Source organism: Herbaspirillum aquaticum (assembly GCF_002213425.1).
Taxonomy (GTDB): domain Bacteria; phylum Pseudomonadota; class Gammaproteobacteria; order Burkholderiales; family Burkholderiaceae_D; genus Herbaspirillum; species Herbaspirillum aquaticum.
In genome coordinates this window covers 115,344-172,248 of record NZ_NJGV01000007.1, presented here as the reverse complement: position 1 = coordinate 172,248, position 56,905 = coordinate 115,344, and the positions used below count along the sequence as shown (strand labels likewise).

Below are 56,905 nucleotides of genomic sequence, written 5' to 3'. Positions count from 1 at the left end.
CCCGCGCAGGCGGCCAAAGGTGGCTGGCATGTCCACGCGCAGCCGTCCCGAGGGCGCAATCTCATCCGAGGCCAGCATGTCCTCGGCGCTCTTCAACTCATCCAGCACGCGCACGCAGACCTGGTAGAACGCATCGCCCGCATCGGTCAACTCGACGCGCCGCCGGCCCCGCTGCAACAGCGGACGCTTCAACCGCTCCTCCAGCCGCGCCACGGCCTTGCCTACCGCTGAATTGGTGAGATGCAGGCGCTCGGCCGCTGCCGTGAAGCTCCCGGCTTCGACGACGGCGACAAAGGTCTCCAGTCCTTTCAACCTTTCCAGTGGTGACATCTTGCACTCCCAAAGATGGAATATTTTTCTATCTAATGGACGATTTTATATCCAACAGTGGAATTTCTTTCTCACATACCATGGCGGGCCCCTGTTCAAAACGGAGTCTTTCCCATGCCAGCTGCCCCCAGCGCCGATGCGCGCACACGCCCCCAGCCTGCACAAGAGGCAAGCGGCGGCAGTGCCTCCATCGCCATTCTCGCGGTGGCTGCCTTCGTCATCGTGACCACTGAATTCCTGATCGTTGGCCTGCTGCCCGCACTGGCGCGCGACCTGCGCATCAGCGTGGCCACTGCGGGCCAGCTGGTCACGCTCTTTGCCGTCGTGGTGATGCTGTGCGGCCCGCTGCTCACGGCGAGCCTGGCGCATCTGGAACGCAAGCGCCTCTTCATCGCCATCCTGGTGATCTTTGCGCTCTCGAATGCGCTGGCCGCCGTCGCCTGGAACATCTGGGTGCTGGCCGTCGCACGCCTGGTGCCGGCGCTGGCATTGCCGGTGTTCTGGGGCACGGCCAGCGAGACCGCAGCACAAATCGCCGGGCCGCAAAAAAGCGGACGTGCGGTGTCGACGGTCTATCTGGGCATCTCGGCGGCCATGCTGTTCGGCATTCCGCTGGGCACACTGGTATCAGAGGCCGTGGGCTGGCGTGCCGCCTTCGGCCTGCTGGCGCTGCTGTCATTGCTGGTGGCCGCGATGATCGCCGGCTTCGTGCCGCGCGTGCGCACCGCATCCAGCGGCGGCATGGCGGCGCAGGCACGCATCCTGAAGAGCCGCTTCTTCCTTGCCAACGTGGCGCTGTCGGTGCTGGTCTTCACGGCCATGTTCACCGGCTATACCTACCTGGCCGAGATGCTGGAGAAATCGGCCGGCATCGCGCCCGCGCAAGTGGGCTGGTGGCTGATGGGCTTCGGAGCGGTTGGCCTGGTCGGCAACTGGCTGGGCGGGCTGTGGGTGGATCAGAAGCCGCTCGCCACCACCGCCCTCTTCTGCACGATCCTCGCGCTGGGCATGGCGGGCAGCATGCTGTTGAGCCAGGCGGGCTGGGCCTTTGCGCTGGCACTGGCGGTATGGGGCATCGCCAATACGGCGCTCTATCCGATCTGCCAGATCCGAGTGATGAAGGCCGCCTCGGGTGCGCAGGCGCTGGCCGGTACGCTCAACGTGTCGGCCGCCAATGGCGGCATCGCGCTCGGTGCCGCCGTAGGTGGTGCGGCGCTGTCGTCATGGGGCGCGGGTCAGGTGGGCTATCTCGCGGCGGGGATCGCGCTGCTGGCAGTGCTGATGGCTGCCATGGTGGCGAAACTCTCCCCGCGCTGACAGCGCGCGGCTGCGCTCAGCGCCTCAACGAAAAAGGCCGGCATCTCGCCGGCCTTTTTCATGCAAGACACATCGCTCAAGCCGCTTGATGCACCCGTGCCGCCTTGGCAACGAAACCGCACACCGCCTCAGTCACCTGCACCGTAGTCGCCTTGCCGCCCAAGTCCCCGGTATGCAGCGCCGGATCGGCCGTGACCGCTTCAATGGCCTGCATCACCTGCGCCGCCGCATCGTGCTCGCCCAGGTGTTCCAGCAGCATCACCACCGACCAGAAGGTTCCCACCGGATTGGCCAGGCCCTTGCCCATGATGTCGAAGGCCGAGCCGTGGATGGGTTCGAACATGGACGGGTAGCGGCGCTCCGGATCGATGTTGCCGGTGGGCGCAATGCCCAGGCTGCCCGCCAGCGCAGCGGCCAGGTCGGAGAGGATGTCGGCATGCAGGTTGGTGGCCACGATGGTGTCCAGCGTGGCGGGACGGTTGACCATGCGCGCGGTGGCGGCGTCGACCAGCTCCTTGTCCCACTTCACGTCCGGGAATTCCTTGGCAACCTGCACCGCGATCTCGTCCCACATCACCATCGCATGGCGCTGGGCATTGCTCTTGGTGACGACCGTCAACAACTTGCGCGGACGCGACTGCGCCAGCTTGAACGCGAAGCGCATGATGCGCTCGACCCCGGCGCGGGTCATCATCGAGACATCGGTGGCCGCTTCGATGGGATGGCCCTGGTGCACGCGGCCGCCGACACCGGCGTATTCGCCTTCGGAATTCTCGCGCACGATGACCCAGTTCAGGTCTTCGGCACGACAGCGTTTGAGGGGCGCATCGATGCCAGGCAGGATGCGCGTGGGGCGCACGTTGGCGTACTGGTCGAAGCCCTGGCAGATCTTCAGGCGCAGGCCCCACAGGGTCACGTGGTCCGGAATAAGCGGATCCCCGGCCGAGCCGAACAGGATGGCGTCCTTGTCGCGCAGGGCATCGAGGCCATCGGCGGGCATCATCACGCCGTGCTGGCGGTAGTAGTCGCCACCCCAGCCGAAGTCCTCGAAGTCGAAGGCGAGGTCGGCACGGGCGGCGGCCAGGGCTTGCAGCAACTGGCGGCCCGCAGGAATGACTTCCTTGCCGATGCCGTCGCCGGGGATGGTGGCGATGCGATAGGTCTTCATGTCTCCAGCCTTTCTTGATGAGATGCAGTGTGGGGTCTCGCAAAATGACGGCATGCGCCGCGTCTTTGCATGCAGGCTACTTTACCCATACTGAAAGGATAGGAACCGGTGCTAGACTTAAAGCATTCTTAACCTGGATTCAACAATCCGTTTCTTGTTTCCCTTGCGAGGTCTCATGCAGGACACCGTCCTTCCCGCCGACCTGCGTTTCTTTTCCGTTCTGGCCATGGCCGGCAGCCTCTCTGCGGCCGGGCGTGAGCTGGGGCTGACCACGGCGGCGGTCAGCAAGCACCTCACGCAGATGGAAGCACGTGCCGGCGTGCCGCTGGTGAACCGCACCACGCGCCGCATGATGTTGACGCCCGAGGGCGAGCTCTATCTGGAACACGCGCGCCGCATCCTCGACCAGATCGATGAATTGTCCGAACTGCTGGGCAGCTCCAAGCGCCGCCCGGAAGGCCTGCTGCGGGTCAATGCCACGCTGGGCTTCGGGCGCAGCCATGTGGCCCCGGTGATTTCCAAATTCGTCACGCGCCATCCGCAGGTATCGGTGCAGTTGCAGTTGTCGGTGATGCCGCCGCCGCTGACCGAGGACAGCTTCGATGTCTGCATCCGCTTCGGCGAGCCGCCCGATACCAGGGTGGTCGCGCGGCGGCTGGCGTCCAATGCGCGGTTGCTGTGTGCGTCGCCTGACTATCTCAGGCGCAGGGGCATGCCGCAGACGCCGCATGATCTCTCCAAACACAATTGCGTGGGCATCCGCCAGGGCGATGAGGCTTATGGGGTGTGGAAGCTGTCCTCGGGCAGCGGTGTTTCGCGCAAGACCGAGACGGTCAAGATCCGCGGCAACCTCACCACCAATGATGGCGAGATCGCGGTGAAGTGGGCGCTGGACGGGCACGGCATCCTCATGCGCGCCGAGTGGGATATCCGCAGCTACCTGGAACAGGGGCGGCTGGTGCAGGTGCTGCCGGGATGGCAGACGCCCAATGCGGATATCTTTGCGGTGTATTCGCAGCGCCAGCAGCTGTCGACGCGGGTGCGCAGCTTTGTCGATTTCATTGCGCGTGAGCTGGCAGAACCTTCGCCCAAGCCGCGTATTACCGTGCTGGGCAAGCGCTAGGGCAGCTTCCATCCGCCCCCATGCCCGCGTTAAGATAGCCGCCAACCCCGTCCACCCGCCCAGCCGCCTCCTTCATGACGTCCAGCCAAGCGCCCGCCGATCTCGCCACCCGCCGTGCCGGCAAGCTCACCGACACGGTCTATGCCAGCCTGCGCGATGACATCTACGCCTTCCGCCTGCTGCCCGGCGACCGCTTTGCCGAGAACGATGTGGCCGAGCGGCTGCAGGTCTCGCGCACGCCGGTGCGCGAGGCGCTCATGCGCCTGCAGAGCGAAGGCCTGGTGCGCGGCCACTTCCGCAATGGCTGGGAAGTGGTGCCGATCGACCTGGCACGCTTTGCCTCCCTCTACGAACTGCGCGAGATGCTGGAGCTGCACGCCGTACGCAAGCTGTGCTCCCCGCGCATCGCCCCGGCCGTGCGCCAGCAGCTGGTGGCCGAACAAGGCGCGATCTGGCAGTGCGCCCCCAGCGACCGCCTGCCCGACGGGCTGGCCGTGGCGGCCCTGGACGAAGCCTTCCACTGCGCGCTGGTGCAGGCGGCGGGCAACCCCGAGGCCGATACCGTCTACCGCCAGCTGGCCAACCAGCTGCGCATCATGCGGCGCCTGGACTTCGCCTATGGCGACTGCATCGATGACACCTACGCCGAACACCGCGCCATCCTCGACGCCATCGCCCGCAGCGATGCCGAGCAGGCCGGTGAGCTCATCGCACGTCATATCGAAGACAGCCACACCGTGGTCGAACGCCTCACCATCGCCCGCCTCGAACAGGTGCGCGCCGAGTCGGTGCAGGCTGCACCGGCGCCGGGCAACGCACCGGCAGCGACACCCACCCGGCGCAAGCGTTTTGGCTGAAGAAGTGAAGCTTTGCGCCTGAACTGCGGGTCGCAGGCCGATTTTTAAGCTCCCGAAGAAGAATTGCACCGATTTTCCTGTGCCGGATTTGCCTTGAAGCAAATGGCACGAAAGCTGCTTTTGTGGCTGGCAGGATTTATGCATACATAAATTCAGTCCAGCGGCATCCTGCCGATCCGGCAAGGCTGGCCGTCCCACTCTGGCTTTCTGTACAGGAGAAACGCATGACCACCCTCACCCAAACCGCCCCCGCGAGCGCGCAGGGCTTGCTGCGCAACCGCTGGTTCCAGCTGTTGATCGGCCTGATCTGCATGATGGCCATCTCCAGTCCGCAATACGTGTGGACCTTGTTCACCAAGCCGCTCACGGCCAAGCTGGGCGTGCCGCTGTCGGAACTGCAGATCACCTTCTCGATGCTGATCGTGCTGCAGACCTTCTTCTCGCCCTTCCAGGGCAGCCTGATCGAGCGCTTCGGCGCGCGCCGCCTGATCGCCATCGGCACCTTCATGTCAGGCCTGTCGTGGGTCCTGGCGGCGCAAGCCTCCACCATCGGCATGTTCTACCTGGCCTATGGCCTGGTGGGCGGGCTCGGTACCGGCATCGTCTATGTCGGCGTGGTCGGCCAGATGGTGCGCTGGTTCCCGGACCGCCGCGGCTTTGCGGTGGGCATGGTGGCGGCCGGTTACGGGATGGGCGCGATCCTGACCACCTTCCCGATTTCGGCCTCGCTGGCCAGCGCCGGACTGGAAACCACGCTCTGGCAATTCGGCCTGGTGTTTGCCGTGATCGGCGTGCTGGCCGCCCAGGCGCTGCGCTCGCCTGACGCCAGCCATGCGGCCGCCATGCCGGCGCCGGCCATTGCCGCCAGCAAGCTCGACCTGGCGCCGCGCCAGATGCTGCGTACGCCCCTGTTCTGGCTCATGTTCGTGATGATGACCATGATGTCGACCTCGGGCCTGATGGTGACCTCGCAGATGGCCACCTTCGCGCGTGACTTCGGCGTGGCCAACGTGATGGTGTTCGGACTGGCGGCGCTGCCGCTGGCGCTGACCATCGACCGCCTCACCAATGGCCTGACGCGCCCCTTCTTCGGCTGGATCTCGGACCGTTACGGCCGCGAGAACACCATGTTCTTCGCCTTCGCCCTGGAAGGCGTGGCCATGGCCCTGTGGCTGGCCACGCGCGAGAATGCGGTGCTGTTCGTGCTGCTGTCGGGCATCGTCTTCTTTGGCTGGGGCGAGATCTTCTCGCTCTTCCCCTCCACCTTGACCAATACTTTCGGCACCCGCAACGCCACCGCCAACTATGGCTGGCTCTACATCTCGCAAGGCATCGGCTCGATCTTCGGCGGCCCGCTGGCGGCCATGATGCATGAGAAGACCGGTAGCTGGCATCCGGTCTTCGGGACGGCCATTACGCTGGACATCCTCACTGCCTGTCTGGCGCTGATGGTCTTGAAACCCTGGCGCGCACGCTATCTGGCCAAGGCCGGCAAGTAAGCACCGCCTGCCCTCTCCGCGTTCCCCGATGCCGGCCTTGTGCCGGCATCGTCGTTTTTGCCCGCCGCTGCCGGACGCAGTGGCACCAGGCTGCCGCGCCGTTGCTGAGCTTGCTTCGCGCAGGTACCGTATACTTGCAAGCTTGTTGCAACTCATTGCAACGCGCCTGCAACTCCGTGCAGCCCTGCCGGTCTGACCCACCCGCGCCTCATCACAAGAACATCACCTGCTGCCTCATGGAAATCGTCTTCACCGTCCTGATCCTGCTGTTGGCCGTCGCTGTCTCCGGCGTGGTCGCGCGGCTGGCTCCTTTCAAGCTGCCGCTGCCGCTGTTCCAGATCGCTTTGGGTGCGGTGCTGGCCATGCCCATGTTCGGCCTGCGCATCAGCTTCGATCCGGAACTGTTCCTGCTGCTGTTCATCCCGCCGCTGCTCTTCACCGATGGCTGGCGCATGCCCAAACGCGAATTCTTCCGCCTGGCGCGCCCCATCCTGGCGCTGGCCCTGGGCCTGGTGATGTTCACGGTGGTGGGCGTGGGTTACTTCATCCACTGGATGATTCCGGTCATCTCGCTGCCCTCGGCCTTTGCGCTGGCGGCGGTGCTCTCGCCCACCGATGCGGTGGCGGTCTCGTCCATCGTCGGCAAGGGCCGGCTGCCGGCCTCGATGCAGCACGTACTGGAGGGCGAGGCGCTGATGAATGATGCGTCCGGCCTGGTGGCCTTCAAGTTCGCGATCGCAGCCGTCATCACCGGCACCTTCTCGCTGCTGGACGCCAGCATTTCCTTCGTGCTGATCGCCGCCGGCGGCATTGCCGTGGGGCTGATCGTGGCCTGGGGCTTCGGCCTGATCCGCCGCAAGATCATCGAGTGGGCCGGTGACGAGCCGGGCATCCAGGTGGTGCTGCTGTTGCTGATCCCCTTCACGGCCTACATCTTTGCCGAACACTTTGGTTTGTCCGGCATTCTGGCGGCGGTAGCGGCGGGCATGCTGATGCCCTACCTGGAGACGGCCGGTGGCGAATCGGCGGCCACGCGGCTGCAGGGCCGCAGCATCATGACCATGCTGGAATTCGTCTTCAACGGCATGTCCTTCCTGCTGCTGGGCCTGCAATTGCCGGGCATCGTCAGCCTGGCCCACGTGGATGCGCAGATGGCAGGCAATGTGCCGGTGTGGCATCTGTTCGTCTACATCCTGGCGATCACGGTGGCGCTGATCGTGCTGCGCTTCGTGTGGGTCTGGATCAACCTGCGCATGCGCCGTTTCGCCTCCGCCCTGCGTGGCCAGAGCGGGCGCAACCGCAAGTTCGATTTGCGGCTCATCAGCATCACGGCGCTTTCCGGCGTGCGCGGGGCCATTACGCTGGCCGGTGTGATGTCGATCCCGCTGCTGCTGAAGGAACATACGCCCTTCCCGGCGCGCGACCTGCTGATCTTCCTGGCCACCGGCGTGATCCTGTGCTCGCTGCTGTTCGGCAGTTTCCTGCTGCCATGGATGCTCAAGGACCTGCAGCTGGACGCCGAGGTCAAGCGCCGCCGCGCCGAAGAAATGATGGCGCGCCTGCGCCTGTCGGAGGCGGCCGTGCGCACCATCGAGGAGGCGCAGGAACGCATCGGCGTCAATCTTGATGAATCCGATCTGGCGTTGTTGATGGAAGTTAGCGGCAGCCTGCTGGCGACCTATCGCATGCGCATGAATGCGGAGAGTGATTCGGAAGAAACCCAGCGCGCCGCCAACCGCTTCAAGCAGTTCGAGCGTGAACTCCGGCTGGAGGCGATCCGCGCCGAGCGGCTGGAAGTGCATTACCTGCGCGCTGAACAGCGCATCAATGACGAGACTTTCCTGATGCTCATCAACCAGATCGACATGGCCGAGACCTGGTTGCTGGGCTCATTGAACGGGCCGGGGCAGAATCACTGATCCGGGGCGCCTGCCGCCACAGCGACAAAGCCCGCAACGCCCTTGTACCGGGCGTTGCGGGCTTTGTTGAATCCAGGTTAAGAATCCGGAATTGGCCATTCATTGGCCATTCATTGGCCATTCATTGGCCATAAATTGACCAATGAGCGGCCAATTCACCTGGCCGGCAAAACAGAAATCAGGCTACCGAATTGACCGTGGTACCAATGATCTCGCCGGTCGCATTGCGCGAAGCCTGCTCGCGGCGATTGCGTTCCTGGCGGGCATTTTCGGCGCGGGTTTCATCGGCCTGGATTTCTTCCAGGCGGCGCTGCTCGGCCTTCAGGGCGGCGGCGGCTTCTTCAGCACGGCGCACAGCCACCGGATCGTTAGCCTTGCCAGTGGTCGGTGCGTTGTTGTTGGGGTCGGAGACGACGCCGTTGACGGCAGAGGAAATGTCCATGGCCATGATGGGCTCCCTTTGAAACGAAGGCTGAGGAATGACAACCGGCAGCGACAAGATGTGCCTGCCAGTGGAATGAATGCCGTCTATGTTACGCCCATTGCCGCGCTCTGCCACAAGGAAAATCCTGAAATGGCGGGATTTTTGTGCGCTCGGAACGAAGCGGCTTGCGCGCCCGTCAAGAAATCGCGCCGGATCGATATCGTCGAGGCAACTTCCTTGCCACGCAGGCAAGAGGCCTCAGTGGCAATCCGGCACGTTCTGGTCGAGGTAGACCTCGAAGGCCACGTTGTTGACCCACTTCTTGATGGCCTTGTCCCAGAACGCATCGTTCCATCGCGCCGCCAGTTGCCGTGCGGCGGCCAGGTCGGCCGGATCGTTGCCGCGCACCTGCAGCACCAGCGCCTGGCGGCTCACCGGCGGCAGCTGGGCGGAGAACTTCTTCCATTCGGGCAGTTTCAGCAACGCCTTCATGAGCGTGTCGTCATGCACGGCCGCATCGCACTGGCCGATGCGCACGGCCAGCAGGGAATCGGCCGGGGCCGGCATCACTTTCTCGATGGCGGCATAGCGCGCGCTGAGGGTGCCGACATAGGGCGACCCGGCGGAGACGCAGACGGTGCGGCCTTTTATGTCTTCCCATTTACGGATGGTGGTATCGGTGCGCATGATGGCCATGCCGCCGGCGCTGTAGCCAGTGGGGACCGTGATCACATCGGCCGCGCCCGCCTGGGCGACATCGATGCGCGTGAGCATCACATCAGGACGCACGCCCTTCAATGCGGCGCGATCTTGCGTAGTGGGCTGGAGATCGGCCTTGAGCTTCCATTGCGCGGCCAGGTCCTCGGCCGGCACGATGGCGATGTTTTCCGGGGTACGGAATTTCATGCCGCCCTTGTAGACCGGCGGCACGTGGTCCAGCCCGATGCGCACGGTGTCACTGCGGCGTGCGTCATCGAGTACGCCGGCCTGCGCAGCCCCCAGGAACAGGCAGGCCGATGCCAGCAAGGTGAAGCGAACGAGGGTGCGCATGGAAGGCATCAGGTCAGACGTACTGGTACTTGAGCAGGCGGTGCTTGAGGTTTTCCAGGATCACCTGGTCGATCAGCGCGGCCAGGATGGCGATGGTGAGGATGTTGGCCATCACGCCGATCATGTCGGCCGTCTCGCCCGAGTAGGCCAGCGTGCGGCCCAGGCCCTTGCCGAAACCGACCAGCATTTCAGCGGAGATCAGCGCGCGCCAGGCATTGCCGAAAGCCAGCTGGGCCCCGGTGATGAGTTCCGGCATCACCGCCGGCAGGTACACCCGGCGCAGCATGGACAGGCGCGAGGCCCCCATCACGCGGGCCGCCGAGACATGCACCTGCTGCACGCTCTCGGTGGCATTCATGACCGAGAGTGCGGCCGGGAAGAAAGCAGCAATGGCCACCACCACCACGATGGGCAGGTTGCCGAATCCCATCAGGATCAGGAACAGCGGCACCCAGGCAATGGAGGGAATCGATTGCAGGATCACGATGGCCGACTTCAGCACTTCACGGAAGAAGAACAGCACCGCCCCGATCAGGCCGAAACCGATGCCCAGCACCAGCGCCGAGCCATAGCCCAGGCCCAGGCGATAGAGACTGCCGAAGAGGGCCGTGCGGAAACTGCCGGACTGCACTTCCTCCACCAGCCGCGCGGCCACCTCGGGCACGCCCGGCATCAGGAAGGACGGCAGCGACCAGGCCGCGATCTGCCACATCAAAAGGATGAAGACGATGGCCAGCAGCATGGCCAGTTTCTTGCGGAGTCCGGTAACGCGACGCTGTGAGCTCATAAGGACAGGAAAGACAATGGCCGGACACGGTCCGGCCAGGGTGAAAACAAGATGAATCGGTCAGGCGCAGTGCCGCATCACAGCTTGCGCGCGTTCTGCCACGACAGGTCGGTGATGGAGTTCACATCGAAGGGCTTGCCATCGCGGGTCTTGAGCGAACCTTGCGATTGCAGGATATCGGCGATTTCCTGCATGCGGTCCTGGTCCTTCTTGCTGATCTTGGGCGTGAAGGTCTGGCTCTTGATGGCATCGCGGATGACGTCTTCGCGCAGCATCTCGCCATGCTTCAGGGTCTTCAGGGTCGGCTCGGCGATGAAGTAGCCGGCGATCAGCTTGGAGGCTTCGGCAGGCTTCTTCTGCAGCAGGGTGATGGCGTCGCGTTGCGCATCCAGCGACTTCCAGACGGCATCGCGCTTCTTCTTCAGGGTCTCGCCGGAAGTGATGACGACCATGCAGGGGAAGGGCCAGACTTCACCGATTTCATAGACCTGCTTGACCGGCGCGATCAGTTGCGCGATGCGCGCCTGCGGCTCGAACAGGAAGGCCGCATCGACGCGCTTGCCCACCAGCGACTGCACCGCCACCTGGGGCGAGACGCCCATGACGTTGACGTCATCGGGCTTCACGCCCGCATCGCGCAGCACCACGCCCTTGAGCACGGTGTCGGCGGTGCTGCCTTCGGCTTGCGAGGCCAGGGTCTTGCCCTTCAGGTCAGCCACCTTGTTGATGCCGGAATCCTCGCGCGCCACCAGGGCGTGATAGCCCAGCTGCGCGCCGCCGACCACCTTCAGGTCCGCCCCCTTGGAGGCCCAGGCCACGGCATTGGAGAAGCCGAACACGCCGCTGTCGAGCTGGCCGCCTACGATGGCCTTGACCAGGTCGGTGCCGGACTTGAATTCGATCAGTTCCACATCCAGGCCGTATTTCTTGTAGAGGCCCGCTTCATAGGCGGCCATGGCCTGGGCATCGTCCATGACGCGCAGGTAGCCGATCTTGAATTTTTCCAGGGCAAAGGCGTTGCCGGAGAAAGCCAGGGCCGCGGCGGTAATGGCCGGTGCCAGGATGCGTGCGAGTTTCATACTCCTACCCCTTCCAGGTTTTTTGCAAATTCGTCCTGCTCGGCGTGGATGCCCAGCAGACAAAGGATTTCGCGGCGGGTGGCCGCGAATTCGGACAGGTCGTGCGTCTTTTCGTGATGCACGAGATTGAATTCCTTCAAGACCTTGGCCGGACGCGGGCTGAACACGAAGATGCGGTCGGCCAGGAACAGCGCCTCATCCACATCGTGCGTCACCAGCACCACGGTCGGGCCCTGCTGCCGGATCAGGTCGCGCAGGGCATCCTGCAGGGTCATGCGGGTGAGCGCATCGAGCGCACCGAAGGGTTCGTCCAGCAGCAGCGCCTTGGGTTGCGAGATGAAGGCACGCGCCAGGGCCGCGCGCTGGCGCATGCCGCCGGAGACCTGGTGCGGATAATAGTTTTCGAAACCCTTGAGCTTGACGTTCTCCAGCCAGACGCGGGCCTGGTCGGCGGCTTTCTTCTTGTCGACATTCTGGAATTCCAGTGCCAGCGCCACGTTCTGCTGCAGCGTCAGCCATGGGTAGAGCGCGTTTTCCTGGAACATCAGGGTGCGCTCGGGATGCGGTCCGCGGATGGCCTGGCCGTCGGCGGACACGGTGCCGCTGCTGGGCTTTTCCAGGCCGGCGGCCATGTGCAGCAGCGTGGACTTGCCGCAACCGGACGGGCCGACCAGCGCGACCAGCTCACCGGAGGCGATCTCGCGGGTGAATTCCTCGATCACGTGCAGGTCGCCGAAACGCTTGGCGACGGTGTTGAAAGATAGCTTCATGTGGTCCGCGGACGGGCCGCGCGCAAGGGATAGTGGAAGGGGACCCGATGCAGGTCGGTTCATCCGTGCGTCCATCCGCCCGGACCCGGCCGTGCAGCCTCCCCCTTTTAGTCAGGCATGCACTGTACTAAGGCCGGCTATGCAAAACAACTACTTAAAAATCGTATGCTTATTCGTATTTCGAATAAGAAAGGTGGGCAAAACGCATAAAGGCGTCAGCCCTTCGTCAGCCTTTGTTCGCGCCACTGGGCCAACAGGCTCTGCACCTCGGGATAATGCAGCCGCACGCCCAGCTCTTCCTTGATGCGGACATTGTGGAGGCGGCGCGATTCCGACATGAAGGACAGCATCATCGGCGAGACGCTGCGTTCCAGCTCGCTGCGCGGCAGGCGCGGCGGACGCGGCAGGCCGGCGGCATCGGCCACGGCGTCGAAGTAGTCGCCCATCTTGAGGTCGGTATCGTCCACCGCGTGATAGACGCGATTGGGCGCGCCTGCGCGCATCGCGGCCAGGCAGATGCGGGCCAGGTCGTCCGCGTGGATGTGATTGGTATGCACGTCCTCCTGCGCCGCCAGGGCCGGCAGGCCCTTGTGCAGGCGCTCCAGCGGCAGGCGGTCGGCGGCGTAGATGCCCGGCACGCGCAGGATGGAGAGCTTGCCGTGGCGGCGCCGGGCCCAGGCGCGCAGGACCGTTTCGGCGTCCACCCGGCGCACCGCGCGGGCGTTCTGCGGACGCACGCGCCGGGTCTCATCGAAACTTGCGCCAGCGCAATCTCCGTAGACACCGGTGGTGCTGACATAAACCAGGCGCGCGCCCTCGGGTAAAATGGCGGCCAAATTGCGAGTGCGGCGGTCGATGCGGCCCTCGGACTGCGGCGGCGCCAGATGCACGATGGTCGGTGCCAGGCGCGCCAGGCGGCCCAGGGTCAAGGGCGCGTCCAGGTCGGCCACGATGGGAACGGCCCCGGCGGCGCGCAGTTCGGCACGGCGCTCGGGGTTGCTGGTCACGGCCAGTACGCGGTAGCGCGGCAGCAGCAGCGGCACCAGCCGCAGGCCGACATCGCCGCAGCCCAGGATCAGTACGCGGGGCAGGCCCAGTTTTTTCACGGTGTTCAATCCAAATTTATCCAGAAGCAGAATTGTATGAGTTTCCAAGTCACAGTCCAGCCCAGCGGTCGCCAATTCTCCTGCGACGCCAGCGAATCCATCCTCACCGCCGCCATCCGCGCCGGTGTCGGCCTGCCCTACGGCTGCAAGAACGGCGCCTGCGGCTCCTGCAAGGGCAAGCTGGTGTCGGGCCAGGTCGAGCACGGCCCGCACCAGGTACGCGCCCTCTCGGAGCACGAACAGCAACTGGGCCATGCCCTGTTCTGCGTGGCCAAGCCGCACAGCGACGTCACCATCGAGGCGCGCGAAGTGGCCGGCGTGGGCGAGATCCCGGTGCGCAAGCTGCCGGTGCGCGTGGCCAAGCTGGACAAGGTGGCCGACGACGTCATCATCCTCTCGCTGCAATTGCCGGCCAATGACCGCCTGCAGTACAAGGCCGGCCAGTACGTGGAATTCCTGCTGCGCGACGGCAAGCGCCGCAGCTACAGCATGGCCACTGCCCCGCACAAGGATGAGCACATGAGCCTGCACATCCGCCATCTGCCGGGCGGTCTCTTCACCGACCAGGTCTTCACTACCCTGAAGGAACGCGACATCCTGCGCATCGAAGGTCCGCTGGGCACCTTCTTCCTGCGCGAGGACTCCGACAAGCCCATCATCCTCCTGGCCTCGGGCACCGGCTTTGCGCCCATCAAGGCCATCGTCGAGCAACTGGAACATGCCGGCTCCGAGCGTCCGGTCACCCTGTACTGGGGCGGCCGCCGCCCGCAGGACCTGTACATGAACGCCCTGTGCCAGCAGTGGGAGCAGGACCTGCCCAACTTCAAGTACGTGCCGGTGGTCTCCAACGCCCAGGCCGAGGACAACTGGAGCGGCCGTACCGGCTTCGTCCACCGCGCAGTGATGGAAGACTTCCCCGACCTCTCGGGCCACCAGGTCTATGCCTGTGGCGCACCGGTCGTGGTGGAATCGGCACAGCGCGATTTCAGCGCCGAATGCGGCCTGCCGGAAGACGAGTTCTACGCGGATTCCTTCACTTCCGAAGCCGACCTGGCCAAGGCCGTGTCGGACACTCCGGCCGCCTGACGGGCCGGGTGCGGGCGCCGGTGCTGTCATGCCGGCGTCACGCAGATTTGCGAAGATGCCGCGCAAGCCTGATGCCGCGCGGCCCGGCGAGATGCGATGAAATTGCAACGGTGGCCCGCCCGATGCGCCTGCCAGCGGCTGCGGCGGGAAATTTCTTTTTGACGCTCTGCGCAAAACGTCCTAAACTTCACCGCATGATCGCCAACGCCACATTCTTACGACGCCGCAGCCAACCTGAGAAAGGTTTGCTGCTGCGCGCGTGAAGTGAAACGAATCGCGAAGCCACAGGCAAACCCTGTGGCTTTTTTTTATTCGCCATTTTGGGTCTGTCGTGCGCCTGCCGCCTAGCGCTTAGTGCTCATGTGTCAGCAACGGTCTGCACCACCCTCCCAACCACCCTATTCTTGCAGGAGCCTCTCGATGCAATTGAACCAGTCCGACACCAACAAGCTGATGTATGTCACCAACCGCCCCGAGCTGGTCTTCACGGAAGGCCACGGCATGTGGCTGACCGACCATAACGGCAAGCGCTATCTCGACTACCTGCAAGGCTGGGCGGTGAACACCCTGGGCCATTCGCCGCAATGTATCGCCGACGCGCTCAACGCCCAGAGCAAGAAGCTGATCAACCCGTCGCCGGCCTTCTACAACGCGCCCTCGATGGAACTGGCCGAGCTGCTGACGGCCAACTCGGTGTTCGACCGCGTGTTCTTCGCCAACAGCGGTGCCGAAGCCAACGAAGGCGCCATCAAGCTGGCCCGCAAGTGGGGCAAGAAGAACCCGGCCGCCGATGGCTCCTCGCGCTTCGAGATCATCACCTTCAAGCACAGCTTCCACGGCCGCACCCTGGCCACCATGTCGGCCAGCGGCAAGGATGGCTGGGATACCATGTTCGCCCCGCAGGTGCCGGGCTTCCCCAAGGCCATCCTGAACGACCTGGCCAGCGTCGAAGCGCTGATCGGCAGCCACACCGTGGCCGTCATGCTGGAGCCGGTACAGGGCGAAGGCGGCGTCATCCCGGCGACCAAGGAATTCATGCAAGGCCTGCGCCGCCTGACCAAGGAAAAGAACCTGCTGTTGATCGTCGATGAAGTCCAGGCCGGCATGGGCCGCACCGGCCAGCTGTTCGCCTACCAGCACTCCGGCATCGAACCGGACATCATGACCCTGGCCAAGGGCATCGGCGGCGGCGTGCCGCTGGCCGCCCTGCTGGCGCGTGAAGAAATCGCCTGCTTCGAAGCCGGCGAACAGGGCGGCACCTACAACGGCAACCCGCTGATGACCGCCGTGGGCGTGGCCGTGATCAAGGAACTGTTGAGACCCGGCTTCATGGAATCGGTGCGCGAGCGCGGCCAGTACCTGCGCCAGCGTTCCCTGGAAATCTCCGAGAAGTATGGCTTTGAAGGCGAGCGTGGCGAAGGCCTGCTGCGCGCCCTGCAACTGGGTCGCGACATCGGCCCGCAGATCGTCGAAGCCGCACGCAACCTGGAACCGGTGGGCCTGCTGCTGAACTCGCCGCGCCCCAACCTGCTGCGCTTCATGCCGGCCCTGAACGTGACCAAGGAAGAGATCGACCAGATGTTCTCCATGCTGGAAGACGTCCTGGCCAAGATCGGGAAGTAAGCGATGACGGGGCGCGCAAGGATGGCATTGACGCACGGGGCCGCTGTACCCTCTTCCCGGTCGGCACTGGCCGCAGTGTGTGCGGCACTGGTGCTGGCCGCCTGCGGCACGACGCCGACCGCGCCCCCCATCGCCCGGCTGCCCGGTGCCCCGCAATCGCAGGCACCGGCGCTGCCGGCCACCGACAATGGCAATGAAGTGGCGCTCTATGCGCTCTCGCTGATCGATACCGGCTACCGCTTCGGCGGCAAGAATCCGTCGGCCGGCCTCGATTGCAGCGGCATGGTCAGCTACATCTTCGGCCAGGCCGCCAATTACCGCATCGCTGGCAGTGCCGCCGATATCGCCCGCCAGGGCCGCCAGATCGATCCTTCCCAATTGCGCGCGGGCGACCTGGTGTTCTTCAATACCCAGAACCGTCCCTTCTCGCACGTGGGCATCTATCTCGGCGATGGCCGCTTCGTGCATGCGCCCTCCACCAATGGCAAGGTGCACATCACGCGCATGGACAATCCCTATTTCTCGCGCCGCTTCGAAATGGCGCGCACCTACTTCAACTGAAGCGACGTCTTGCGGGCGGGCCGTTTGCGCGGCGCGCTCTCCTGTTGCTGGCGGTTGCCGTATTCCCGGATCAGGTTTGCGCTGTAGCGCGTGAAGGCGATATCCATGTGTCGCCGCATGGCTGCACGCGCCTGCTCGGGATTGCGTTCGCGCAGCGCCTGCATGATGAGGCCGTGTTCCTCGATGGCTTCCTGCCACACGCGGGTGCCGTCGAAGTGGCTGTGCAGGCGCTCGAACAGCGGCCCCAGGCGGGCATCGAAGAGCTGCGTCACCAGTCCGACCAGCACGCTGTTGCCGGTGGCTTCGGCCAGGCGGATGTGGAAGAGGCGGTCGGCTTCCAGCGGATCGATGCCCGCCTCCGTATGCGCGATCATGAGGGCATAGGCTTCCTCCACGGCGGCAATCTGCTGCTTGCTGCCATGCTGGACGGCGGCATAGGCCACTTCGCCTTCGATCATTTCGCGCGCACGCAGCAGTTCCAGTGGTCCTTCCTCGCCCGACAGGTCGTGCCGCAGTTCACGCTGCATGGGCGGCGCGCAGACATAGATGCCCGAGCCCATGCGTACTTCGATATAGCCCTCCACCTCCAGCGCGATGAGCGCTTCGCGCAGCGAAGGCCGGCTCACTCCCAGCTGCACCGACAGTTCACGCTCGGACGGCAGGCGTGAGCCGACGGCGAATTCCCCTTCCACGATCAGCTTGCGCAACTGGTCGCTGATCTGCCGGTACAAGCGCTGCGGTTCGATCGCTTCGATGGGCATGGTGGTCCTCAGCCGAGGGTCGCGGGAAACTCCAGATCGTAGGCGGCACCGGCCTCGCGCAGCATGGGCGCAATGGTCGGGTGCAAGGCCACGCCTTGCGCCAGCTGCTCGGCGCGGCGCTGCATGCCACGGTCGCCGGGCATGCGCACCTGGCCCACGCCGGGGCGCGGAGGATTGCTGCGGCAGGCCTGGGCGATGTGATCCATCTGGCGCTTGAAGTCCTGCTCGCCGCCGAAGGCCGAGGGATCATAGAGCGACATGAACACCGTCGCCCCCCAGCCCGCTGCCGGATCGGCGCGCCCGAAACCGGACAGGCCGCCGGTCAGCGCCTCGATCAGCACCGCCAGGCCGAAGCCCTTGTGCCCTGCCGAGAGCCCGCCCAACGGCAGGATGGTGCCCGGTGGCGTGGCCGCGAGCACAGCCGGGTCGCGGCTGGGATGGCCGGCGCCATCGATGAGCCATTCTTCCTCGAACTGCTTGCCGGCCTTGTGCAGGCGGTTGCTCATGCCGTTGGTGGTGATGGAGGCCGAGATGTCGACCAGGAAGGGCGTGCCGGAAGTGGGAATGCCGGCCGCAATCGGATTGGGCGTAAACACCGCCTGCGTCCCACCAAAGGGCGCCACGCTCTGCACTGCCGGGTCCGAGCTGGCCAGGATCATCATGAAGCCCTCTTGCGTGGCACGCAGCAGATAGGCGGCCAGGCAGGCGATGTGATGGCTGTGGTGAATGGTCAGTGAAGCGGTGCCATAGTCGCGCGCCTTGGGGATCAAGGCATCGATGCCCTGGTGCACCAGCCAGGGGCCGGGCAGGCGGCGGCCATCCCAGGCCAGCGCGGCGGCACGCTCCGAGAGCACCTCGGGCTGGCCGCTCTTGGCCATGCTGCCCTTTTCCAGTTCCTTGACGTAGGGGGCCAGCAGGGCCAGGCCATGCGTGTCGTGGCCCAGCAGGTCGCCGTCGACCAGGGTGGCGGCGACGCTGTCGGCCTTGTCGGCCTCGAGGCCTGCGCGCTGCAACAGGGTGGAGCCGAACTGACGCAGGGCGTCAGCGGAGAAACGTTCGGGCATTGCCATGGAAGCACCTTTCCTTGCTTGAATCATCGATTGAATTCTTTTCACCTCAGGCCAGGGCCAGCGGCTTCCTGCGCACCAGCTTGAGCACCAGCGGCAGCAACCACAGCAGCAGCGTGATCACGCCCAGCGTCCCGGCGATGGGGCGCTCGAAGAAGGCCAGGAACTGGCCGTCGGACTTGATCATCGAGGTCACGAAATGTTCTTCCAGCATCCCGCCCAGGACCACGCCCAATACCGCCGGCGCCACCGGGAAACCGTTCTCTTCCATCACGTAGGCCAGCAGGCCGAACACCAGCATGATGCCCACGTCGGTGACGCTGTTGTTGGTCGCATAGGAGCCGACCACGCAGAACAGCAGGATCAGGGGCATCAGGATGCCGCGCGGGATGGAGAGGATGCGCTTGGCCATCTTGATGCACCAGAAGCCCAGCGGCAGCATCAGCAGGTTGGCCAGGATGAAGACCAGGAAGATGGCATACATCGACACCGGGTTGTCGACGAAGATCATCGGCCCCGGATTGAGGTTCTTCATGTAGAGCACGCCAATGACGATGGCGGTGATCGAATCCCCCGGGATGCCGAACACCAGTGCCGGAATCCAGGCCCCGGCCAGCGCCGAATTGTTGGCCGCGCCCGATTCGACGATGCCTTCCGGATGGCCGGTGCCGAATTTCTCGGGCTCCTTGGACATCTTCTTGCTCATCGCATAGGACATCCAGGCCGCGATGTCAGCGCCCGCGCCGGGCAGCGCACCGACCAGGGTCCCGAGGACGCTGCCGCGCAAGACCGATTTCGGATACTTGACCATCAGCCCCCACATGCCCTTGAAGACGTTGCCGACGCGGCTTTCCGCGACCTTCATGGTGAAGTCGCGCGAGACCGCGAAGCGCAGCACTTCGGACATGGCGAACATGCCGACCATCAGCGGCACCAGCGATACCCCGCCCAGCAGGTCGGGCTGGTCGAAGGTGAAGCGGGGCGCACCGGCCGGGTTGCCCATGCCGATGGAGGCGATGAACATGCCCAGGAACAGCGAGACGAAGCCCTTCAAGGGATTGTCGGAGGCGATGAAGATGGCGCAGGTCAGGCCCAGCAGCACCAGCCAGAAATATTCGAAGGAGGAGAATTTCAGCGCCAGCTCGGCCAGCGCCGGTGCCGAGAAAATCAGCACGAAGGTACCGAACAAGCCGCCGATGACCGAGAACACCAGGCTGGCGCCGAGCGCAATCTCGCCCTGCCCTTTCATGGTCATGGCATAGGCTTCGTCGGTATAGGCAGCCGATGAGGGCGTGCCGGGAATGCGCAGCAGGCAGCCGGGAATGTCGCCCGAGAAGATCGCCATGGCCGTAGCCGAGACCATGGCCGCGATGGCCGGTACCGGCGGCATGAAGAAGGTCACCGGCACCAGCAGTGCTACCGCCATGGTCGCGGACAGGCCGGGCACCGCCCCCATGAAGAGGCCGAAGATGGAGGAACCGAGGATCACCGCCAGCACGTAGGGATCAAACACCATCGCCAGTGCGGCATAGAGGTTGGCAAGCATGTCGTCTCCTTACCAGGCCAGGGGCGTGAGGATGCCCCAGGGCAGGGGCACCTTGAGCAGTTTGTAGAAGATGGTGTGGATCAGCAGCGCACTGGCCAGGGCCACCGGCAGTGCCACCATCACGCGGGTGCGGAAAGTCAGGAACAGCACCAGCAGCAGCACGAAGGCCGTCGGCAGGAATCCCAGGGGTTCCGAAACCCGGATGTAGAACACCAGTGACAGCGGAATCAGCAGGAAGGCCAACACCGCACGCCCGCTGCGGAACCAGTCAGGCAGCGTGAACCAGCGCGCATCCTGGTCATCGGCGCCGATGGTGGCAATGCGCGAGCCGGGCGCACTGCGCGCAGCCCGCGCCTGCTGCAAACCGCGCAGGCCACGCAACACCAGCAGCACGGCGCAGATCATCAATCCGCCGGCCAGCGCCTGCGGAAACACATTGGGCCCGATATCCTGCCCCATCGCAGGCAGGCGGGAAGAAGCGATCCAGAGCACCACCGCAAGGACAGCGATCAGCAGCCCGGACAAGGCATCATTGATTTTCATGGAACGGTCCCGAAACGAAGAGCACGGTGAAGGGAGCAAGGCAGGCGCATCGACATGCCGTCAATGCGCCCGCTCCAGGGCAGTTGGCAGCCAGTTAGCCGCCCTGTCGGCAGCCTGCTTCCGGCTGTTTACCGGGCCATGCCCAGGGTCTTGAGGATGGCGCCCATGTCCTCGTCGCTCTTGTCCATGAACTTGCCGAACTCGGCGGCATCGGCATACTGGGTACCGAAGCCGCGCCCGCTCATGAAGTCCTTGTATTCCTTGCTGTCGTAGATCTTCTTGAGGCTGGCCGAGAGCTTGCCCTGCACATCGGCCGGCAAGCCCTTGGGCCCGACGATGCCGCGCCAGGCGCCATTGGTCCAGCTGCTGCCGGTCAGGCTCTTGAGCGTGGGCACCTTGGGATAGAGCGCCGCCGGCTCATTGGCCATGATCACCAATGGCGTGGCCTTGCCGGCGTCGATCAGCGAACGCGCTTCCGGCAGCGAGGCTGCGACGATGTCCACCCCACCCGCAGCCAGGTCCACCATGGCCGGCGCAGCGCCGTTGGAGGGCACGAAGCGCACCGCATTGGGCGCCACCTTGAGGTCGCTCAACATGCCGGCCAGGCCCAGGTGCCAGATGCCACCCTGCCCGGTGCCGGACGCCTTGAGCTTGCCGGGATTGGCCTTGATGGCCTTGAGCAGGTCGTCGAAGTTCTTGTAGGGCGAATCGTTGCTCACGGTCAGCGCGGCCGGGTCGAAGTTCATCAGCGCCAGGGGCGTGAGGTCACGCGGGGTCAGCTTGGTCAGGCCCTGGTGGTGCATCATCGAAATCTCCACCGTAGCGATGCCGATGGTGTAGCCATCCGGCGTGGCACTGGCGATGGCCTGGTGGCCCACCGCACCATTGCCGCCGGTGCGATTGACCACGTTGACCGGCTGGCCCAGGTCCTTCTCCAGCAACGCGCCGATGATGCGGGCGGTGGCATCGGTACCGCCGCCGGCGCCCCAGGGCACGATCAGCGTGACCGGACGTTCGGGCCAGGCGGCAAAGGCCGCCGGGGCGGCCAGGACGGTGCAGGCCGCGCTGGCGGCCAGGATGGTCTTGAACAAGGTTCTGCGGGTCAACTGCATGGTCTCCTCCGTTGTCGTCTGCGGCTTATTGCGCGCAATGGGGTGCGGCTAACGTTTTGGCAAAGGACTTTCGTTACCGCTTCTCTGACCTGCGGGGAGCGCCGGAGTGATTGGCCATGCGGAAGGGATCCCCCCGCTGGTCTCCTGTGTTGTCTCTGTTGCGCAGGTCTCATGCCTTGCTGCTTGTTCTTGTAATCCGGACCGGGCCGGTGACGCTGCATCATGCTGCTGGCCGCGCCCCCGCTTTGGGATGAGTCGCGCAGAGGTCATGTGGTCTGACCAGCGGAGGCTAGAATTTCACATCACCCAGGCAGTGTCAAGGATGAATCGAATGGATCAAAAAAATTCATCCTTGGTGCCATGCAACATTAATAGCCCGTCGCAAACCCTTGCCGGCTCTGGCTTTCAGGCTGGCAGTGTGTTTTACTGCATGTTGCAGCGGCGACGTAAAAAGCCAGCCGCACCATGCTGACAAAAAGCTTTCTCGCGATCTGGTATTACCACTTGACCAAACAAATCCGGCTGCAATAGACTCGCAGCCAATTACACAAGTCACGTCGCTTCTACGTGCCATGCCACCGTCGGGGACGGGGCAGGCCGCAGGGCAGAACGGACGGCACAGACCCAGCCGCCATGGCACCTGCCGGCGGCTCCAGGCAACGGAGACATCCCATTGGCACATCCAGGCACAGCATCGCATGTGAACCGCAGGACGCCGGCCGGCTGGGCGCAGGCGCGCTGCGCCGCCACCGCCTCCAGCGTGCGTGCGCGCCGTGCCCTGCATCGCTGCTCTGCGTTCGGGTCCCTGCTGGCCTTCCTGCTGATTGATTTTTCCCGCTATTTCTTTGACCAGGGCGACAGTCATCCCGTCGCCGCGCGCGCTCTCGCCTGAGTTTGACAAAGCCCAGGTGCGCGCAGGCAGCAAGCATTGAACGGCACTGCTGGCCACATCCGGCCGGCAGCCCATGGATCGCATGAAGCAGGGCAAGGAATGCAGTGCGCGCTTGCGCACGCACCTTGCCAGGGAAACGACAATGACTGACGACACCAAGAAAAAATCCACCCGCCGCAGCCAGGCCTGGTTTGGCCGCCAGGACCGCGATGGGTTCATCTACCGCTCCTGGGTGAAGAACCGCGGGATCCCGCACGACCAGTTCGATGGCCGTCCGGTGATCGGCATCTGCAATACCTATTCCGAACTGACCCCCTGCAATTCGCACTTCCGCGCCCTGGCCGAACAGGTCAAGATCGGCATCTGGGAAGCCGGCGGTTTCCCGCTGGAGTTCCCGGTGATGTCGCTGGGCGAAACCCTGCTGCGCCCGACCGCCATGCTCTACCGCAACCTCGCCAGCATGGATGTGGAAGAGTCGATCCGCGCCAATCCGCTCGATGGCGTGGTGCTGCTCATGGGCTGCGACAAGACCACGCCGGCGCTGCTGATGGGCGCGGCCTCCGTCGATGTGCCGACCATCGGCGTGTCGGGCGGCCCGATGCTCTCGGGCAAATACCGTGGCCGTGAACTGGGTTCCGGCACCGGCGTGTGGCAGATGTCGGAAGATGTGCGCGCCGGCAAGATGACGCAGGAAGAATTCTTTGAAGCCGAGAGCTGCATGCACCGCTCGCACGGCCACTGCATGACCATGGGCACGGCCTCCACCATGGCCAGCATGGTCGAGGCGCTCGGCGTGGGCCTGCCGCACAACGCCGCCATTCCGGCCGTCGATGCGCGCCGCAACGTGCTGGCACGCAACGCCGGCCGCCGCATCGTGCAGATGGTGGACGAAGACCTGGTGCTGTCCAAGATCCTCACCCGCCAGGCCTTCGAGAACGCCATTCGCGTCAACGCCGCCATCGGCGGCTCCACCAATGCGGTGATCCACCTGCTGGCCATTGCCGGCCGCATCGGCATCAAGCTCGACCTGAAGGATTGGGACGACATCGGCCAGCAACTGCCCTGCCTGCTGGACCTGCAGCCCTCGGGCAAATTCCTGATGGAAGATTTTTACTATGCCGGTGGCCTGCCGGCGGTGATCCGCCAGCTGGAAAGCGTGATCGACAAGACCGCCCTGACCGCCAACGGCAAGACCCTGTGGGAGAACTGCCAGGATGCACCGAACTGGAATCCGGAAGTCATCCGCAGCTTCGACCAGCCCTTCAAGGAAGCGGCCGGCATCGCGATCCTCAAGGGCAACCTGGCCCCGGACGGTGCCGTGATCAAGCCGTCGGCTGCCACCCCTGCCCTGCTCAAGCATCGCGGCCGTGCCGTGGTCTTCGAAAACAGCGACGACCTGCACAAGCGCATCGATGACGAGAACCTGGATGTCGATGAAACCTGCGTGCTGGTGCTCAAGAACTGCGGTCCCAAGGGTTACCCCGGCATGGCCGAAGCGGGCAACATGCCGCTGCCGCCAAAGGTTCTGCGCAAAGGCATCACGGACATGGTGCGTGTCTCGGATGCGCGCATGAGCGGCACTGCCTACGGTACCGTGGTGCTGCACGTCTCGCCGGAAGCGGCCGCCGGCGGTCCGCTGGCGCTGGTGCAGAACGGCGACTTCATCGAACTCGATGTGGAGGCGCGCAAGCTGCACCTGGATGTGTCGGACGAAGAACTGGCGCGCCGCCGTGCGCAGTGGAGCAAGCCCGAATTGCCGCCGCAGATGCAGCGCGGCTGGGTCAAGCTCTACGTCGATCACGTGCAGCAGGCCAACCAGGGCGCGGACCTCGATTTCCTGGTCGGCAAGAGCGGACCTTACGTGCCCAAGGACAATCACTGAACCGGCCTGCCCTTGCCTCCTGCAACGGCGGCAAGGGCAGCAAACATGTTTAAAGCCAAGCGGCCAGACCGAATTCCACCTGCAGCAACGTTTCAAGCATCACAGGCTTCAAAAAGCAGCATTAAGCAAAAGTTAAGGGTCATTGAAACAGCATTAAATTCATCTTAATACCAGCATCCGTCGTACCCCGGGACCACGGTACAGCCACACAAGCGGCGGCCGTGTTCCAGGAAGTAGTTGCATCAGGTGGACCAAGACAACCATCACGGAGACGAGCAATGAAAGTACTGATTACGGACTACGATTTCCCCGACGTCGACCTGGAGCTTGCGCTCTACAAGGAAGCCGGCGTGGAAGTCGTGACCGCGCAATGCCGCACGGAAGAGGAGGTCATCGCCGCCTCCGCAGGATGCCAGGGCCTGCTGGTGCAATACGCACCGGTGAACGCCAAGGTCTTCGCAGCCCGTCCTGAAATCCGCATCGCCAGCCGCTACGGTGCCGGCTTCGATACCATCAACACGGCCGACGCCGCAGCCCATGGCGTGTGGGTCGCCAACTCGCCCGACTACGGCGTGGGCGAAGTCGCCACCCACGCGCTGGCCATGGCGCTGGACCTGATCCGCAACATCACCGTCTATGACCGTGCGGTCAAGGCCGGTGAATGGCACTACACCACGGCCGGCATCATTCCGCGCGCCTCCGAGCTGACCATCGGCATCATCGGACTGGGCCGCATCGGCAAGCGCATGGCGCATATCTCGCGCAATCTCTTCAAGCGCGTCATTGCCTATGATCCCTACATCATCGATGGCGATTTCCCCGCCTACGTGGAGCGCGTGAGTCGCGAGGAACTGTTCCGTCAAGCGCATGTGGTGTCGCTGCATACGCCCTTGAACGACGAGACGCGCAACATGATCGATGCCTCGCTGCTCAACCTGTTGCAGCCGCAGAGCTATTTGGTGAACTCCGCACGCGGTGGCCTCATCCAGATCGACGACCTGCTGGCCGCGCTGGAAAACGGCAAGCTCAAGGGTGCGGCGCTGGATGTGCTGCCGGTGGAGCCGCCGCAGACGGCCTCGGCTATCGTGCAGCATCCACGTGTGCTATTGTCGCCGCACGCGGCCTTCTTCTCGGATGTCGCAGCGCGCGAACTGCGGCGCAAGGCGGCCCAGAACCTGATCGACTGGGACCGCAACGGGCGGCCTTCCTATGTCGTCGTCCAAGGCAAGAACCAATAAGTCAAAACAATCCCCCCGACAACGGGGCGCCAACGCAGCACCGCGCCGGCCGCCAGCCGGCGCAGCATCAGTGTAGACAACGAAAAAAAGGAAGACCGGCAGGATCTTCCACGCGTCCCTCCACAGGACGTGCCTGAACAAAGTGCGTTGTGAACGGCTCCGCCTGGAACCGGTTCCGCAGCGTCGATACGAGGATAGACACGAGGAGCATTTGATGGCATCAGTACAGATCCGCGCAGTCAAGAAACAGTTCGGCAGCACCCAGATCATCCGGGGCGTCGACATCGATATCGCCGATGGCGAATTCACCGTCCTGGTCGGTCCGTCCGGCTGCGGCAAGTCGACGCTGCTGCGCATGCTGGCGGGGCTGGAGGAAATCACCGGCGGCGAGATCCTCATCGGCGGCACCGTGGTCAACAACGTCCAGCCGAAGGACCGCGACATCGCCATGGTGTTCCAGAACTACGCGCTCTATCCGCACATGACGGTGCGTGACAACATGGCCTTCTCGCTCACCCTGGCCAAGAAGGACAAGTCCTTCGTCGACGAGCGCGTCAAGAAGGCCGCCGACATCCTCGGCCTGAACCAGCTGCTGGACCGCTATCCGCGCCAGCTCTCGGGCGGCCAGCGCCAGCGTGTGGCGATGGGCCGCGCCATCGTGCGCGATCCACAGGTGTTCCTGTTCGACGAACCGCTCTCCAACCTCGATGCCAAGCTGCGCGTGCAGATGCGCACCGAGATCAAGGAACTGCACCAGCGCTTGAAGACCACCTCCATCTATGTGACCCACGACCAGATCGAAGCCATGACCATGGCCGACCAGATCGTGGTCATGCGCGATGGCCTGGTGGAACAGCGCGGCCGTCCGCTGGACCTGTACGACCATCCGGCCAACCTGTTCGTGGCCGGTTTCATCGGCTCGCCCGCGATGAACTTCATCCCGGCCACGCTGCGCCGAAACGGTGGCGGTGGCGCTGCCGAAGTCGAATTCGCCGATGGCACCCGCGTGCCCGCGCCCTATGGCAGCGCCCTGCAGGGCAATGACGGACAGAAGGTCACCTACGGCGTGCGCCCCGAGCACCTCTCCATCGGTGCGGCCGGGCAAGGCATCGCCACCAAGGTCATCGTGGTCGAACCGACCGGGGCGGATACCGAAGTGTTCTCGCGCTTCGGTGAGACCAGCCTCACCTCGATCTTCCGCGAGCGCCATGATTTCGGCGCGGGCGACGTGATCCATCTGGTTCCTGACCACAGCCGCACGCACCTGTTCGATGCCGAGTCGGGCAAGTCGCTGGCGGCCCGCTGATCCAACGCACCATCACTGCAGTAACCCAAGCACCACCCGTAGCGCAGCATCACAAGAAAAAGAGTCCATCCGCAAGAACAGCCGTTCGAAAGCGGTCCAATTCGACTTTCAACCGAAGGAGTAGGAGACATGAGCAAGCTGACACGACGCGAATTCCTGGTCACCAGCGCTGCTGCCGCAGCCGCTTCCAGCATGGGCGTGAACGCCTTTGCCGCAGGCCCCGGCGCGGCGGGTGCCGACAGCATCAAGTACCCCATCGAACAGGGCGCGACCTTGCGCATCCTGCGCTGGAAGCGTTTCGTCCAGGGCGATGAAGACCTGTGGAACGCCAACGTCAAGAAATTCACCGAACTGACCGGCGTGGCCGTACGTACCGACAGCGAAGGCTGGGAAGACGTACGCCCGAAGTCGGCCGTGGCCGCCAACGTGGGCAGCGGTCCGGACATCGTGCTGGGCTGGTTCGACGATCCGCAGCAGTACCCGACCAAGCTGGTCGACATGACCGACCTGGCCGATTCGCTGGGCAAGCGCTATGGCGGCTGGTACGACGTCTGCCGCAAGTACGGCACCAAGGACGGCAAGTGGATCGCGCTGCCGCTGGGCGTGATCGGCAATGCCCTGGTCTATCGCGAAAGCCAGATCAAGGCGGCCGGCTTCGATGCCATTCCCAAGGACACGGCCGGCTTCCTCAAGCTGTGCCAGGCCTTGAAGGCCAAGGACACCCCGGTCGGCTTCGCCCTGGGCAAGGCCGTCGGTGATGCCAACAACTGGGCACACTGGCTGCTGTGGTCGCATGGCGGCAAGCTGGTGGACAAGAACGGCCAGGTCGCCATCAACTCGGCCGAGACCCGCGCCGCGCTGGAATACGCCAAGCAGCTCTATGCCACCTTCGTGCCCGGCACCCTGTCGTGGCAGGATCCGTCCAACAACAAGGCCTACCTGGATGGCCAGATCAGCCTGACGGCCAACGGCATCTCGGTGTATTACGCCGCCAAGAATTCGCCCGATCCCAAGCTGCAGGACATCGCCAAGGACACCCAGCACGCGCACTTCCCGGTCGGCCCGGCCGGCAAGCCCACCGAGCTGATGCAGATCACGCAGATGATGGTGTTCAAGCACACCAAGTTCCCCAATGCGGCCAAGGCCTTCGTGCAATTCATGTTCGAGCCGGACCAGTACAACCCGTGGATGAAAGCCTCCATCGGCTACGTCAGCCAGCCGCTGAAGGCCTACGAGAAAAACCCGGTCTGGACCGACGACCCGAAGGCCACCGTGTATCGCGACTCGGCCTCGCTGATGCTGGACCATGGCCACGAAGGCCCGCTGGGACAAGCCTCGGCGGCCTGCATGGCGGACTACGTGGTGGTGGACATGGTGGCCGAGGCTGCCTCGGGCGCCAAGACCGTGCAGCAGGCCATCGACCGTGCGGCCGAACGCGCCAAGCGGTACTACAAGACCTGATGGCATCAGCCTGAACGTCAGCAAGGCGGCTCCGGGTTCCCTCGGGACAGCGGGCAAAGGGGCAGGTTGTCAGGGCCTGCCGACCCGGTACCGCCGCGCTGGCGCATCGCGACGCGTCACTACAGTACTGGCCGCAAGCCTGGCTTGCGGCCCTTTCATCGAGGCACATCATGCTATCCCGATTCCTGAACAACCGTAACGTACTGGGCATGCTGTTCATGGCCCCGGCCGTGATCCTGCTGGTGGTGTTCCTGACCTACCCGCTGGGCCTGGGCATCTGGCTGGGCTTCACCGATACCAAGATCGGCGGCGAAGGCAGCTTCATCGGCCTGGACAACTACACTTACCTGGCCGGCGATTCGCTGGCGCAGCTGTCGCTGTTCAATACCGTGTTCTACACGGTCAGCGCCAGCATCCTGAAATTCGCACTGGGCCTGTGGCTGGCCATCCTGCTCAACAAGAACGTGCCGCTGAAGACCTTCTTCCGCGCCATCGTGCTGTTGCCCTGGATCGTGCCCACCGCCCTGTCGGCGCTGGCCTTCTGGTGGCTGTATGACGCGCAGTTCTCCGTCATCAGCTGGGCCCTGCACAAGATGGGCCTGATCGACCGCTACATCGACTTCCTCGGGGACCCCTGGAATGCGCGCTGGTCCACCGTCTTTGCCAACGTCTGGCGCGGCATTCCCTTCGTGGCGATCTCCCTGCTGGCGGGCCTGCAGACGATCTCGCCGTCGCTCTATGAAGCGGCTGCCATCGACGGTGCCACACCCTGGCAGCAGTTCCGCCATGTGACGCTGCCCTTGCTCACGCCCATCATCGCGGTGGTGATGACCTTCTCGGTGCTGTTCACCTTCACCGACTTCCAGCTGATCTATGTGCTCACCCGTGGCGGTCCGCTCAACGCGACCCACCTGATGGCGACGCTCTCCTTCCAGCGCGCCATTCCGGGCGGTGCCCTGGGTGAAGGCGCGGCACTGGCAACCTACATGATTCCCTTCCTGCTGGCAGCGATCATGTTCTCGTATTTCGGCCTGCAACGTCGCGGCTGGCAACAAGGAGGTGACAAATAATGGCCAAGAAAAAAGACGACCAGCAGGAAACCCAGGGTATGGATTTCCTGCAATCGACACCGCGCCGCTGGGTGACGATCTACATTCCGCTGCTGATCTTCCTGTTCGTGCTGCTGTTCCCGTTCTACTGGATGGTGATCACGGCCTTCAAACCGGACAATGAATTGCTCTCGCAGACCGGCAACCCCTTCTGGGTGATTGCCCCGACGCTGGCGCACTTCAAGAAGCTGCTGTTCCAGACCCAGTATCCGGCCTGGCTGCTCAACACGGTGATCGTCTCGGTGGTGTCGACCTTCGCCTCGCTGGCGGCCAGCGTCTTCGCCGCCTACGCGATCGAACGCCTGCGCTTCCAGGGCTCCAAGCAGGTCGGTCTGGGCATTTTCCTGGCCTACCTGATCCCGCCCTCGATCCTGTTCATTCCGCTGGCGGCGATCGTGTTCAAGCTGGGGCTGTTCGATACGCGCTGGGCCCTGATCCTGACCTATCCGACCTTCCTGATCCCGTTCTGCACCTGGTTGCTGATGGGCTACTTCCGCTCGATTCCCTATGAGCTGGAAGAGTGCGCGCTCATCGATGGCGCCACCCGCTGGGAGATCCTGGTCAAGATCATCCTGCCGCTGGCGGTGCCGGGCCTGATCTCGGCGGGCATCTTTGCCTTCACGCTGTCGTGGAACGAATTCATCTATGCGCTGACCTTCATCTCCTCTTCCGAGGTGAAGACGGTGCCGGTGGGGATCGTCACCGAGCTGGTGGAAGGCGACGTCTACCATTGGGGCGCACTGATGGCCGGGGCGCTGCTGGGCTCGCTGCCGGTGGCGGTGGTGTATTCGTTCTTCGTGGAGTATTACGTGTCGGGGATGACGGGGGCGGTGAAGGAGTAAAGCTTCACCCTGCATCCTGTGCGGCAATGAGAAAGCCCGGCGTTCGCAAGAACGCCGGGCTTTTCTTTACAGCGGTGCAGCAGGCCGACTAGCGCTTACTGCTTGGCCAGCGGCGCACTGCCCGCCTCCACCGTCTTCTTCTCCGGCAGCTGCTTGCGCGCCTTGGCCACATCGGACGCGTTCACCGACGACGCCTGGTTGCCCCAGCTGCTGCGGATGAAGGTGACGACATCGGCCACTTCCTGGTCCGACAGGCGGCTGGCAAAGCCCGGCATGGCGAATTGCGTCGGGGCCTTGTGGGTCCAGGGCATTTCAGCGCCTTCCAGCACGATGCGGATCAGCGAAGCCGGGTTCTCGGCATTGACAGTCGGTGACAAGGCCAGGGTCGGGAAGGTTTCTTCATAGCCCTTGCCGCTGCTGCGGTGGCAGGCCGCGCAGTTGTTCAGGAACGCCATGGCGCCCGGGCTCTGGTCGCTGCCTTTGCGCAAGGCCTGGTGGGTCTTGTCGTCATAGGCCAGGGCTGGCGTGCCTTCCTTCACCGCCTTCAAGGACTTCAGGTACTTGGCCATGGCAGAGAGATCTCCCTCGGTCATGTACTGGGTACTGTTGGCCACCACATCGGCCATGCCGCCAAAGGCAGCGGAATGGCTGTTGCGGCCGGTCTTGAGGAAGGCCACGATGTCGGCCTCGCTCCAGTTGCCCAGGCCATCGCGGGCGTCACCGCGCAGGTTGTTGGCCAGGTAGCCGTCGATCACGCCACCCGAGAGGAACTGGCTGCTGTCATTGGACAGCGCCTTCTCCTGCATGCCCACGCCGCGCGGGGTATGGCAGGCTCCACAGTGACCCAGGCCTTCGACCAGGTATTGGCCACGCACCAGGGGACTGTTGTCCTCCGGTCCATCGGCCGCCACCGCCGGTGCGAACACCTTGCGCCACACCGACAGCGGCCAGCGCATCGACAAGGGCCAGGTGATGTCCACACCGCGGTTGGGTGCGGGATCGGCCTGTACGCCCTGCATGAAGTAGGCATAGAGCGCCTTCACGTCAGCCGGCTTGACCTTGGCGTAGGAAGGGTACGGCATGGCCGGATAGAGCGACGCGCCATCCTTGCGGATGCCGTGACGCAGCGCCCGGTCGAAATCCTCTTCGCTGTAGCTGCCGATGCCGTGTTCCTTGTCCGGCGTGATGTTGGAGGAATACACCGTGCCGATGGGCGTGGCAATGGCCAGGCCACCGGCAAAGGGCTTGCCGCCCTTGGCCGTGTGGCAGGCCACGCAGTCCCCGGCCTTGGCCAGGTACTCGCCACGCTGCACCAGCTGCTGGTCGGCCGAGGGTGCGGCGGCATTGGTCTGCGCTGCTGCGGTGAAGGCGGACAGCGACATGACAGCCGCACAGGCGGCGATGAAATAGTGCTTGATCATGATGGTCGTCATCCTTATGCCTGCACCAGCGGGCCGGGGTTTTTCAGATACTGCTCACGGATGGCCTTGGCGGAGTGATACGCCAGCGCCGTGACCAGCCCGGTCGGGTTGTAGCCCATGTTCTGCGGGAAGGCGCAAGCGCCGTAGACGAACACGTTGGGCACATCCCAGCTTTGCAGGTACTTGTTGACCACGCTGTTCTTGGGCGTCGTGCCCATGATGGCGCCTCCGGTCAGGTGGGTCGATTGATAGACCCGCGTATCCCAGGACGATCCGGTCTTGCGCACGGCCTTGACGACCTTCTCCGGATTCATGGCCTGGCCGACCTTCTCCATCTGGCCGGCGATGTAGGTCAGCATCTTGCCTTCGTTCTCCTTCCAGTTCAGGGTCATGCGCAAGAGCGGCTGGCCATTGGCATCCTTGTAGGTCGGATCCAGCGACAGGTAGCAATCGCGATAGGCCATCACCGAACCGGACATGCCGATGGTGAGCGTGCGCTGGTAAGCGTCCTGCACGCTGGCCTTCCACTCGGAACCCCAGCTGGGGACCTTCTCGCCCGGCATGGTGCCGGCCTGTTTGATGGGACGGCCGCCATAGCGCACGTGACGAATCGACGCACCGCCGATGAAGCCCAGCGGACCGTGGTCGAACTGGTCGGCGTTGAGGTCGTCCATGCCCACGCCACCGGCACCGGTGCCGATGAAGGGATTGAACTGCGTGCCCTTGGGCATGACCACGTTGATGCCGCCGTTGTACTGGTAGGCGAAGTTCTTGCCCACCACACCTTCACCAGTCACCGGGTCATAGGGCTTGCCGATGCCCGAGAGCAGCAGCAGGCGCACGTTGTGGGTCTGGAAGGCGGTCAGCAGGACCAGGTCGGCAGGCTGCTCGACTTCGCGGCCCTGGGCGTCGATGTAGGTGACGCCGGTGGCTCGCTTGCCGGAAGCATCCAGGTTGACCTTGATGACCTGGGCCTTGGTGCGTACCTCAAAGTTCTTGCGCTTCAGGAGCACTGGCAAAATGGTGGTCTGCGGCGACGCCTTGGAATACATGTAGCAGCCGTAGTTTTCGCAGAAGCCGCAGTAGTTGCAGGGGCCGATGCGCACGCCATACGGATTGGTGAAGGGCTGCGAGGCATTGGCCGCGGGTGCCGGATAAGGATGGTAGCCGACATCGCGCATGGCCTTCTCGACCAGCGAGGCGCTGTACTGGTATTGCAGCGGCGGGGTCGGGAATTCATCGCTGCGCTCGCCTTCCAGGGGGTTGCCGCCGGCGACGATCTTGCCCTTGAGATTGCCGGCCTTGCCGGAAACCGCCATGACTTTTTCCGAGAAATCGTAGAAGGGTTCCAGTTCCTTGTAGGTCACGCCATGGTCCTGGATGGTCATGTCCTCGGGAATGAATTTCTTGCCGTATTTCTGCTCGTGGTGCGTGCGCATTTCCAGCTCTTCGGGCAGGTTGCGGTACATCATGCCGTTCCAGTGGAAACCGGCACCGCCCACGCCATCGCCCAGCAGGAAGGAACCATGCTGGCGGTAAGGCACGGCCACGTCGGAGAGCGTATGACGAATCGTCACGGTCTCGCGCGAGAGGTCCTGGAACAGCGCGCCGCGCACCGAGTATTTCAGTTCATCGACCGCCTTCGGATACGGCGTGTCGGTGTTGGTGTCACGCATGTCGCCACGCTCCAGCGCCAGCACGTTCAGGCCGGCTTCGGTGAGCTCCATGCCCATGATCGAGCCGGTCCAGCCCAGGCCCACCATCACTACATCCACTTTGTCTTTTTTGATAGCCATGATCAGCCCTTCTCTCCCAGAATCGACACAGGGCCGTATGGATACTTGACGTTGTATTGGTCCACCCAGTCGGCGTAATCGGCGCGTGCGCCGGGGAAACCGACCATCTTCCAGCCGCCCATCTTCTGGTTGCCGCCGTACATCGGATCGGCGAAATAGCCCTCCTTGGTGTTGCCCAGCATGAAGCTGAAGAAGGTCTTGGCGGGCACGGTATCGAAAGCGATCTTGCCGCCTTCCATCATCTTGAGCACGTCGAGCTGCTTGGCCTTGTCGAGTTCGGCGAAGACCTTGCCGTGGTTCTTGCTGCACCAGTCATTGCAGGCGGCGATGCCCTGGCGGTAGATGTCGCGCGGGACCAGCGAGAGCTGGTAGCCCAGTTCGGGCACGCTGTCCGGATGGAAGGGGCCTTGCATGTACCACAGCTTGCCGGCGCCATAGGGCGTTTCCATCTGGCGGTCGATGAACTCGGGTACGCCGGTTTCCAGCGCGCCGGCACCGTACTGGTCCGAGGGAATGAGGTGATCGACGGCGGCGTTGAGGAAGGCCCATTCGGGCGCAGTGAAGTAGGTCGGTGTGTAGGCGCGGGGCTTGCCCGGCTCGCTGCTGTCGGCCATTGCCGGCTGGCTGACCGCTACGGTGGTGGCGCCGCCTAGCGTGGTCGCGGCTGGGACGATGGCCAACACCTGGCGCAGGAAGCGCCGCCTGGGCTCTTTATCTTGTGACATGAGTATCCTTTGGACGTGGATTTTTGACGAGGGAATGGCTGGACGCTGGCGCGAAACGCAAAAGGTGAATGAACGCACCCCTGCGTGCCGGATGGACGCCGTCTCTTGTTGTTGTGGTGAAGCTCCCTGCGCAGCAGCTGCGGGCACCGCCGCGCAGGGATGAAAATCAGCCCGGCAGGACAAGCCTTCCTGCCCTGCCGGCCGCCGTCATGCCAGCACTTCGCCGAAGAAGGCCTGCAGGGCTGCAGACGCACGCTCGGCCGTCTGGCGGTGGTAGAAGAAGCCGGGATGGTTGGCATCCGGATCGGTGAAGGAGTGGCCGGCCTGGCCATAGTTGACCAGTTGCCAGTCGACCTTGAGGGCGCTCATCTCGTCGATGAAGCCATTGACCTGATCGCGCGGCACCGACGGGTCCTGCACGCCGTGCAGCACCAGGACCGCGCCCTTGACCTTGCTCTCGCCCGGGGCCGGGGTATCGAGCGCGCCGTGCAGCGAGACCGTGCCGCGCACATCGGCACCATCACGCGCCAGTTCCAGCGCAGCGGTGCCGCCGAAGCAGAAACCGCTGGCGCCCAGCTTGCCGGCGTCGAGCTTGACGAAGGTCTGCTCGCGCAAGACCTTGAGCACGCCGTGCATGCGCTTGCGCAGTTCGGCGCGATCCTGCTTCAGCGGGATGATGGCTGCCAGGGCTTGGTCCGGATTGGTCGGGCGCAGGGTCTTGCCGAACACGTCGGCCACCAGGATGGCATGGCCGGCACCGATGGTGGTGGCGGCGATTTCCAGCGCCTGCTGGCGCAGACCGAAGTAGTTGGGGACGGTCAATACGCCTGACACCGGCGGCTGTGCCTTGTTGTAGAGCAGGACGCTTTCGTAATCGATGCCATCGGCGCTGTGGGCGATGGTCTCGATGCCGAGCTCGGTGGCGGGGATGCCGAACTTCTCGGCAATGGCGGCGGTGTTCCAGGACGTGGACATGGAGGCTCCTTTGGTTGGCAAACGCCGCCCGGGTGGAGGCCGGGCGGCGTTCAGGAAACTTGTGTTTGGCGCGAACAGAAAATGAACAATACGGGTCATCAATCCGGCAGGACTGCGCCGTTTCCAGCTCAGCCATGCCTTTTTCTTGACCGCATGTGGGCAGCAATGTTCGCACAAACAGTGCATTTCTGCAGGAGGTCAGACCAGTGAACCTCGAATAAATGCGAGGCCCATCCATACAAAACCCATACAAGCCGCATGGTGATAAGCGGCAACTTGACTTTTACTTGCGAGCAATGGATTCTTGCCCGACCCCATCGGCAGACCTCTTCCTAACAACGACCAACACAAGAGCTTCCATGAACGATCATCCTGACCTGTCCGACTCCCCTGAGCCCTCCCCTTCGATTCCGGCTGCCGGAAGCAATTTCGCCACCGTCCTGCGGGATTCTGCCGACCACAGTGCACCGCAGGCGTTTTCCTTCAGCGGTCGCGGTTCCGAATATTTCCGCATCTGGATCGTCAACCTGCTGCTCTCCGTCGTCACCCTGGGCATCTATTCGGCCTGGGCCAAGGTGCGCCGGCTGCGCTACTTCTACGACAACACCTCGGTGGCCGGCGCCAGCTTCGACTATCACGGCAATCCCATCGCCATCCTCAAGGGACGCATCCTGGCCGTCGTATTGCTGGTGGCCTACCACGTGGCCGGCTCCATCAACATCCTGCTGGGCTTCATCGCCGCGCTGGCCCTGATGCTGGCCAGCCCCTGGCTGATCTGGCGCAGCCTGCAGTTCAAGCTCTACAACACCAGCTATCGCGGCATCCGTTTCGGTTTTCGCGGCAGCTTCGGCGGCGCCTTCAAGAACTTCCTGCTGTGGCCCGTGATCGCGGGCATCAGCGTGGGCCTGCTGATGCCGATGGCGGCGCAGCGCTTCAAGCGCTTCCAGCACAATGAGGCGCGCTTCGGTGCCACCCACTTCTCCTTCCACGGTTCGGTGGGCGCGTTCTACCTGGCCTTCGCGGCCGGTATCGGCGGCTGGATCGCCGGCTCGGTACTCATCGTCATCGGCTTCGGTGGCGTGGCAATGTTCCAGTCAATGCAGTCGGGCGCGGGCTCGATCGCCGCGTTCGGGCTGATGATATTGGCGCTCTACGCCTGGTCCTTCCTGATCATTCCGCTGTGGCTCACGCTGCTGCAGAACCTGGTGTGGAACAACACCCGGCTGGGCGAGCATCGCTTCGAAAGCCGCATGCGTTGGGGCCGCACCGCCATCATTCTGCTCACCAACGTGCTGGGCATTGCGTTCACGTTGGGCCTGTTCACCCCCTTCGCGCAGATCCGCATGATGCGTTACCGCATCGAGTCGGTCACGCTGCTGCCGGCGGGCAGCCTGGATGACTTCATCGCTTCCAGCGAGTCGCCCGGCTCGGCCACCGGCGAAGGCCTGGGCGACCTGCTCGACTTCGATCTCTCGATGTAAGCCATGACGGTCTCGGCTTCCTACTACGACGGCAAGACCTCAAGGCGCCATCTGGTGACGCTGAGCGTCACCGATGGCGTGGCCCAGGTGCGCGGCGAGGTCGAGCGCGATTGCCCGATTGCCCAGCTGCGCGTATCCGAGCGCCTGAACCGGGCAGCGCGCAAGGTCAGCTTCCCTGACGGGGCCTATCTGGAAATCATCGATGCGGCGGCCTTCAGCAGCTTGCTGCGCGAGACCGGCCACCGTGATTCACTGGTGGTGAGGCTGCAGCAAAGCTGGCGCCATGCACTGGCGGCCTGCGCTGCGCTGGTTGCGGTGGTGGTACTGAGCTACCTGTACCTGCTGCCACTGGCCGCGCAGGGCATCACCGCCCTGCTCCCGGTCTCGGTGGATCGCCAGGTGGGGCAAGGTACGCTGGATTTCCTTGACCAGCACGTGCTGGCCCCCAGCCAGCTCGACGACCAGCGCGCCCGCGCCATCACGTCGCGCTTTCGCGCCCTGGCCACACCGCTGGCCGATGTGCCCGACTTCCAGCTCGTGTTCCGCAAGAGCCGCATCGGCCCCAACGCCTTCGCCCTGCCTTCGGGGCAGATCGTGGTCACGGATGACATCGTGCAATTGCTGGACGACGATGACGCCCTCATGGGCGTGCTGGCCCATGAACTGGGCCATGTGCACCGGCGCCACCTGATGCGGCGCCTCATCCAGAGTTCGGCCATTGCGGCTGCGGCCACGCTGCTTTTTGGCGATGTCTCGGCGGTGCTGGCCAACATCCCGACGGTCTTGCTGGACCTGAAGTATTCGCGCGACATCGAACGCGAGGCCGATGATTACGCCATCGCCATGTTCAAGGCCAATGGACTGCCACGCCAGAAGCTGGCGCTGGTGTTCGAGAAGCTGGAAGACATGGGCAAGGGCAAAGACAGTCCGGCTGCGCGCTACCTCTCCAGCCATCCGGCCAATGAGGAACGCATCGCGCACATCCTCGGCGCTCGCTGAGGACATTCACTGACAACAAAAAACCCGGGCGCTCGCGCGCACCGGGTTGCTGGTCCTTCATCAAGCGTGCGGCTATGGTGCCGGGACGCCCGCGCTGTCACTGCCCTCCACCAGCGCCTTGAGCGAATCGAGCACCAGTCCGTTGCTGCGAATCCAGTCCTGTCCGCTGCGCTCGCTGATGACATCCTCCTGGTCAGGTGAAGAAAGGTCGATGATCTCGCTCTCCAGCGCCTCGATCGACAGCGTGGTGGTGAAGGCTTTGACGACCGGCTTGGTCAGGTCCTTGTGGTTCTGGCGGATGACCAGGGCGGTACGGCCCGAGCGCAGCTTGACGATGGAGCCGATGGGATAGATGCCCAGCGTCTTGACGAAGGTCAGGAAGATGGGACGGTCGAAGTGCCCGTTCCAGCTGGCCATCCGGGCCAGCGATTCGGCCGGGTCCCAGGCGGTCTTGTAGCTGCGATCGGAGGTGATGGCGTCATACACGTCGCACACTGCCGCCATGCGGGAATACAGGTCGATCTGGTTGCCCTGCTGGCGCCCCGGGTAGCCGCTGCCATCGATCTTCTCGTGGTGGTGCAGGCAGACGTCCAGCACATAGTCGGGCACGCCGGCAAAGCCGCTGAGGTATTCGTAGCCCAGTACCGGGTGGCGCTGGATGATGCGGAATTCCTGGTCGGTCAGCTTGCCGGGCTTGTTGAGCACCTCCAGCGGAATGAAGGCCTTGCCCACATCATGCAGGTAGCCGGCCAGGCCGGCTTCCTTGCAGGCGGTGTTGTCCATGCCCAGCGTGCGCGCCAGCGCCACCATCATGGTGCACACCGCAATCGAGTGCAGGTAGGTATATTCATCGGCACGCTTCAAGCGGATGATGCTGAGCAGGGCATTCGAATTGCGGGTGACGGAGGCAGCGATTTCCTCCACCAGGTCCTGGCATCGTTCGACGTCCAGGGTCTTGCCCAGGCGGGCTTGCTTGAACATCAGCTGGGTCGACTCCTTGGCGCTCTCGTAGAGCCGCAAGGCTTCACCCAGTTCTTGGCGGTATTCTTCCTCGGGGGTGATGGGAGCCGCCGGTGCCACGGCAACCGGCTCAACGCCTTCTTCGACCTGGCTGGCGGCAATGACATCGCGGCCCAGCGAGATGTCGATCCAGCAGAACTCGAAGCCGGCACTGCGCGCGCGGCTCACATCGGCCGCGTGTTCGATCAGGAATTTGCTGCGCCAAAAGGGGTTCTCGATCCATGGGCCGTCGAAGCCTGAAAAATACATGCCCACGGCCAATTCGTTGACGCTGATTTTTTTGAGTTGTGTCATCTGAGCCTGAGAGAAGTTGCTTCTGCGGGATGCCCCGCTTGCTGCTCGCAACTTTCCGCAGGGACAGCTGCGGGAGCGTATTACCCGACACTCCGACTGTATAACAACTTCGCCCGGCTGATTAGCAGGAAATTCCTGATCACACTCATTAACAAAACCGCATAATCCGACGCCCCACGATGGAATCGGTAGTCATGCAGGGATGGCGCGGTCCAAACGCCTGGCACGCCAGGGCGCACGGCCGGGCAAAGAAAAACCCGGGGCGCTGGCGCGGCCCGGGTTGGCAGTTGATGCAGGCTTGACGGGTCAGTGACCCGGGACCTCAGTGACGCTGCTCATCCTGCGACATGCTCGACAAGCCCGAATACAGGCTGCAGCAATGCGGCGCACCGCGGTGCGATCCGGTATCGAGCTCACTGGAGTCATTGAGGAAATCGACCAGCTTGCGATAGAGTTGTGCGAAGTAGCGCATGACTTACCCCCTTTCACTGTTGACTGATGGCAGGCATCCGAAGACGCTCTGACAGTGCCGCTCTGTCCATGGTCTCGATTCACACGGCCGGCACGAACCGTATAAATTGTTTATATCATTTATTCTATGTGCATGCAGGCCGGACGTCTATCAGGATTTCTCTGACATCGCTGTGCTTGTTGCGCGTAATCATCACTTCAGCCACACCTACGTGCAGTCCGCCTGCACCTTCAGCCATGCCCGGAAAGCCGCCATGGCAGCGGTTTGCGGGCGCGACTTCAAGCGCGTGAGCCAGTAGGCCCCCAGCACGATACGCTGGTTGAAGGGGCAGGCCAGGCGTCCCTGCCGCAGTTCGCGCTCGAACATCATCACCGGCAGCAGGGCCACACCGGCCTCCTGTGCAGCGGCCTCGGCCAGTGCCAGGGAGGAATCGAACACGAAACCGCGCAATGGCGGACAAGGCAGGCCGGCCGCTGCAAACCAGCGGCGCCATTCATCGCTGCGATAGGAACGCAGCAGCGTCTCCGCCCCCAGGTCGGCCGGCGTGCGCAGGCGCGCGGCGATGTCGGGTGCACACATCGGCGCCAGCGGTGTATCGAACAGACGTTCAGCCTCGGTGCCATGCCATGCACCATCGCCAAAACGGATCGCATAATCCAGACCCTCACCGGCCAGGTCGACCCGGTTGTTGTTGGTGAGCAGGCGCAGGTCCACGAACGGATGCTGCTGCTGGAATTCACGCAGGCGCGGCATCAGCCAGCCCACCGCGAATGTCCCGACGACACCCACGGTAAGCACCTCGCGGCGGCGGCCATCTTCGAACTGGGCCAGTACATCGGCGATGCGTCCGAAGGATTGCGCCACCACCGGCAGCAGCGCCAGCCCTTCATCGGTGAGGGCCAGGCCGCGCGGCAGGCGTCGGAACAGCGCCACCCCCAGGCGCTGCTCCAGGTTCTTGACCTGCATGCTCACGGCGGTCTGGGTCACGCTCAATTCCTCGGCGGCGCGTGTGAAGGAGAGATGGCGGGCCGAAACTTCGAAGGCGCGCAAGGCATTCAGGGGCAGGTACACGGAGACTCCAGGTATCAGTTTTTCTTGGGCTTGCATCCAATTATCGTGAATTGTGGCCGCATCGGCTACTGCCTATCATGCAGCCCTGTTGTCACCATTCATCGAGGAGAAAGCATGACCGGAAGACGCCATTTCCTGTCCCTGGCGGCGCTGGCCGGCGCCGGGCTGATCAGCCGCAGCTGGGCAGCCGATAGCACCAGGACAAGTAAAACTGAGGACTCATCCACACTGACCGCCCCCCTGTCGCGACTGGAAGCCGATATCGGCGGGCGTCTCGGGGTATCCCTGGTGGATACCGCCGGCGGACGTCACTGGGGCTATCGCGCCGATGAGCGTTTCCCCATGTGCAGTACCTTCAAGTTCCTGGCGGCTGCGGCGGTGCTGCGCCGTGTGGATCAAGGCCGGGAGCAGCTGGAGCGCCGCATCGTCTATCGCCAGCAGGACCTGGTCCCCTACTCGCCCACCACGGGCAAGCACACCGGTGGCGAAGGCTTGTCGGTGGCGCAGTTGTGCGAGGCAGCGGTCACCCTGTCGGACAACACGGCCGCCAACCTGATGCTGGCCAGCATGGACGGCCCCGCCGGACTGACACGCTATATCCGCACACTGGGCGACGAGCTGACCCGCCTGGATCGCAATGAGCCCACGCTCAACGAGGCCACGCCGGGCGATCCGCGCGACACCACGACCCCGGCCGCGATGACGGCCGACCTGCGCCAGCTGGTGCTGGGCAACGCGCTCACGCCGGCCTCACGCCAGCAGCTGACCCAATGGCTGGTGGCCAACCAGACCGGGGACAAGCGCGTGCGCGCCGGTCTTCCCAAGAACTGGAAGGTCGGCGACAAGACGGGGACGGGGCGTTTGGGCACGGCCAACGATGTGGGCGTGGTGTGGACAGACAAGGGGGCGCCGCTGCTGTTTGCGGTCTATCTCACCGAAAACGCCGCCACCGATGCGCGGCGCGATGCGGTGCATGCGGAAGTCGGCCGCCTGATCGGCCAGCTCATGGCCTAGGCAGTGGCTGGGGCTTAGCCTGCAAAGCTGAACGAGACGGCACCGATTCCCTCCAGCGCAGCCTCGATCTGCCGCCCTGCTCGCGCCAGTTGCAGGCCGGTGCAGGAGCCGGTGGTGATGACCTGCCCCTGTCGCCAGGGCTGGCCGCGGCGCGCGCAATGCAGCGCCAGCCAGCCCAGCATGGGCCACAGGTCAGCCGGATTGCCGCCCAGGGTGCGCGTAATTTCCTGGCCGTCGATGTGCAGGCTGGCGGCGACCTGGCGCAGCGAGAGCGTGGCCGGCAGCGGCTGCGCAGTCCCGATGATCAAGGCGCCATGGCTTTGCAGGTCGGCCATGCCGGCCCAGGGATTGGTGCACGGGGGATGACCCAGGCGTGTCTCCACCACTTCGATGGCCGGCAGGATGGCATCGAAGACCGTGCGCAGCGCCGCTTCATCCGGCACCTGCTGGCCGGGATCGTAGTCCCGCCCCACCCGCAATGCCAACTCCACTTCCAGGCCCCGCATGCGCCATTGAGGACCATGCAGTTCGGCCCCCGACGCCACCACGCCCGAGGCGGGCAAGGGCGCACAACCGGGCAGGCTGCCATCGCCCTTGCTGCCGACTTTCCAACCGCCGACCGGGCCGAGGCGGCGCAATTGCGCATCCTGCACGGCATAGGCGGTGTCGGCGTCGCCTACGGCCAGGCGGCGCCAGTCCAGCGCCAGGCCGCTGTGGCGGGCGTCGAGCAGAAGTTGTGTGGCGGCATCGATGTGCATGCGGAAAATCTCCGGGACAGAAATATGGGCAGCGCGCATTGTACTGGCTCGATCGCCGCTCGCCCACCTGCAGCGCGACAATGAACTCGCCTGCACCAGCGCACTCCCACACAGGCGCCGATAATGGCAGGCAGCGCTTGACTTAGAGCGCACTTCAACTTCTAGACTGGCTGCCATGACCACTTCCCTGACCATTGCCCAAGCGGCCGAAGCTACTGGCTTGTCGGTGCATACCCTGCGTTACTACGAACGCATCGGCCTGCTCGATCCGGTGGAACGGCGTGACAACCGCCATCGCCGCTACACCCAGGAAGACCTGAACTGGATCGACTTCCTGAAGAAGCTCAAGGCCACCGGCCTGCCGGTGCGTGCCATGCTGCACTATGCCGAGCTGCGCCGCGAGGGCAATACCCTGGAAAGCGTCATTGAACGCAAGGCCATGCTGCAAGCGCATACGCTTTGCGTCCAACACACCCTGGCCGAGCTGCAGGAGAACCTGGCAGTCCTGCAGCGCAAGCTGGTCCTGTATGACGAACTGGAGCAAGCGGCTCGCGCTGCGGGTGCCCGCGCACCACGCAACAGCGCGCCCACGCCTCCCACCCCCGAAAGGATGGCACCATGACCGAACCCCTCACCACCCACCTGCAACCGGATTCGCACGTCGGCACCCGCCGCCTGGGCAGCAACGGCCCGCTGGTCTCGGCCATCGGCCTGGGCTGCATGGGCATGAGCGATTTCTACGCGCAGCGTGACGACGCCGAATCGCTGGCCACCATTGACCGCGCCCTGGAGCTGGGCATCAACCTGCTCGACACGGCCGACATGTATGGCCCCTACACCAATGAAGAACTGATCGGGCGCGCCATCCGGGGCCGCCGCGACAAATTCTTCATCGCCACGAAATTCGGCATCCGGCGTGACCCGGCCAATCCGACCGCACGCGGCGTGGACGGCAGCCCGGCCTACATCCGCCAGGCGGTCGAAGGCAGCCTCAAGCGCCTGGGCATCGAGACCATCGATCTCTACTACCAGCACCGCATCGACCCGAACACGCCCATCGAGGCCACCATGGGCGTGCTGGCCGATCTGGTCGACGCTGGCAAGATCCGCTACATCGGCTTGTCCGAGGCCTCGTCGGCGACGCTGGAACGGGCCCACCGGGTGCATCCGGTGACGGCACTGCAGAGCGAATATTCCCTGTGGACCCGCGATCCGGAAGCCGATGTGCTGGCCACCTGCCGCGCACTGGGCATCGGCTTCGTGGCCTACAGCCCGCTGGGCCGGGGTTTCCTGACCGGCGCGCTGCTGCGCTTCGAGGATCTGGCCGAGGATGATTTCCGGCGCACCAATCCGCGCTTCCAGGGCGAGAATTTCGCCCGCAACCTGCGGCTGGTGGAGGAAGTGAAGAAAATGGCAGCCCACCACGGCTGCACGCCCAGCCAGCTGGCACTGGCCTGGGTGATGGCGCAGGACCCGCACATCGTGCCCATCCCCGGCACCAAACGCCGCCGCTACCTGGAAGAAAACGCGGGCGCATTCTCGGTGAAGCTTTCTTCCGCGGACCTGCTGGCCCTGGATACGGTCTTCCCGCGCGGGGCGGCAGCGGGCGAGCGATACGCCGAGGTCGGCATGGCTACGCTGAACCGCTGAACTGCCCGGGATACGAGGGCAGATGCATGGTCGCGCTGGCCCCGGAAAATGCCCTCCCCCACCCGCTGGTTCGAGCAAGCCGGGGATTCATCGCTGTCGCAATGGGCAAGCGCCCGGCGAGCTCGCCGCTGGTCGGAAAAGGCAATGGCCAGGGATTGGCGCATGCGGGGCTCGGGTGAGCAAGGCACCCGAGCCCCGCGCCGTTCAGTGCAAGGCTTCCAGGCACAAGGCGATGCCCTGGCCCCCGCCGATGCACAGCGAAACCACCGCGCGCCGCTGGCCAGTACGCTGCAGGGCATGCGCCGCCTTGGTGATGAGGATGGCGCCGGTGGCACCAATCGGATGTCCATGGGCAATCGCCCCGCCATCGATATTGAGGCGCTCGCCAGGAATGGCAAGCTCGCGCTGGACTGCCAGCGCAATGGCGGCGAAGGCCTCGTTGATCTCGAAGCGATCCACTTGCCCGAGCGTCCATTGGGCACGTCCCAGCGCCTGGCGGATCGCCGGCACCGGACCGAGACCGAACATGCCCGGTTCCACGCCCGATACCCCTGCCGAGCGCACGGCGACCAGGGCTTGCAGGCCCAGCTCATCGGCCGTCTGGCGGGTACAGACGATCATCGCGGCCGCCGCCGCATTGATGCCCGGCGCATTGCCGGCCGTGATGCTGCCGTCCTTGCGGAAGGCCGGTTTGAGGCGTGCCAGCGATTCCACGGTGGTATCCGGCCGCACCGACTCATCCTGGTCGAAGCGGCGCTCGCCACCCTTGCCGGCCAAGGTGAGCGGCACGATCTCGCGCGCGAAGAAGCCGCTGCGCTGGGCCGCCGCGAATCGCTGCTGGCTTTGTACCGCATAGCTGTCCTGCTGGTCACGGCTCAGGCCGAATTGCGTGGCCAGGTCTTCGGTATGCCAGCCGGAATGCTTGCCGGAGAAGGCATCGTTGAGACCATCGCTGAGGATGGCATCGATCACGGCACCATCGCCCATGCGCATGCCGGCACGCGCGCCGGGCAGCAGGTACGGGGCGCGCTCCATGTTCTCCATGCCGCCGGCGATGACCACGCTGGCCAATCCCGCCCTGATCTCGGCCAGCGCCGAGACCACCGCCTGCGCGCCCGAACCGCAGACGCGATTGATCGCCATGGCCGGCGTTTCCACCGGCAGCCCGCCCTTGATGGCAGCCTGGCGCGCCGGATTCATGGCGTTGCCGGCCTGGATCACGTTGCCCATGATGACCGCATCCACTCGCTCGGGCGCGATGCGGGTCTGCTGCAAGACGGCACCGATGGCGTGCGCGCCCAAGGCGACGGCAGGTACGTCCTTCAGGCTGCCGTTGAAACTGCCAATGGCGGTGCGCAGCGGCGAACAAATCACGATTTCCTGTTGCATGACCGGACTCTTTCTTCAAAAAATGAAAATCATCAGGGGCAATCGACCGCTGGACCGGCAGTCGACAGTTAACTTTCATAATGCAAGTGAGGATATCGTATCACCCAGGCGAGTGCTTCGCATCTCGTAGTTTTGCGGTCGCCGGGGGCCGCTTTCCCGGTGCCAGCGAGAACGCCCTGCGCATCGGCGGCAAGACGTTGCGCCCGTGGCATCTATCGGAGGGGAAAAGGAATGCTGCTGCGCCCTTCGGCTTGCCATTGCCCCCCCAGGGGGCAGGCAAGCGCTCGGGCGAGGTATTTCAGGCGGGGCTGGGGAGGTCGGACGCTTGACCGCTGCGCCTCATAGGCGCGCGATGTGAAGCATGTGGATCAATCGTCGCTGCGGGCCGCCGGATGCTGCGCCAGCGGCACGAAGGTATTGGTGGCCGTGTCGTGCGCCAGGATGGAGCCACTCTCGATGTCATAGACCCAGCCATGCAGTGCCAGCCGGCCCTGCGCCAGGGCCACCGCGACCGAAGGATGGGTGCGGATGTTGTTCAGTTGCGCAATCACGTTCTCGCGCACCATGCCATCGATGCGGTCCTTTTCGGTTTCATGATGGCGCGTTTCGTTGATCATGCGCGCCGCATCGGTGTGGTGCAGCCAGTTGCGCACGGCCGGCATGTGGTCCAGGCAGGCGCAGGTGGCCACCGCCGTCATGGCGCCGCAATCGGAGTGGCCGCAAATGACGATGTCCGACACCTTCAGCTGGGCTACCGCATATTCCACCGTGGCGCTCACGCCGCCCGGCTCGGGGCCGAAGGAAGGCACGATGTTGCCCGCATTGCGGATGACGAACAGGTCGCCCGGTTCGCGCTGGGTCACCAGCTCGGGCACCATGCGGCTGTCGGAACAGGAGATGAACAGGGTCGTGGGCGTCTGGCCGTTGGCCAGGCTCTTGAACAGTTCTTTACGGGAAGGAAAGACGTCCTGCTGGAAACGCAGGAAGCCGTTGATGATGTCGCGCATGAGGGGAAGGCCTTGATTCTTGATGAAGAGGGACGCCAAGCGTCCGGTGAGGCGGATGATACCACGAGCAAACAGGCTGACCGGCGGCAGGTCGTTATAAGCGTAATAACGAATGACCGCTCCGCGTTAAATTTCATCAAGAAATAGCGATTTTTCTACCGCTTAAACTCTTATCGACTGATAAAATTGCCGTCTCGAAACTTGCCAGTGCGCAAGGCACGGCACTTTCGAGAGCGTCAGCATCGATCGAAGGGCATTTGGGTTGCCCTTGTCGACATCAACAATTCGGGGAAACAACTATGTTTAGCAGGTATGTCACGGCCGTGGCCGCGGTCGCCATGGTCACGGCGCTGGGGGGATGCGCCACGGAAAATTCACGCAGTCTGCCAGTAGCCCAGGTGGCCAGTGCGCAGCAGCCGTATCAGGGGGCGCGCAGTCCCATCGCCGTCGGCAAGTTCGACAACCGTTCCAGCTATCTGCGCGGCATCTTCTCGGATGGCGTGGACCGCCTGGGCGGCCAGGCCAAGACCATCCTGATCACGCATCTGCAGCAGAGCAATCGCTTCTCGGTCATGGACCGCGACAACATGGGCGAGCTGGCCCAGGAAGCCAAGCTGAACAAGCAGGCCCAGTCCCTCAAGGGCGCCAATTACGTCGTCACCGGCGATGTCACCGAGTTCGGCCGCAAGGAAACCGGCGACCGCCAGCTGTTCGGCATCCTCGGACGCGGCAAGTCGCAGGTGGCCTATGCCAAGGTAGCGCTGAACATCGTGGATGTGAACACCTCGCAGGTGGTGTACTCGTCGCAAGGCGCGGGTGAATACAGCCTGGACAACCGTGAGATCGTCGGTTTCGGCGGTACCGCCAGCTATGACTCCACGCTCAATGGCAAGGTGCTCGACCTGGCCATCCGTGAAGCCGTGCAGAACCTCGTTGCCGGTATCGATTCCGGTGCATGGAAGCCCTGATCCCCCTTCGCGAACGAGACCGACCATGATGAACAAGAAACTCGCTGCCGGGTTCGCCCTCGGCCTGGCGCTGGCCCTTTCCGGCTGCGCCAATCACCAGCAGAAATCCCTCTATGGCTGGGGCAATTACCAGGACCAGCTGTACGAACACTTCAAGACCGAAGGCAACGGCAATGCCGCCGAGATCGCCGCGCTTGAAGAGAACCTGCAGAAGATGCGCGCCAACAACGACGCCGTGCCCCCCGGCTACCATGCCCACCTCGGCATGCTGTACGCCTCCATCGGCAAGGAAGACCAGCTGATCCAGGAGCTGCAGACCGAGAAGACGCTGTTTCCGGAATCGGCACCTTACATGGACTTCCTGATGCGCAACTACAAGAAGGGATTGAGCAAATGATGCTGAACAAATTCAAGGCGCTGGGCGCCGTGCTGCTGGCGCTGCTGGCTTCGGGCTGCGCTACCCAGCAAAAGCCGTATGACTATGCCGAGTTCAAGGCGGCGCGTCCGGCCTCGATCCTGGTCCTGCCGCCGATGAACAGTTCTTCCGAAGTCATCGCCCCCTACGGCATGCTGGCGCAGGCCACGCTGCCGCTGGCCGAATCGGGCTACTACGTGATCCCGGTCTCGCTGGCCAGCGAGACCTTCAAGCAGAACGGCTTGGCCAACGCGGCTGACATCCACGAGGTGCCGGTCAAGAAGCTGCGTGACATCTTCGGCGCCGACGCCGCGCTGTACATCAACGTGACCGACTATGGCACTTCCTACAAGGTGATCCAGAGCGATACGGTCGTCGCTGCCGACGCCAAGCTGGTCGACCTGCGCTCGGGCAAGACCCTGTGGCAGGGTTCGGCGCGCGCCTCCGACGCAGAACAGCGCCAGAACCAGAACAATGGCCTGCTGGGCGTACTGCTCTCGGCCGTGGTCAACCAGATCATCAGCACCACCACCGACGCCAGCTACAAGATGGCCAGCGTCACCAGCAGTCGCCTGCTGCGTGCCGGTGGCAACAACGGCTTGCTGTACGGTCCGCGTTCGCCGCAATACCAGAAGGACTGAGCAGGACCGCTTGCAGTGCTTGCCCGTGCAAGCGCTGCTGAATCGCTCAACGCCGCTGCGGATCATCACCGCAGCGGCGTTTTCTTTTCATCTGCGCACAGGCTCGCCTGAAGAAAGCACACGCACATGCATCCAGGCCCTCAAGCGCCGGCCAACTGATATTTGCGGATCTTGTCGTAGAGCGTCTTCTTCGGAATGCCCAGCCGGTCGGCTGCCTGAGCGACGCTGCCTTCACTGTCCTTCAAAGCGGCTGCAATCAGGCCTGCCTCGAACTGTTCTACCTGTTCAGGAAGGGACTGCGACAGGGATACCGGCGCACCGGCGGCAGTGATCTGCTCCACGCCCAGCACCCAGCGATCCGCAAAATTGCGCAGTTCGCGCACATTGCCCGGCCATTCACGTTGCTGCCACTGCTGCATCTGGGCCGCCGTCCACGGCGGCGGCTCGCGCCGGTAGCGTATCGATGCGGCCTGGCAGAAATGCGCCAGCAACAGCGGGATATCGCTGCTGCGCTGGTTCAGGGCAGGCAGGTCGATGGAGACCACGCCGATGCGGTAATACAGGTCTTCGCGGAATTGTCCTTCGGCCGACAGCTTGAGCAGGTCAGCCTTGCTGGCCGCCACCACGCGGCAATCGATGGCGACCGATTCATTTCCGCCCAGCCGTTCCAGGCGCCGCTCCTGCAACACGCGCAACAGCTTGACCTGCAGGGCCAGCGGCATGCTTTCGATTTCATCAAGGAACAGCGTGCCGCCGTTCGCATATTCCAGCTTGCCGATGCGGCGCTTCTGGGCGCCGGTGAAGGCGCCCGCTTCATGGCCGAAGATTTCGCTCTCGAAGACCGTCTCCGGCAAGGCCCCGCAGTTCAGGGCCACGAACGGCCCCTTGCGGCCACTGGCAGCGTGCAGTTAGCGCGCCACCACTTCCTTGCCGCTGCCGGTCTGCCCGTTGATCAGCACATCCACATCGGCCGGCCCCAGGCTGCGGATCAGGGTACGGACGCGCTCGATGGCCGGCGACTGGCCCACCAGCGGCGGCAGCTCGGGATCATGCGCCCAGGCTTCGCGCAGGCGGCGGTTTTCCAGCACCAGGCTGCGCTTTTCCTGGGCCCGCAAGGCGATCTCCAGCAGGCTGTCCGAGCCGAACGGCTTCTCCACGAAATCGTAGGCGCCCGCGCGCATGGCCTCGACCGCCATGCTGACGTCGCCATGGCCGGTGACCACGATCACCGGCAGATCCGGATCGATGCGCATGACATGGGCCAGCACCTGCAAACCCGACCAGCCCGGCAGACGCACGTCGGTCACCAGAACGCCAGGGAAATCCCGGTTCAGCAGCGGCATGGCCTCTTCGGCACTGGCGCAGGCGGTCACCGTAAAACCTTCCAGCTCCAGGGCCTGGGCCGTGGCGCGGCGGACTGCCTGTTCATCTTCGATCAGCAAGGCGCTGGGGGTAGCGGCGGGTTTATCCATCAGATCCATTCTCCGTCTTCAACAGCGGCAGGCGCACCACGAATTCCGCGCCGCCCTGCTCATGATTATGTGCGCTCAACTGGCCATTCATGGCCTGGACGATGGACGAGGATATCGCCAACCCCAGGCCCAGTCCCTTGCTCGACGACTTGGTCGTGAAGAAGGGCTCGAACAGGTGCGGCGCCACCTCATCGGCGATGCCCGCACCAGAGTCCCGGATGCGCAGCACCGCCTGCTGACGCTCTGCATCGACCTCCAGCACCACGCAGACGCACTGCTGCGGCGCCTCTTCCACCGCATCGAGCGCATTGCGCAAGAGATTGACGATGACCTGTTCGGTGCGCACCGCATCACCGGTCACATGTACTGGCCCAGGCATGGTGATGCGGGCTTCCACACCCTGCTTTTCGAAGTCGCTGGAGAGCAGCCGTACCGAAGCCTCCACCGCCTGGCGCAGGTCGACCGCCGCCACCGCTTCACCACTCTTGCGGGCAAAGCCCTTCAGTTGGCCGATGATCTTGCCCATGCTGGCACTGGCATGGCTGATGTGTTCCAGGTTCTCGGCCACCTGCGCCGCCTGCCCGCGTGCCAGAAACTTCACCGAGTTGTCGGCGAAGGCGCGAATGGCCGCCAGCGGCTGGTTCAGTTCATGCGTCATCCCGGCCGCCATCTGGCCCAGCATGGCCAGCTTGCCGGCCTGCACCAGTTCATCCTGGGTGGTGCGCAACAGGCTCTCGGTCTGCTGCAGCTTGGCGTACTTGGCGGCGATGGCCTGGTTGGCGGCGGTCAGTTCTTCGGTGCGCTGGGCGATTTTCTGGTCCAGTTCCTCGGCGGCGCGGCGCAAGGCGTTGCGCGACGCCAGCCGTTCCTGCAGGCGACGCCGGTGCTGGTACCAGGCCAGCAGCGAAATGGCCAGCGCCACCATGAAGAGCGCGGCCGCCATCGCCGAGAGCATGGCTGAACGCTGCATGCGCGCCTGCGAGGGGAACAGCATCAACTGCCATCCCAGCCGCCCTACCGGCCGTGACACGTGGGTGCCGAAGCCGCGCTGCAGGGCCGGCGGCAAGGTCGAGACCGGCGTGATGGGCAGGTCCGCATATTGATGCGTGCCTTCCAGCTCGCGCTGCACCGGCGCGCTCAGTGCTTGCAGGCTGTGGTACTTCCATTCGGGCCGGTTGCTGAGGAACACCACCCCGCCGGCATCGGTGAGCGTGATCGGATCGCTGCTGCTGCGCCAGGTATGTTCGAACTCGGCCAGGTCCACCTTGACCACCATCACGCCAATGGGCAGGTCGCCCTCGGCCTGGTCCTGGCGGCGATAGATGGGCTGGGCGATGAAATAGCCCGGTTCGCTGGAGATGTTGCCGATGCCGTAGAAGCGCCCTGCCCTTCCCAGGATGGCCTCGCGAAAATAAGGCCGGAAACCGAAGTCACGGCCGACATAACTGAATTCTTCATCCCAGTTGCTCGAAGCCAGCGTCACACCCTGGCGGTTGAGCATGAAGATATTGACCGCGCGCGACTGCTGCTGGATGGTCTTGAACGCGCGATTGAGGCGATCCACCGACAACGCATCCTCGGGATGCTGCAAGACCTGCCGCACATCGGACTGGAAGCCCAGGGCAAAGGGCAAGGCTTCATATTTCTGCAGGATCGATTCCAGGTCCAGCGCCGCGATCTGCAACTGGGCGGCGGCCTGGTTGCGTTGATCGCTCTCGGCCCGGCCCAGCGCGATGCGATAGGTCAGCCCGCAGACCAGCAGGGTGGCCGCCAGGAACAGGGTCAAAATCAGCAGGTTTCGTCGCGCGCGCATGAAGGTTGGGGTCAAAAGCAGCGCGGCGCCCCGCAGGGCGCCGCGTTGGAGGCGTCATGATAACGCGCCGCGCGCCACCGCAGGCAGCGGCGCGCGGGCAAAGGGCGATCAGGCCGGCTTGTGCAGCTTGCCGGTAGCGGCATCGACCTCGCCGTGTTCATCGTCCGGGTTCATGGCGACATCGCCCTTGAGGTGGCCGTCACGCTGCGGATCCGGCATGCGCAGGCTGATGATCAGCGCCACCAGGCACAGTGCGCTCACGTACCAGTAGAAGGCCGATTCCACGCCCGCCGACTTCAGCGACAGCGCCACGAACTCGGCCGAACCACCGAAGATGGCGTTACCGACCGCATACGACAGGCCCACGCCCAGGGCGCGCACTTCAGGCGGGAACATCTCGGCCTTGATCAGGCCGCTGATGGAGGTATAGAAGCTGACGATGGTCAAGGCCAGGATGGCCAGCGCCATGGCCACGCCGGGGCTGCTGACGTCCTTGAGGAAATGCAGGATCGGGAAGGTGCCCACCATGCCGAAGAAGGCGAAGCACAGCATGGAATTGCGGCGGCCGATCTTGTCGGAGATGGCACCGAAGATCGGTTGCAGGATCATGTAGACGAACAGCGCGCCGGTCATGACGCCATTGGCGACCTTGGGATCCATGCCGGCGGTGTTGACCAGGTATTTCTGCATGTAGGTGGTGAAGGTGTAGAACATCAGCGAGCCGCCGGCGGTGAAGCCCACCACGTTCAGGAAGGCGCGCTTGTGCTGCAGCAAGCCCTTGAGGGTACCGGCTTCCTTCTTCTTGCGGGCACCGGCCGAAGAGGTCTCGGCCAGCGAACTGCGCAGGTACATCGCCACCAGCGCACCGACCGCGCCGAGCACGAAGGGAATGCGCCAGCCCCAGGCCATCAGCTCGGCCTTGGTCAGCCACTGCTGCATGGCGAACAGCACCAGCACGGCCAGCAACTGGCCGCCGATCAGGGTCACGTACTGGAAGGAGGCGAAGAAGCCGCGGCGGCCATTGGGCGCCACTTCGCTCATGTAGGTGGCCGAGGTGCCATATTCACCGCCCACCGACAGGCCCTGGAACGGGCGTGCCAGCAGCAGCAGCGCCGGCGCCCAGGCACCGATGGTGGCATAGGTCGGCAGCACGGCCACGGCCAGCGAGCCGCCGCACATCATCAGGACCGAGATCAGCATGGAGGTCTTGCGGCCATGCTTGTCGGCGATGCGGCCGAACAGCCAGCCACCGATGGGACGCATCAGGAAACCGGCGGCAAACACGCCGGCCGTGTTCAGCAACTGGCTGGTGGCGTCACCCTTGGGGAAGAAGGCCGGTGCGAAGTAGATCGCACAGAAGGAATAGACATAGAAGTCGAACCATTCCACCAGGTTGCCGGAGGAGGCGCCGAGGATGGCGAAGATGCGCTTGCGGTATTCGGTGGCGCTCAAGGGCGTGCTGGTGGTGCTGGGCGCGCTGCTTTGCGGGGTGACACTCATGGAGATCTCCTGTGTTGGCCGCAGGCCTGTCCGAAAGACGCGACGTGCGGCGGGTCATCTTGCTTTGATTGAACCGGAACAAGGCATAACGCAGAGGCCAGCGGGACCAGGCGCGTGAAGACGATGCATGAGCGCATCAGGTGTCTGTCTCCGTGTTTGCTTTTTTGTTTTGATGTTCATATTGCAGGCTTCGTGCCAGCACGAAAAGTTCGGCAACGAGATCACAAGCCATTGATTGCAAAGGGTTTTATCAAAAACAGAGAAAACCAAGCCGCCCACCCGGTGCGGATTCCCGGAATGCTGCTGCGCGGCATGTTCGGGAATCCAGCCACGCGCGCAATGAAAAACGGCGCATGTCTTTCGACATGCGCCGCTCTCAAGGTATTACGGTATTGCGGTCTCCTGGTCTTGCGACCTGACCGAGGCTGCGATCAGCGTTCGGACAAGGCATCCATGACGCACAGGGCCGTCATGTTGATGATGCGGCGCACCGTCGCCGAGGGCGTCAGGATATGAACCGGCTTGGCGCAACCCAGCAGGATGGGGCCGATGGCCACGCCGTTGCCTGATGCGGTCTTGAGCAGGTTGTAGGCGATGTTGGCGGCGTCGATGTTGGGCATGACCAGCAGGTTGGCGTCACCCTTCAACGGCGAATCCGGGATCACCGCATTCAACAGCTTGGAATCGAGCGCGGTATCGCCGTGCATTTCGCCATCGACTTCCAGGTCCGGCGCGATTTCGCGCAGGATGCCCAGGGCTTCGCGCATCTTGCGGGCCGATTCGCTGTTGCTCGAACCGAAGTTCGAGTGCGACAGCAGCGCAGCACGCGGATGCAGGCCGAAACGGCGCATTTCTTCAGCGGCCAGCATGGTGATCTCGGCCAGTTCGCGGGCGTTGGGGTTTTCGTTGACGTGGGTGTCCACCATCACCAGCTGGCGATTGGGCAGGATCACCGCATTCATCGCGGCATACACGTTCACGCCTTCGCGCTTGCCCAGCACCTGGTCGATGTAGTGCAGGTGCAGCTGGGTGGTGCCGTAGGTGCCGCAGATCATGCCATCGGCATCGCCCTTGTGGATGGCCATGGAACCGATGAGGGTATGGCGGCGGCGCATTTCCAGCTTGGCATACTGCTCGGTGACACCCTTGCGGCGCGACATCTCCAGGAAGCTCTGCCAGTAATCGCGGTAGCGGTTGTCGAAGTTGGGGTTGATGACCTCGAAGTCGGTGCCGGCACGCAGGCGCAGGCCAAACTTCTTGATGCGCTGTTCCAGCACTTCCGGACGGCCCACCAGGATGGGCTTGGCCAGGTTTTCATCGACGATCACCTGGACCGCACGCAGCACGCGCTCTTCTTCGCCTTCGGCGTAGACGATGCGCTTCTTGGCCTCGGCAGCCTTCTTGGCGACCTGGAAGATCGGGCGCATGAAGGTACCGCTGTGGTAGACGAACTGTTCCAGCTTCTCGATGTAGGCATCCATGTCCTGGATCGGACGGGCGGCCACACCGGAGCTTTCGGCAGCACGCGCCACGGCCGGCGCGATCTTGATCATCAGGCGCGGGTCGAAGGGCTTGGGAATGATGTATTCCGGGCCGAAGGACAGGTTGGCGATCCCATAGGTCGAGGCCACGATATCGGACTGCTCGGCCTGGGCCAGCTCGGCGATGGCGTGGACGGTGGCGATCTCCATCTCGCGGGTGATGGTGGTGGCACCCGAATCGAGCGCGCCGCGGAAGATGTAGGGGAAGCACAGCACGTTGTTGACCTGGTTCGGATAATCCGAGCGGCCGGTGGCGATGATGGCGTCGTCACGCACGGCCATCACTTCTTCCGGCAGGATTTCCGGGGTCGGGTTGGCCAGTGCCAGCACCAGCGGACGGGCGGCCATCTGCTTGACCATCTCGGGCTTCAACACGCCGGCAGCGGACAGGCCCAGGAAGATGTCGGCATCCGGGATCACTTCGGCCAGGGTGCGGGCATCGGTTTCGCGGGCGAAACGCTCCTTGTCCGGATCCATCAGCTCCTTGCGGCCCTTGTAGACCACGCCGGCCAGGTCGGTGACGAAGATGTTTTCGATGGGGAAGCCGAGGTCGACGATCAGGTCCAGGCAGGCCAGCGCCGCCGCGCCGGCGCCGGAGACCACCAGCTTGACGTTCTTGATGTCCTTGCCCACGACCTTCAGGCCGTTGAGGATGGCGGCGCCGACGATGATGGCGGTACCGTGCTGGTCATCGTGGAAGACCGGGATCTTCATCTTCTCGCGCAGCTTGCGCTCGATGTAGAAGCATTCCGGCGCCTTGATGTCTTCCAGGTTGATGCCGCCGAAGGTCGGCTCCAGGGCCGCGATGACGTCGATCAGCTTGTCCGGGTCGGTTTCATTGATTTCGATGTCGAAGACGTCGATGCCGGCGAACTTCTTGAACAGCACGCCCTTGCCTTCCATGACCGGCTTGGAAGCCAGCGCACCGATGTTGCCCAGGCCCAGCACGGCGGTACCGTTGGTGATCACGGCCACCAGGTTGCCACGGGCGGTATAGCGGAAGGCGTTGAGCGGATCGGCGACGATTTCTTCGCAGGCCGCAGCCACGCCCGGAGAATACGCGAGGGAGAGATCACGCTGGTTGGTCAGCAGCTTGGTGGGCGTGACCGCGATCTTGCCCGGGGTCGGAAACTCGTGGTAATCCAGCGCTGCCTGACGAAGTTGCTGACGCACTTCTTCTTTCTTACTGATCATCGAATCCATACTCTGTATTCTCTAGTTGACTTGCGAAGGGGGTCGATTCTAGCAGAGGTCGGCCCTCAATCATAGGCCGCCGGGCTCATGCTGCTCCGCGCAAAGCCTTTTCCGGACTGGCTTTGCGGCCTGTCGACCCAAACCCGTGATGACCGCGAACATGGCATTTCCGGGGCCAGATGACGACCAGTTGCCGCCTGATGTGCGCAGTTGCGCGCAGCTTGATTTCCCGCACGAGAGGCTGACACTGCCCTTGCCTATCCGGTATTGGGGAAAACCCCTATCCCTTCACCATGGGCTCGCGCACCCTGCCCTGGCGCGGCATCCGGGCAGTTTGCGTTGCATCGCAACATGCGCCGTCGCCGGGATATTGTGCGCCTGAAGCCGTGACGGATTGGTTACAATCGCGCCATGCTTTCCGAATTCGAACTCATTGCGCGCTATTTCAGCCGCCCGCCCGCTCCTGACAGCCGCACGGCCCTGGGTGTGGGGGACGACTGCGCGCTGATGACACCGGCCCCGGGGATGCAGCTGGCCATTTCCAGCGACATGCTGGTGGCTGGCCGCCACTTCTTCCCGGATGCCGATCCCCTGCTGCTGGGCCACAAGTGCCTGGCCGTCAACCTCTCCGACCTGGCCGCCATGGGCGCCCAGCCGATTGCCTTCACGCTGGCCCTGGCCTTGCCGGAAGCGCGCGCCGACTGGCTGGCACCGTTCTCGCAGGGCATGCTGGCGCTGGCCGATGCCCATGGCTGCGAGCTCATCGGCGGCGACACCACCAAAGGACCGCTGACCATCAGCATCACGGTCTTCGGCGAAGTGCCGCCGCAA

50 protein-coding genes and 1 pseudogene (2 of these 51 only partly in view) are annotated in these 56,905 nt (G+C 64.0%); 24 read left to right on the top strand and 27 right to left on the bottom strand.

Translation table 11 applies throughout. The features are described from left to right. A protein-coding gene (locus CEJ45_RS09625; protein ID WP_088754917.1) for a LysR family transcriptional regulator crosses the window boundary here: on the bottom strand, positions 1-330 show its 5' end (the start). It extends 594 nt beyond the left edge of the window; 330 of the gene's 924 nt are visible here — the first part of the coding sequence; the start codon lies at positions 328-330; its stop codon lies off the left edge, out of view. A 114-nt stretch (positions 331-444) separates the two neighbouring features. Between CEJ45_RS09625 and CEJ45_RS09620 the strand changes: the two genes are divergently transcribed. Beyond that, complete coding sequence (locus CEJ45_RS09620; RefSeq protein ID WP_088754916.1) at positions 445-1,647, top strand: MFS transporter; 1,203 nt, start codon at positions 445-447, stop codon at positions 1,645-1,647. A gap of 76 nt (positions 1,648-1,723) precedes the next feature. Here the strand turns inward: CEJ45_RS09620 and CEJ45_RS09615 are convergent, their stop codons facing one another. After that, entirely contained in the window at positions 1,724-2,815 is a 1,092-nt protein-coding gene (locus CEJ45_RS09615) for a tartrate dehydrogenase (protein WP_088754915.1), read from the bottom strand. A 175-nt stretch (positions 2,816-2,990) separates the two neighbouring features. Between CEJ45_RS09615 and CEJ45_RS09610 the strand changes: the two genes are divergently transcribed. The 4 genes from CEJ45_RS09610 (at position 2,991) to CEJ45_RS09595 (ending at position 8,213) form a co-directional block, all read left to right on the top strand. Then, a complete protein-coding gene (locus CEJ45_RS09610) occupies positions 2,991-3,938 on the top strand; it encodes a LysR family transcriptional regulator (RefSeq protein WP_088754914.1) in 948 nt (315 codons plus the stop codon). 74 nt (positions 3,939-4,012) lie between these two features. After that, a complete protein-coding gene (locus CEJ45_RS09605) occupies positions 4,013-4,795 on the top strand; it encodes a GntR family transcriptional regulator (protein WP_088754913.1) in 783 nt (260 codons plus the stop codon). Positions 4,796-5,019: 224 nt separating this feature from the next. Continuing rightward, the gene (gene oxlT / locus CEJ45_RS09600; protein WP_088754912.1) at positions 5,020-6,294 is read left to right on the top strand and encodes an oxalate/formate MFS antiporter; all 1,275 of its coding nucleotides are present in this window, start codon (positions 5,020-5,022) and stop codon (positions 6,292-6,294) included. 236 nt (positions 6,295-6,530) lie between these two features. Then, the gene (locus CEJ45_RS09595) at positions 6,531-8,213 is read left to right on the top strand and encodes a Na+/H+ antiporter (RefSeq protein WP_088754911.1); all 1,683 of its coding nucleotides are present in this window, start codon (positions 6,531-6,533) and stop codon (positions 8,211-8,213) included. Positions 8,214-8,391: 178 nt separating this feature from the next. Here the strand turns inward: CEJ45_RS09595 and CEJ45_RS09590 are convergent, their stop codons facing one another. From CEJ45_RS09590 to CEJ45_RS09565, 6 genes are all read right to left on the bottom strand, one after another. Next, the gene (locus CEJ45_RS09590) at positions 8,392-8,661 is read right to left on the bottom strand and encodes a hypothetical protein (RefSeq protein WP_088754910.1); all 270 of its coding nucleotides are present in this window, start codon (positions 8,659-8,661) and stop codon (positions 8,392-8,394) included. 234 nt (positions 8,662-8,895) lie between these two features. Then, complete coding sequence (locus CEJ45_RS09585) at positions 8,896-9,687, bottom strand: transporter substrate-binding domain-containing protein (protein ID WP_088754998.1); 792 nt, start codon at positions 9,685-9,687, stop codon at positions 8,896-8,898. 13 nt (positions 9,688-9,700) lie between these two features. After that, the gene (locus CEJ45_RS09580; RefSeq protein WP_088754909.1) at positions 9,701-10,474 is read right to left on the bottom strand and encodes an ABC transporter permease; all 774 of its coding nucleotides are present in this window, start codon (positions 10,472-10,474) and stop codon (positions 9,701-9,703) included. A gap of 77 nt (positions 10,475-10,551) precedes the next feature. Further along, entirely contained in the window at positions 10,552-11,553 is a 1,002-nt protein-coding gene (locus CEJ45_RS09575) for an ABC transporter substrate-binding protein (protein WP_088754908.1), read from the bottom strand. Further along, the gene (locus CEJ45_RS09570) at positions 11,550-12,323 is read right to left on the bottom strand and encodes an ABC transporter ATP-binding protein (protein WP_088754907.1); all 774 of its coding nucleotides are present in this window, start codon (positions 12,321-12,323) and stop codon (positions 11,550-11,552) included. Before CEJ45_RS09570 ends, CEJ45_RS09575 begins: the two co-directional genes overlap by 4 nt. Positions 12,324-12,538: 215 nt before the next feature. Further along, on the bottom strand, positions 12,539-13,429 hold the full coding sequence (locus CEJ45_RS09565) for an NAD-dependent epimerase/dehydratase family protein (protein WP_088754997.1): 891 nt from the start codon (positions 13,427-13,429) through the stop codon (positions 12,539-12,541). Between the two features lie 36 nt (positions 13,430-13,465). Here CEJ45_RS09565 and CEJ45_RS09560 point away from each other — a divergent pair, with 36 nt between their 5' ends. The 3 genes from CEJ45_RS09560 (at position 13,466) to CEJ45_RS09550 (ending at position 16,699) form a co-directional block, all read left to right on the top strand. After that, positions 13,466-14,515: a CDP-6-deoxy-delta-3,4-glucoseen reductase gene (locus CEJ45_RS09560; protein WP_088754906.1), complete on the top strand. Its 1,050-nt coding sequence runs from the start codon at positions 13,466-13,468 to the stop codon at positions 14,513-14,515. Between the two features lie 420 nt (positions 14,516-14,935). Continuing rightward, positions 14,936-16,138 carry an acetylornithine transaminase gene (locus tag CEJ45_RS09555; protein WP_088754905.1) on the top strand — a complete coding sequence of 401 codons (1,203 nt, stop codon included), beginning with the start codon at positions 14,936-14,938 and terminating at the stop codon, positions 16,136-16,138. 21 nt (positions 16,139-16,159) lie between these two features. Then, complete coding sequence (locus CEJ45_RS09550; protein WP_167386291.1) at positions 16,160-16,699, top strand: C40 family peptidase; 540 nt, start codon at positions 16,160-16,162, stop codon at positions 16,697-16,699. On the opposite strand, the gene CEJ45_RS09545 is transcribed toward CEJ45_RS09550, so the two are convergent. The 5 genes from CEJ45_RS09545 to CEJ45_RS09525 all read right to left on the bottom strand — a co-directional run bounded on the left by CEJ45_RS09545 (position 16,687) and on the right by CEJ45_RS09525 (position 21,728). Further along, on the bottom strand, positions 16,687-17,460 hold the full coding sequence (locus CEJ45_RS09545; protein WP_088754903.1) for a FadR/GntR family transcriptional regulator: 774 nt from the start codon (positions 17,458-17,460) through the stop codon (positions 16,687-16,689). The genes CEJ45_RS09550 and CEJ45_RS09545 overlap by 13 nt on opposite strands. 8 nt (positions 17,461-17,468) lie before the next feature. Then, entirely contained in the window at positions 17,469-18,530 is a 1,062-nt protein-coding gene (locus tag CEJ45_RS09540) for an Ldh family oxidoreductase (protein WP_088754902.1), read from the bottom strand. 46 nt (positions 18,531-18,576) lie between these two features. Next, positions 18,577-20,073: a tripartite tricarboxylate transporter permease gene (locus tag CEJ45_RS09535; protein ID WP_088754901.1), complete on the bottom strand. Its 1,497-nt coding sequence runs from the start codon at positions 20,071-20,073 to the stop codon at positions 18,577-18,579. Between the two features lie 9 nt (positions 20,074-20,082). Continuing rightward, positions 20,083-20,616, bottom strand: coding sequence for a tripartite tricarboxylate transporter TctB family protein (locus tag CEJ45_RS09530; RefSeq protein WP_088754900.1), 534 nt, complete (start codon positions 20,614-20,616; stop codon positions 20,083-20,085). 128 nt (positions 20,617-20,744) lie between these two features. After that, the gene (locus CEJ45_RS09525) at positions 20,745-21,728 is read right to left on the bottom strand and encodes a Bug family tripartite tricarboxylate transporter substrate binding protein (protein ID WP_088754899.1); all 984 of its coding nucleotides are present in this window, start codon (positions 21,726-21,728) and stop codon (positions 20,745-20,747) included. A 700-nt stretch (positions 21,729-22,428) separates the two neighbouring features. On the opposite strand from CEJ45_RS09525, the gene CEJ45_RS09520 reads away from it, so the two are divergent. From CEJ45_RS09520 to CEJ45_RS09490, 7 genes are all read left to right on the top strand, one after another. Then, positions 22,429-22,620 (top strand): hypothetical protein, encoded by a 192-nt coding sequence (locus CEJ45_RS09520; RefSeq protein WP_008330970.1) that lies wholly within the window; start codon positions 22,429-22,431, stop codon positions 22,618-22,620. Positions 22,621-22,762: 142 nt separating this feature from the next. Continuing rightward, positions 22,763-24,502, top strand: a complete 1,740-nt coding sequence (locus tag CEJ45_RS09515; RefSeq protein ID WP_088754996.1) for an IlvD/Edd family dehydratase — start codon at positions 22,763-22,765, stop codon at positions 24,500-24,502. 278 nt (positions 24,503-24,780) lie between these two features. Continuing rightward, entirely contained in the window at positions 24,781-25,740 is a 960-nt protein-coding gene (locus CEJ45_RS09510) for a C-terminal binding protein (protein ID WP_088754898.1), read from the top strand. Between the two features lie 214 nt (positions 25,741-25,954). Further along, a complete protein-coding gene (locus CEJ45_RS09505; RefSeq protein WP_088754897.1) occupies positions 25,955-27,046 on the top strand; it encodes an ABC transporter ATP-binding protein in 1,092 nt (363 codons plus the stop codon). Positions 27,047-27,175: 129 nt separating this feature from the next. Continuing rightward, positions 27,176-28,507: an ABC transporter substrate-binding protein gene (locus CEJ45_RS09500; RefSeq protein ID WP_088754896.1), complete on the top strand. Its 1,332-nt coding sequence runs from the start codon at positions 27,176-27,178 to the stop codon at positions 28,505-28,507. A 170-nt stretch (positions 28,508-28,677) separates the two neighbouring features. After that, positions 28,678-29,577, top strand: a complete 900-nt coding sequence (locus CEJ45_RS09495; protein WP_039784562.1) for a carbohydrate ABC transporter permease — start codon at positions 28,678-28,680, stop codon at positions 29,575-29,577. Continuing rightward, positions 29,577-30,458, top strand: coding sequence for a carbohydrate ABC transporter permease (locus CEJ45_RS09490; RefSeq protein ID WP_088754895.1), 882 nt, complete (start codon positions 29,577-29,579; stop codon positions 30,456-30,458). The genes CEJ45_RS09495 and CEJ45_RS09490 overlap by 1 nt, the downstream gene beginning before the upstream one ends. A 95-nt stretch (positions 30,459-30,553) precedes the next feature. Here the strand turns inward: CEJ45_RS09490 and CEJ45_RS09485 are convergent, their stop codons facing one another. From CEJ45_RS09485 to CEJ45_RS09470, 4 genes are all read right to left on the bottom strand, one after another. After that, positions 30,554-31,879: a cytochrome c gene (locus tag CEJ45_RS09485; protein ID WP_187697660.1), complete on the bottom strand. Its 1,326-nt coding sequence runs from the start codon at positions 31,877-31,879 to the stop codon at positions 30,554-30,556. Between the two features lie 14 nt (positions 31,880-31,893). Further along, on the bottom strand, positions 31,894-33,675 hold the full coding sequence (locus CEJ45_RS09480) for a GMC family oxidoreductase (RefSeq protein WP_088754893.1): 1,782 nt from the start codon (positions 33,673-33,675) through the stop codon (positions 31,894-31,896). 2 nt (positions 33,676-33,677) lie between these two features. Next, a complete protein-coding gene (locus CEJ45_RS09475) occupies positions 33,678-34,400 on the bottom strand; it encodes a gluconate 2-dehydrogenase subunit 3 family protein (RefSeq protein ID WP_034330411.1) in 723 nt (240 codons plus the stop codon). A 207-nt stretch (positions 34,401-34,607) separates the two neighbouring features. After that, on the bottom strand, positions 34,608-35,375 hold the full coding sequence (locus tag CEJ45_RS09470) for a dienelactone hydrolase family protein (protein WP_088754892.1): 768 nt from the start codon (positions 35,373-35,375) through the stop codon (positions 34,608-34,610). A 359-nt stretch (positions 35,376-35,734) separates the two neighbouring features. On the opposite strand from CEJ45_RS09470, the gene CEJ45_RS09465 reads away from it, so the two are divergent. Then, positions 35,735-36,856: a YjgN family protein gene (locus tag CEJ45_RS09465; RefSeq protein ID WP_088754891.1), complete on the top strand. Its 1,122-nt coding sequence runs from the start codon at positions 35,735-35,737 to the stop codon at positions 36,854-36,856. Positions 36,857-36,859: 3 nt separating this feature from the next. After that, positions 36,860-37,855: a M48 family metallopeptidase gene (locus CEJ45_RS09460; protein ID WP_088754890.1), complete on the top strand. Its 996-nt coding sequence runs from the start codon at positions 36,860-36,862 to the stop codon at positions 37,853-37,855. A 72-nt stretch (positions 37,856-37,927) separates the two neighbouring features. On the opposite strand, the gene CEJ45_RS09455 is transcribed toward CEJ45_RS09460, so the two are convergent. The 3 genes from CEJ45_RS09455 to CEJ45_RS09450 all read right to left on the bottom strand — a co-directional run bounded on the left by CEJ45_RS09455 (position 37,928) and on the right by CEJ45_RS09450 (position 40,712). After that, complete coding sequence (locus CEJ45_RS09455) at positions 37,928-39,169, bottom strand: HD-GYP domain-containing protein (protein ID WP_088754889.1); 1,242 nt, start codon at positions 39,167-39,169, stop codon at positions 37,928-37,930. 322 nt (positions 39,170-39,491) lie between these two features. Further along, the gene (locus tag CEJ45_RS24915; protein ID WP_008330992.1) at positions 39,492-39,641 is read right to left on the bottom strand and encodes a hypothetical protein; all 150 of its coding nucleotides are present in this window, start codon (positions 39,639-39,641) and stop codon (positions 39,492-39,494) included. 207 nt (positions 39,642-39,848) lie between these two features. After that, positions 39,849-40,712, bottom strand: coding sequence for a LysR family transcriptional regulator (locus CEJ45_RS09450; RefSeq protein WP_088754888.1), 864 nt, complete (start codon positions 40,710-40,712; stop codon positions 39,849-39,851). A gap of 114 nt (positions 40,713-40,826) precedes the next feature. On the opposite strand from CEJ45_RS09450, the gene bla reads away from it, so the two are divergent. Further along, positions 40,827-41,726 carry a class A beta-lactamase gene (gene bla / locus CEJ45_RS09445; protein ID WP_088754887.1) on the top strand — a complete coding sequence of 300 codons (900 nt, stop codon included), beginning with the start codon at positions 40,827-40,829 and terminating at the stop codon, positions 41,724-41,726. A 14-nt stretch (positions 41,727-41,740) separates the two neighbouring features. Here bla and CEJ45_RS09440 read toward each other — a convergent pair whose 3' ends face one another. After that, positions 41,741-42,484 carry a 2-keto-4-pentenoate hydratase gene (locus CEJ45_RS09440; protein WP_088754886.1) on the bottom strand — a complete coding sequence of 248 codons (744 nt, stop codon included), beginning with the start codon at positions 42,482-42,484 and terminating at the stop codon, positions 41,741-41,743. 175 nt (positions 42,485-42,659) lie between these two features. On the opposite strand from CEJ45_RS09440, the gene CEJ45_RS09435 reads away from it, so the two are divergent. Together CEJ45_RS09435 and CEJ45_RS09430 are read left to right on the top strand one after the other, a co-directional pair. After that, positions 42,660-43,106 (top strand): MerR family transcriptional regulator, encoded by a 447-nt coding sequence (locus CEJ45_RS09435; RefSeq protein ID WP_088754885.1) that lies wholly within the window; start codon positions 42,660-42,662, stop codon positions 43,104-43,106. Next, entirely contained in the window at positions 43,103-44,134 is a 1,032-nt protein-coding gene (locus CEJ45_RS09430) for an aldo/keto reductase (protein WP_088754884.1), read from the top strand. The genes CEJ45_RS09435 and CEJ45_RS09430 overlap by 4 nt, the downstream gene beginning before the upstream one ends. A 204-nt stretch (positions 44,135-44,338) precedes the next feature. Here CEJ45_RS09430 and CEJ45_RS09425 read toward each other — a convergent pair whose 3' ends face one another. Both CEJ45_RS09425 and CEJ45_RS09420 read right to left on the bottom strand, forming a co-directional pair. After that, positions 44,339-45,523 (bottom strand): thiolase family protein, encoded by a 1,185-nt coding sequence (locus tag CEJ45_RS09425; RefSeq protein WP_088754883.1) that lies wholly within the window; start codon positions 45,521-45,523, stop codon positions 44,339-44,341. 368 nt (positions 45,524-45,891) lie between these two features. Then, the gene (locus CEJ45_RS09420; protein ID WP_088754882.1) at positions 45,892-46,530 is read right to left on the bottom strand and encodes a carbonic anhydrase; all 639 of its coding nucleotides are present in this window, start codon (positions 46,528-46,530) and stop codon (positions 45,892-45,894) included. A gap of 299 nt (positions 46,531-46,829) precedes the next feature. Here CEJ45_RS09420 and CEJ45_RS09415 point away from each other — a divergent pair, with 299 nt between their 5' ends. From CEJ45_RS09415 to CEJ45_RS09405, 3 genes are read left to right on the top strand one after another with little or no spacing between them, the layout of a single operon-like run. Then, positions 46,830-47,498 (top strand): CsgG/HfaB family protein, encoded by a 669-nt coding sequence (locus tag CEJ45_RS09415; protein ID WP_088754881.1) that lies wholly within the window; start codon positions 46,830-46,832, stop codon positions 47,496-47,498. 25 nt (positions 47,499-47,523) lie between these two features. Next, positions 47,524-47,895, top strand: coding sequence for a DUF4810 domain-containing protein (locus CEJ45_RS09410; RefSeq protein WP_034338340.1), 372 nt, complete (start codon positions 47,524-47,526; stop codon positions 47,893-47,895). Then, positions 47,895-48,554, top strand: coding sequence for a DUF799 domain-containing protein (locus CEJ45_RS09405; protein ID WP_206601743.1), 660 nt, complete (start codon positions 47,895-47,897; stop codon positions 48,552-48,554). Before CEJ45_RS09410 ends, CEJ45_RS09405 begins: the two co-directional genes overlap by 1 nt. A gap of 140 nt (positions 48,555-48,694) precedes the next feature. Here CEJ45_RS09405 and CEJ45_RS09400 read toward each other — a convergent pair. The 4 genes and pseudogenes from CEJ45_RS09400 to CEJ45_RS09385 all read right to left on the bottom strand — a co-directional run bounded on the left by CEJ45_RS09400 (position 48,695) and on the right by CEJ45_RS09385 (position 56,083). After that, positions 48,695-50,026 (bottom strand): annotated as a pseudogene (locus CEJ45_RS09400) (sigma-54-dependent transcriptional regulator). Then, a complete protein-coding gene (locus CEJ45_RS09395) occupies positions 50,019-51,839 on the bottom strand; it encodes a sensor histidine kinase (RefSeq protein ID WP_088754879.1) in 1,821 nt (606 codons plus the stop codon). Before CEJ45_RS09395 ends, CEJ45_RS09400 begins: the two are co-directional and overlap by 8 nt. 108 nt (positions 51,840-51,947) lie before the next feature. Next, positions 51,948-53,339 (bottom strand): MFS family transporter, encoded by a 1,392-nt coding sequence (locus CEJ45_RS09390; RefSeq protein WP_088754878.1) that lies wholly within the window; start codon positions 53,337-53,339, stop codon positions 51,948-51,950. Between the two features lie 431 nt (positions 53,340-53,770). Then, positions 53,771-56,083 (bottom strand): NADP-dependent malic enzyme, encoded by a 2,313-nt coding sequence (locus tag CEJ45_RS09385; RefSeq protein WP_088754877.1) that lies wholly within the window; start codon positions 56,081-56,083, stop codon positions 53,771-53,773. A 402-nt stretch (positions 56,084-56,485) separates the two neighbouring features. Between CEJ45_RS09385 and thiL the strand changes: the two genes are divergently transcribed. Beyond that, positions 56,486-56,905, top strand: the 5' end (the start) of a protein-coding gene (gene thiL / locus CEJ45_RS09380; protein WP_088754876.1) for a thiamine-phosphate kinase. It continues 546 nt past the right edge of the window; 420 of the gene's 966 nt are visible here — the first part of the coding sequence; the start codon lies at positions 56,486-56,488; its stop codon lies off the right edge, out of view.

Excerpts from the sequence above, each read along its gene's own strand:
- CEJ45_RS09495 (WP_039784562.1), top strand. The coding sequence starts at position 28,678 with ATGCTATCCCGATTCCTGAACAACCGTAACGTACTGGGCATGCTGTTC.
- CEJ45_RS09415 (WP_088754881.1), top strand. The coding sequence starts at position 46,830 with ATGTTTAGCAGGTATGTCACGGCCGTGGCCGCGGTCGCCATGGTCACG.
- CEJ45_RS09530 (WP_088754900.1), bottom strand. The coding sequence starts at position 20,616 with ATGAAAATCAATGATGCCTTGTCCGGGCTGCTGATCGCTGTCCTTGCG.
- CEJ45_RS09535 (WP_088754901.1), bottom strand. The coding sequence starts at position 20,073 with ATGCTTGCCAACCTCTATGCCGCACTGGCGATGGTGTTTGATCCCTAC.
- CEJ45_RS09490 (WP_088754895.1), top strand. The coding sequence starts at position 29,577 with ATGGCCAAGAAAAAAGACGACCAGCAGGAAACCCAGGGTATGGATTTC.
- CEJ45_RS09435 (WP_088754885.1), top strand. The coding sequence starts at position 42,660 with ATGACCACTTCCCTGACCATTGCCCAAGCGGCCGAAGCTACTGGCTTG.
- CEJ45_RS24915 (WP_008330992.1), bottom strand. The coding sequence starts at position 39,641 with ATGCGCTACTTCGCACAACTCTATCGCAAGCTGGTCGATTTCCTCAAT.
- CEJ45_RS09595 (WP_088754911.1), top strand. The coding sequence starts at position 6,531 with ATGGAAATCGTCTTCACCGTCCTGATCCTGCTGTTGGCCGTCGCTGTC.
- CEJ45_RS09440 (WP_088754886.1), bottom strand. The coding sequence starts at position 42,484 with ATGCACATCGATGCCGCCACACAACTTCTGCTCGACGCCCGCCACAGC.
- CEJ45_RS09405 (WP_206601743.1), top strand. The coding sequence starts at position 47,895 with ATGCTGAACAAATTCAAGGCGCTGGGCGCCGTGCTGCTGGCGCTGCTG.
- CEJ45_RS09510 (WP_088754898.1), top strand. The coding sequence starts at position 24,781 with ATGAAAGTACTGATTACGGACTACGATTTCCCCGACGTCGACCTGGAG.
- CEJ45_RS09585 (WP_088754998.1), bottom strand. The coding sequence starts at position 9,687 with ATGCGCACCCTCGTTCGCTTCACCTTGCTGGCATCGGCCTGCCTGTTC.
- CEJ45_RS09590 (WP_088754910.1), bottom strand. The coding sequence starts at position 8,661 with ATGGCCATGGACATTTCCTCTGCCGTCAACGGCGTCGTCTCCGACCCC.
- CEJ45_RS09485 (WP_187697660.1), bottom strand. The coding sequence starts at position 31,879 with ATGATCAAGCACTATTTCATCGCCGCCTGTGCGGCTGTCATGTCGCTG.
- CEJ45_RS09550 (WP_167386291.1), top strand. The coding sequence starts at position 16,160 with ATGGCATTGACGCACGGGGCCGCTGTACCCTCTTCCCGGTCGGCACTG.
- CEJ45_RS09610 (WP_088754914.1), top strand. The coding sequence starts at position 2,991 with ATGCAGGACACCGTCCTTCCCGCCGACCTGCGTTTCTTTTCCGTTCTG.
- CEJ45_RS09555 (WP_088754905.1), top strand. The coding sequence starts at position 14,936 with ATGCAATTGAACCAGTCCGACACCAACAAGCTGATGTATGTCACCAAC.
- CEJ45_RS09545 (WP_088754903.1), bottom strand. The coding sequence starts at position 17,460 with ATGCCCATCGAAGCGATCGAACCGCAGCGCTTGTACCGGCAGATCAGC.
- CEJ45_RS09455 (WP_088754889.1), bottom strand. The coding sequence starts at position 39,169 with ATGACACAACTCAAAAAAATCAGCGTCAACGAATTGGCCGTGGGCATG.
- CEJ45_RS09575 (WP_088754908.1), bottom strand. The coding sequence starts at position 11,553 with ATGAAACTCGCACGCATCCTGGCACCGGCCATTACCGCCGCGGCCCTG.
- CEJ45_RS09420 (WP_088754882.1), bottom strand. The coding sequence starts at position 46,530 with ATGCGCGACATCATCAACGGCTTCCTGCGTTTCCAGCAGGACGTCTTT.
- CEJ45_RS09475 (WP_034330411.1), bottom strand. The coding sequence starts at position 34,400 with ATGTCACAAGATAAAGAGCCCAGGCGGCGCTTCCTGCGCCAGGTGTTG.
- CEJ45_RS09570 (WP_088754907.1), bottom strand. The coding sequence starts at position 12,323 with ATGAAGCTATCTTTCAACACCGTCGCCAAGCGTTTCGGCGACCTGCAC.
- CEJ45_RS09515 (WP_088754996.1), top strand. The coding sequence starts at position 22,763 with ATGACTGACGACACCAAGAAAAAATCCACCCGCCGCAGCCAGGCCTGG.
- CEJ45_RS09605 (WP_088754913.1), top strand. The coding sequence starts at position 4,013 with ATGACGTCCAGCCAAGCGCCCGCCGATCTCGCCACCCGCCGTGCCGGC.
- oxlT (WP_088754912.1), top strand. The coding sequence starts at position 5,020 with ATGACCACCCTCACCCAAACCGCCCCCGCGAGCGCGCAGGGCTTGCTG.
- CEJ45_RS09580 (WP_088754909.1), bottom strand. The coding sequence starts at position 10,474 with ATGAGCTCACAGCGTCGCGTTACCGGACTCCGCAAGAAACTGGCCATG.
- CEJ45_RS09430 (WP_088754884.1), top strand. The coding sequence starts at position 43,103 with ATGACCGAACCCCTCACCACCCACCTGCAACCGGATTCGCACGTCGGC.
- CEJ45_RS09425 (WP_088754883.1), bottom strand. The coding sequence starts at position 45,523 with ATGCAACAGGAAATCGTGATTTGTTCGCCGCTGCGCACCGCCATTGGC.
- CEJ45_RS09480 (WP_088754893.1), bottom strand. The coding sequence starts at position 33,675 with ATGGCTATCAAAAAAGACAAAGTGGATGTAGTGATGGTGGGCCTGGGC.
- bla (WP_088754887.1), top strand. The coding sequence starts at position 40,827 with ATGACCGGAAGACGCCATTTCCTGTCCCTGGCGGCGCTGGCCGGCGCC.
- CEJ45_RS09620 (WP_088754916.1), top strand. The coding sequence starts at position 445 with ATGCCAGCTGCCCCCAGCGCCGATGCGCGCACACGCCCCCAGCCTGCA.
- CEJ45_RS09560 (WP_088754906.1), top strand. The coding sequence starts at position 13,466 with ATGAGTTTCCAAGTCACAGTCCAGCCCAGCGGTCGCCAATTCTCCTGC.
- CEJ45_RS09395 (WP_088754879.1), bottom strand. The coding sequence starts at position 51,839 with ATGCGCGCGCGACGAAACCTGCTGATTTTGACCCTGTTCCTGGCGGCC.
- CEJ45_RS09505 (WP_088754897.1), top strand. The coding sequence starts at position 25,955 with ATGGCATCAGTACAGATCCGCGCAGTCAAGAAACAGTTCGGCAGCACC.
- CEJ45_RS09385 (WP_088754877.1), bottom strand. The coding sequence starts at position 56,083 with ATGGATTCGATGATCAGTAAGAAAGAAGAAGTGCGTCAGCAACTTCGT.
- CEJ45_RS09410 (WP_034338340.1), top strand. The coding sequence starts at position 47,524 with ATGATGAACAAGAAACTCGCTGCCGGGTTCGCCCTCGGCCTGGCGCTG.
- CEJ45_RS09500 (WP_088754896.1), top strand. The coding sequence starts at position 27,176 with ATGAGCAAGCTGACACGACGCGAATTCCTGGTCACCAGCGCTGCTGCC.
- CEJ45_RS09540 (WP_088754902.1), bottom strand. The coding sequence starts at position 18,530 with ATGGCAATGCCCGAACGTTTCTCCGCTGACGCCCTGCGTCAGTTCGGC.
- CEJ45_RS09390 (WP_088754878.1), bottom strand. The coding sequence starts at position 53,339 with ATGAGTGTCACCCCGCAAAGCAGCGCGCCCAGCACCACCAGCACGCCC.
- CEJ45_RS09460 (WP_088754890.1), top strand. The coding sequence starts at position 36,860 with ATGACGGTCTCGGCTTCCTACTACGACGGCAAGACCTCAAGGCGCCAT.
- CEJ45_RS09465 (WP_088754891.1), top strand. The coding sequence starts at position 35,735 with ATGAACGATCATCCTGACCTGTCCGACTCCCCTGAGCCCTCCCCTTCG.
- CEJ45_RS09470 (WP_088754892.1), bottom strand. The coding sequence starts at position 35,375 with ATGTCCACGTCCTGGAACACCGCCGCCATTGCCGAGAAGTTCGGCATC.
- CEJ45_RS09615 (WP_088754915.1), bottom strand. The coding sequence starts at position 2,815 with ATGAAGACCTATCGCATCGCCACCATCCCCGGCGACGGCATCGGCAAG.
- CEJ45_RS09525 (WP_088754899.1), bottom strand. The coding sequence starts at position 21,728 with ATGCAGTTGACCCGCAGAACCTTGTTCAAGACCATCCTGGCCGCCAGC.